We start from the raw sequence: 55712 nt of genomic DNA on the forward strand, positions 1-55712 counted from the left end.
CTCGTAGCGGGCCAGCAGGCCGCCATCGGCCGTGGCCACCTCAGCCCCGGCCTGGATCGCACTCGCCGTCGGACCCGCCGCGGGCAGGTACGTGCAGCCCGACATCGCCGTGACGGCGAGCAGGACGTGGGGAAGTTTGCGCATCCAGATGTTGCCCATCGGTATTGCCGAGCCCGTGCCTAGCCCATAGCGGGCCAGGTGTCCGTAGCGGGTGAGCCACACTCCGCCAGCCACGGCCGAGACCGCCAAGTCATCCTCGTTAAGCACAGCTTTTTCGGGGCATCGGCGCGCGAAACGCCGGGCGCGGCTCGGACGTCTTCAATATCGGGACACAAATCTGGGCCTTATCGACCGCGACAGCCCGGCTCTTGCGGCCGCGTGACGGGCTGAGCCGGCCTGCTCCGCTCAGTTCGACTGGGTCACCGCCGCGCTGATGTTGCCGTAGACGGCGCTGACGCGAGACACGTAATACCGGATGCTGCCGACGGCGACGAGGAAGATCAGGCCACCGATGAGGGCGTATTCCGTCGCCGTGGAGCCGTACGCGTCGCGGGCGAAGCGCGCAGCCTCGGCGCGCATCCGGTCGATCCAGGCGAACGCCATCCGGGATCGCATTGCGCGCCTCCCCTCCCCGCCGCATCCCGGCTCATCCATGGTCGCACGCGCCTTCCAAGTCCCGCCGCCCGCGTGGCCGCACGCGCCACAAGGCCGAATAGCCGCTCGCCATTGCCGCCGGCTTAATGAAGTGTCCGAAACAGGGGGGCCTGGCGGTTCCGGCCGGGATAGACGCCGGCAGGGTTAGGCGTGACGAAGGGCGCGCCCGGTGCAGGCGCGCCCCGTCGCGGCTCAGGCGTGGCCGGCCTTGTGGCGGAGGTCGTCGATCCGCTTCGAGGCCTCGGCTTTGTCGAGGTCGGGATCGAACGCCGCCGGCTCCTTGGCCTCTTCCGAGAGCGTCTTCAGATAGGAGGCCTGCGCACCGGTCATCGGCTCGCCGCCCGTCGTCCACTGGTCCGGGTCCTTGATCTGGTTCGACACGTCCTTCGGGTCGGCCTTTGGATTGTCGCTGGCGCTGCCCGCGCCGGCCTCCTGGTGCGATCCGGCGCTCCGGCCAGCCTTCGACGTCGCCTTTGCGGTTGTGGTCGTCATACGGTGCCTGTTCCCTATATGTTCGATTTCTGGGACAGGAACGCGCCCGGCCGCGTTACGGTTCCGGCACAGGGAGGCCCTGACGAGCGCGGGGGACATCTTTCCTTCTTCGCGCCCGCTCCTATTGATGGGACGCGCAGCGCCTGGAGCCACGGTGGTCTGGATGACGTCCCCAACAGAGCTAACGCCTGATGCCGGGACGGCCGCCGGTCGGGTGCTCGTGGTCATGGGTGTCTCGGGCTCGGGGAAGAGCACCGTGGCGGCCTTGATCGCCGAGAGGCTCGGCTGGATCTTCGTGGATGGCGATAGCTTCCACACACCCGAGCACGTGGCGAAGATGCATGCGGGTCACGCCCTCGACGATGAGGATCGTGCCCCGTGGCTGGCCCGGATCGCGACCTGGATCCAGCAGCGTCTCGATGCCGGTGAGTCGGGTGTGGTGGTCTGCTCCGCCCTCCGCCGTGCCTACCGGGACATCCTCACCCGGGGGAGCCGACGCGTCCGCCTCGTCTATCTGGACGGCGACAGGGCCCTGATTGGGCAGCGCCTCGCCGAGCGCCAGGGCCATTTCATGTCGCCGCGCCTCCTGGACAGCCAGTTCGCGACCCTGGAAGTTCCGGCTCCCGACGAGCACCCGATCACCGTCGGGATCCTCGAACCGCCCGAGGCGATTGCCGACCGGGTCGTGGCGGAGCTAGCGGCCGAGGCGCGCCGGGATGCGGGCGGGGAGTGAGCCGATGACAGCAGGATCCGGCGAGGCCGGGGGGATCGCCCTGGTGATCTCGGACGTCGACGGCACCCTGGTCACCGGCGACAAGCGCCTGACCGAGGCGACGGTGGCGGCGGTGCGGCGACTGCGCGCGGCCGGCATCGGCTTCAGCATCGCCTCGGCACGGCCGCCCATCGGGCTGCGGAGCCTCGTCGCCGAACTGGGTCTCGACCTGCCGATGGCGGCTTTCAACGGCGCGAGCGTTGTGCGGCCGGATCTCTCGACCATCGAGGCACGGACCATCCCTGAGGCGGCAGCCCGGTCGGCCCTCGACCGGCTCCTGGCCGAGGAGCTCGACGTCTGGGTCTTCGCCGAGGGCGCGTGGTGCCTGCGCGATCCGGACGGCCCCTACACCGACCTCGAGCGGCGCACGATCGGCGCGGAGCCTCGCGTCGTCGCCGACCTCGGCACGCTCATGGGGGCCGCATCCAAGATCGTCGGCGTCAGCCGCGACCACGCCCATCTCGCGACCTGCGAGGCGCGAATCGGGGCTGCCCTGGCGGGCCAAGCGACCGTTCACCGATCGCAGAAATACTACCTCGACGTGACACCGCCGGATCTCGACAAGGGCCAGTTCGTCGCCTGGATGAGCGCGCATCTCGCGATCCCGCCCGAGCGGATCGCCACCTTCGGCGATGCCGGCAACGACCGCCCGATGTTCGCACAGAGCGGCTTGTCCGTGGCGATGGGCAATGCCGAGGACGCCGTGAAGGCATCCGCGCGCGCGGTCACGGACAGCAACGACGCCGACGGCTTCGCCCACGCCGTCGAGCGCCTCATCCTGCCCTGATCGGTCGCCTATCTCCGCAGGCATCCCAGCGGACCAACGTACCGACGCGCGTCTGTGGCGTGCGGATCACAGGCATCCCTGACACCCGGGTCGCCCACAGGCTGCCGAACCGGGGCCGCTTTCCGGCCTCATTTCCCCGCGACCTAGCTTGACCACAGAACAAGCAGCACCGGGTCTCGGAATGCATCGCCTCATCCTGGCCGCCGTCCTCGCGGTCGTGCCCGCAGCCGCCTTCGGGCAGAGCGCGCACGACAATATCGACGCGTTGATCGAGCAGCAGGCGAAAGCGAACGGCGTCCCGGCGAGCTTCGTCCACGCCGTGGTCAAGCGCGAGAGCAACTACAACCCGCGGGCCAAGGGCGGCAGCGCCCTCGGGCTCATGCAGATCAAGCACGCGACCGCGCGCAGCCTCGGCTATACCGGCGACGCCGCCGGCCTGTACGATCCGCAGACCAATCTGCGCTACGGTGTGGCCTACCTGGCGGGCGCTTACCGCACGGCCAAGGGCAATCTCAGCCAAGCCTATCAATACTACAACCGCGGCTACTATTACGCGGCCAAACGTCAGGGCATCTCCACCGAGGTGGCCTCGGTGGTGGCGCCCGTGGCGGCCTCGGCCAGCGCCCTCGCCAGCCTGTTCGGCGGCGGCGCCGCCGATACCCGGAACACCGCCGCTGCATCGGCCCTGGCCTATGCGCCCAGCACCACGGCGGTGGCGGAGGTCCCGACCGAGACCGTCGAGGTGCCGCTGCCGCCGCGCCGACCGGCCGCCCTGGCCGGCGCGACGGTCGTACTCGCCAGCCTGTCCATCGATCCGGCCGCGGCTCCGGCCGCCAGCCCGGAGGCGGCCCCGACCGCCGCCGCCGTTCCGTCCGTGGAGGTGCCGCTGCCGCCACGTCGGCCCACCAGCCTGGGGAGCGCCGTCGCGGCAACCGATCCCGCGCCGGCGCAGGTCGCGGAACTGCGGCTCTCACCGCCGGCCGAGGCGGCACCCGCTCCGGCGACAAAAGCCGCCGCTCCGGCGCCGGGCTCCGAAGCGGTGGCCGAAGCGGTCGAGGTGCCGCTGCCGCCGCGTCGTCCGTCCCTCCAGATGCTCGCCGCCGCCACACCACGGCGCGCGCCGGCCACCGCGCCCGTGCGCGAGGCCACGGCCCTTCCGGTCGAGTAGGTCCGCCGATCCGGGCTTTCTGCCCACACAAGGATCATGCCCAAGGCTTGACCATCGCACGGTTCCGCAACACATAGGCGCCACGCCAGCAACGTGGTTGAATCGGTACGGTACGGACCGGCGCCGCAGCATAGCGGTCGTACGCGGGTGGCGCACGACGGATCTCAGGGCAGGAAACGCCGGTCTACGCGCGCACGTTCGGGCAACCTTTTGCCCGGAGGGACGCCGAGGCGCGTCGGATCTCGAAGCGGCAGGCATGCAGGGCACGGACTCTGCTTTCAAGCTGGCAGGAAAGCGGACGGCGCCATGACCGGCGTGGTGGAACAAGAATCACTCTTTCTCACGGACCTCGGGCGCCGCGTCAGACATGCGCGCACCGTGCGCGGGCTGTCGCGCAAGGTCCTGTCGCAGACTTCCGGCCTGTCCGAGCGCTACATTGCGCAGTTGGAGGGGGGCCAGGGGAATGTCTCCATCATCCTGCTACGGCGGGTGGCCAACGCCATGGGCGTGCGGCTGGACGATCTGATCACCGGCAATGACGCCCTGCCCGACTGGCCGGTGGTGCGCGACCTGCTCGGTCAGGCGAGCCCGGCCCAGATCGCCGCGGCCAAGGAGGCGCTGTCCGGCGGGTCCCGACTCGAATCAAGCAACCGGCCGCGGGTAGCACTGATCGGTCTGCGCGGCGCCGGCAAATCGACCCTCGGCAAGCTCGCGGCCGAGCGTTTGGGCTGGACCTTCGTGGAACTGAATGCCGAGATCGAGCGGGAGAATGCCCTTTCGGTCCAGGAGATTTTCGCGATCTACGGCCAGGAGGGCTACCGTCGGCTGGAACAGGCAGCCCTGCGTCGCCTCACCGAGCATCCCGGACCGCTGATCCTGGCGACGAGTGGCGGAATCGTCGCGGAGCCCCTCACCTACGATCTGCTGCTGCAGGCCTTCTACACGATCTGGCTGCGTGCCCGGCCAGAGGAGCACATGAGCCGCGTCCGCGAGCAGGGTCACCTCGCCACGACGGGCGACCATGCCTCTGCGATGCAGGAGCTGCGTGCCGTGCTGGCGAGCCGCGAGCCGCTCTACGCCCGGGCACCGGCCACGGTGGACACCTCCAACATCCCGGTCCAGACGATGCTGGACCGGCTGACGACGGCGATCGAAGCGCGGTTCGGGCAGGCGGTGCCGGCAGGGAACTGAGCCGCTCCCGTTCGCTGACAGCCATGCGGTCAACGCGACCTTTGGGCCGCGCGAGCCCTTGATCGTCGCGGTGCAGCACACCACGCTAAGGCCGAACGCGCGGTCCGGCGGCGCTGCGACCCGTTTCCGCCCCGGGCCGGATACCCGCCCTGCATGTGCGGGCACTGGACCGGGCCGCCGCACGCGTAACCGGCGAACCACGCGAAGTCCCGGACATGAGCATCCGCCCATGAGCGCCAGTCCTGCCTTCACTCACCCATCGCATGACCTCGCGGTCGTCGACCCGGTCTGGTCGCGGCTGCGGGACGAGGCGGAGGATGTCCTGAGGACCGAACCGCAGCTCGCCTCCTTCATCGTCTCGACGATCCTGAACCACACCACGCTGGAAGGCGCGGTCTCCCACCGGGTCGCAGCCCGGCTCGGGCACCCGTCGTTGCCGGCCGATCTCGTCGCCCATGCCTTTCACGAGGCAATCAGCGCGGATCCGGGCATCGGGCAGGCGTTCCGCGCCGATATCGGCGCGGTGATCGACCGCGATCCGGCGACCCTGAGAGCCCTCGAACCGGTACTCTACTTCAAGGGTTTTCACGCCCTGCAGGCTTACCGCCTCGCCCACCATGTCTGGAACCGCGGCCGTCGCGACCTCGCCCTCTACCTCCAGAGCCGGGTCTCCGAGGTGTTCCAGTGCGACATTCACCCGGCGGCGCAGATCGGGCGGGGCGTCTTCCTCGACCACGCCACCGGGCTCGTGGTCGGCTCGACCGCGGTGATCGAGGATGACGTGTCGATCCTTCACGCCGTGACCCTGGGCGGCACCGGCAAGCAGCGCGGCGACCGCCATCCCAAGATCCGGCGCGGCGTAATGATCGGTGCCGGCGCCAAGATCCTGGGTAACATCGAGGTCGGGGCCTGCGCCCGGGTGGCAGCGGGCTCGGTGGTGCTGCGGCCGGTGCCGCCGAACACCACGGTCGTCGGCGTGCCGGCGCGCGTGGTCGGCACCGCCGGCTGCGACGATCCAGCCCGGGCGATGGACCAGCTCGTCGCTCTCGACCAGTTCATCCACCTGGGCGACGGGATCTGACCCCAGCGCCGTCGCGCTTGCCGCTCCGCCCGAGGCGTGGCAAGCCCTCGGCCCATCCGCGGCGCCAGCGCCGCCAGGGGAGATCGACCAGCGTGACCAAAGCCGAGACCGCGAAGCTTCAGGACTATTTGCGTCGCAAGTTCGCGAACAACAATATCCGCCTCACGGCGATGAAGACCGGCGACTCCGCCGAGGTGTTCATCGGCGAGGAGTCGATCGGTGTGATTGCCGACGACAAGGAGGACGGAGACGATTCCTTCGTCTTCCGGATGGCGATCCTCGACATCGATCTTGAGGAAGAGGCCTGAAGCACCACGCAGCGATCGATCCCATGCCCTGGGCCGGGTTCCGCCGGCCCGACCTGTGCACGGATTAACGCTAACGTCGACTCGTGCTTAACAAGCGGTAAACGGCGTGAGTACAGTGCGCGCAACCTGTATCGGGAGCGCGAATAATGGTTCTCACTCCGACTGCCCTCGAATCGATTCGGACGTTGTGCATCGGGCTGGCGCTGTCCGGCCTGATCGCCAGCGCCTTCGAGCTGTTCGCGGCACGGCGCGCGAGCTTCAGCCTGCTGGAGCGGGGCGGTCTGCCCGCGGTGGCGGCCTTACCGATGCTGGCCTTCTCGGCGCCGTTCATCATTCTGCGCAACACCGTGCGCGGCCGGCGGATCGAGGGCCGGCCGATACCGTTCGTGATGCTGGCGACCGTCATTGCGTGCGGATGGAGCCTGCTCTCCGGCCGCGTTGCCCTCGACCTTGCGGCGATGCTGGTCGGCGCCTGACGGGATTCAAGGCTCGGCGGTGGCGACCTGCGCGGCGCCGTCCTTGCCCTCCAGGGACACCCAGGCCGCCCCATCCTGGCCGGCCCGCTTGATGAAGCTGTAGCCGGTGCGCCGCCAGGAGCGGATCGCATCGGTCTTGTTGTCGAGGATGAAGTCGCCGCGATCGGTTCGCACCGTCAGCACCGCGTGGCCCTCGTTGGTCTCGTCGATCACCACGGTCATCAGCAGGGCGCGCCGCGGCAGGCCACGCTCCACCAGCATCCGCCGCTTCAGCAGCTGGTAATCCTCGCAATCGCCGAATCCGTCATCGGGGAAGTCCCATCGGTCGACGACCCCCCAATGCGCCTGATCGGTGATCGGCCGGATGCGCGCGTTCACGCGGCGGTTGACGCTCTGCAGGGTCCGCCACACCGCCACGGTCAGCGGGATCTCGGCGGGCTCGGCGGTGTCGACCGTGCATTCCTGGGGTGTGCGGATGCAGAAATCCGTCCAGCCGGCGATCGCCCGCACCGGCCCCGTCGGTTCCGCGGCGCTCACCGTATCCGGCAGAACCAGCCGGGCATGGGCGTGGGTCGTGGCACCGCCCATCGTGAGGATCGTGCCCAGCAGGGCGAAACTCGCCGCCTGCCGCGCCCGGCACGCCGCATGCGTCCACCCACGCCAGTGCAGGGGGCCGAACACCTGACACGAGATTCCGCCATCCGCGTGCCGCATGGTTCAAGCCCCCGCCGCCCGATGATGACGGAAGGGTGACACGGCCACGTGCGACGCACAATGGGCTGAAGCAGAGTTGGTAACGCGTGGGGAGGCGTATCGGTTCCGATTTAAGAGAGTGTTGCATCCGCAGGGCTTGCCGGGAGCACATGCGCTGGGTGAATAGCCGCTCTGCACCCTCTCGGAAGGCCTTGATTCAGGTCAGCTTTGCCGGCTTCTGAGAGCGGCTCGCGCAGGGGATTCGCGACGGGCTCGATCGAAGCGCATGAAGTCGGCCAGCCCGTCGCGGACGGAGCCGCCCCCAGGAAAGGACCCGCGATGCAGCCCGCCATCCAGCAGGTGATCAGAGCGCTCGCCGAGGATGGTCGGGCTGGTGCGATCAATATCGCGGAGCACGCGGTCGATTCCTATCTCGCCGACGCGCCGAGCGAGGGCGACAGGGCGCTGTCGCGGGACATCCTGGTCCGGGACCTGGCGAACCTTCGGGGCGTCGCCCCGCATCTCGCCGCCTTCATCGGCCGGGTCGAGTCCTACGTGGCGAGCCTCGCGCAGCCGTCGCTGAGCCGGGCGGCCTGAGACCCCTCAGCGATTGGCGGTGGTGACCGGGGAGGTGACGCCGCCGAGCGAGACCCAGGCGACCGCGTCCTGGCTCTCGCGCTTGATGAACACGTAGCCGGTCTTGTGCCAGGGCAGGATCGCGTTGGTCTTGTTGTCCAGCACCAGGTCGCCCCGGTCGGTGACGAGCGTCAGCACCGCGTGGCCCTCGCCCTTCTCGTCGATCACCACGGTCATGCGCATCGCCCGCCGCGGCAGGCCGGCCTCGACCAGCAGGTGGCGCTTGAGCAGCTGGAAGTCCTCGCAATCGCCGATGCCGTCCTCGGCCAGGTCCCAGCGATCGGCCACGTGCAGGTGGTCCTGGTCGGTCATCGGCTCGACCGCCTTGTTGACCCGCCGGTTGACCGACACGATCGTGGCCCAGGTGGCGGGCGTCAGGCTGATCCGCGCCGGCTCGCTCCGGTCGACCGCGCACTCGGCCGCGTAAGACTGGCAGAACGTCACCCACGCGGCGATCGGCTTGGCCTCGTTGAGGATCTTGGCTCCGGCCTCGGTGGGCAGGCTCGCCAGCGTCTGCGCTTGAGCCGTGGCGGCGAGGCCGAGCAGCGTCGCCGCACCGACCAGCATCCCCCGAACCGTCCTGAGAAGCCCCGCGCCCATCGAACCCGTCCCCTTTGTTGAGGACAGGATTGCGCCGCAGAGCCTCCCCGGCGCTGAAGCGGATGCGCGCAATTTTATCGATCCGCCGGCGCGGGCCCGATCACGCGCGACAGCGTCGACGGGAGGCTTGAGAACCCCTGTAAATCGGCGGCTTCCGCTTCGGAAACCGGAAACCTTGAGGGTTCCTTCAAGGATCCGAGAGCGACCCGAGAGCGGCTCTGGCCGCCCTGCTGCGCGCGCCGTGGCGCGACGGCGCGCACCGGCCCTCCTAGCCCGCCGTCTGGTCGAGCTTGCGCTCCGCCTCGCCCTTCAGCTCGGGGAAGTCCGCCTGCGTGTAGGCCCGGCCGCGATGCGGATCGTCGGTGACGCCCTCGTGCTCCAGGCGGCGCAGCTGCACCCGGCGGATCTTGCCCGAGATCGTCTTGGGCAGATCGGCGACGAATTCGAGCCCCCGCAGGCGCTTGAACGTCGCGAGCCGGGCGTTGGTGAAGCGGAAGATGTCGAGTGCCGTCTCCGGTCCCGACGAGGCGCCCGCCACCAGGGACACGTAGGCCTTCGGGATGGTGTGGCGCATCGGATCCGGAATCGGCACGACCGCCGCCTCGGCCACGGCCGGGTGCTCGATCAGCACGCTCTCCAGCTCGAACGGGCTGATGCGGTAGCCCGACGACTTGAACACGTCGTCGGCGCGGCCCACGAAGGTGTAGCAGCCCTGGTCGTCCACGAAGGCGACGTCGCCGGTGTGGTAGAGATCACCGTCGGCCCCCGACAGATTGCCCTGGCCGTCGTCGTAGCCCTGCATCAGGCCGGCGGGCCTGTGCGCCCCGAGTTCCAGGCAGACTTCGCCCTCGGAGGCCTGTTGGCCGTCGATATCGAGGACGCGAACCCGGTAGCCCGGCAGGGGCCGGCCCAGGGCGCCCGGCACCACCGGCTGACCCGGGGTGTTGGCCATGAGCGCCGTGGTCTCGGTCTGGCCGTAGCCGTCGCGGATCGTGAGGCCCCACGCCTCCTTCACGCGCTCGATTACCTCTGGGTTCAGGGGCTCGCCCGCCGCGCAGACCTCGCGCAGGGCAAGCGCCCGGCCAGTGAGATCCTCTTGGATGATCATCCGCCACACGGTCGGCGGCGCGCAAAGCGTGGTGGCGCCGGTTCGCTCCAGCTGCGCCAGCAGCGCGGCGGCGTTGAACGGCGCCTGGTTGATCACCAGGATCGTCGCCCCGGCATTCCAGGGTGCGAAGAATGACGACCACGCGTGCTTGGCCCAGCCCGGCGAGGAGACGTTGCAATGCACATCCCCCGGCTGGAGCCCGAGCCAGTACATGGTCGAGAGCGCCCCCACCGGGTAGGAGCGGTGGCTGTGACGCACGAGCTTCGGCTTCGCCGTGGTTCCGGAGGTGAAGTAGAGGAGCATCGGGTCGTCGGCCCCGGTCGGACCGTCCGGCGCGAAACTGTCCGACGCTGCGAAAGCTTCCTCGTAGGCCGCCCAGCCCTCCGTCGCGGTCCCGGTAACGAGGCGGATGGCGCCGCCCGTGTCGAGCCCGGTGAAGCGCGCGATCTGCTCCGGCCCGGCCACGATGGCCCGGGGACGGCCGCGGGCGAGGCGGTCGGCGAGCTCGTCGGCGGTGAGCAGAGTGGTCGCGGGGATGACGACTGCGCCAAGCTTCATTGCCGCCAGCATGGTCTCCCACAGGGCCGGGACGTTGCCGAGCAGCAGGAGCAGGTGGTCGCCACGCCTCAGGCCGAGCTGCCGCAGGTGATTGGCCACTTGATTGGAGCGCCGGGCGAGCTCTCCGAATGTGAGGCTCTGCTCGGCGCCGCTGCCGGCCTCGACGATCCGGAGGGCGGCCCGGTCGCGGCTCTCGGGACCGGCAAGCACCGCGTCGAACCAATCGAGCGCCCAATTGAACGGCACCGGGTCGGGCCACGCGAAGGCCGAGACGGCGGCGGCGTAATCGGTGCGATGGGCCAGCAGAAGGTCGCGGGCCTCCCGGAAGCTCGGCATGGTCGTTCCCCTCCCCGTATCGTGGTCTTGGCTGCCCGTCCCGTTCGGCCGGGGCGGGCCGCATTCAGGTGTTCTCGAACCGGGGCGGCCGCTTCTCCACGAAGGCAGCCATGCCCTCCTTCTGGTCCTTGGTGGCGAACATCGCGTGGAAGACCCGCCGCTCGAACCGGATCCCCTCGGTCAGCGTGGTCTCGTAGGATCGGTTGACCGCCTCCTTGGTCATCATCGCGATCGGGAGCGACATCGACGCGATCGTCTCGGCGGCCTTCAGCGCCTCGTCGAGGAGCTGGTCGGCGGCGATCACGCGGGAGACCAGCCCCGCGCGCTCGGCCTCGGCGGCGTCCATCATCCGGCCGGTCAGGCACATCTCCATGGCCTTGGCCTTGCCGACGAAGCGGGTCAGCCGCTGGCTGCCGCCGATCCCCGGCATCACGCCGAGCTTGATCTCGGGCTGGCCGAACTGGGCCGTGTCGGCCGCCAGGATGATGTCGCACATCATGGCGAGTTCGCAGCCGCCGCCGAGCGCGTAGCCCGCCACCGCGGCGATGATCGGTTTGCGCACGGCGACGAACCGGTCCCAGTCGGCGAACCGGTCGCCCGAATACATCTCCGCGTAGGTGGCGTGCTGCATCTCCTTGATGTCGGCGCCGGCCGCGAAGGCCTTGGCCGAACCGGTGACCACGATGCAGCCGATATTCGGATCCGCGTCTGCCCCGGTGGCCGCCCGGATCACCTCGCGGGTGAGCTGTGCGTTGATCGCGTTCAGCGCCTTCGGCCGGTTGAGGGTGATCAGCAGGACGCGCCCGCGCGTCTCCGTCAGGATCGTCTCGTACGTGTCGCTCACGACTCGCCTCCCTGACCGCGGAGCATAGTGATGATCGCGGAAAAGTCCTCTCCCCCGTGGCCGGCGCCCTCAAACAGGCCGTAGATCTGCGCGGCCTCGGCGCCCAGCGGCGTCGCGGCACCGGAGGCGAGCGCCGCGGCCTGCGCGAGCCGGAGGTCCTTGAGCATCAGCGCGGCGGCGAAGCCCGGCTTGTAGCCGTTATTGGCCGGCGAGGTCGGCACCGGGCCCGGCACCGGGCAATAGGTGGTCAGCGACCAGCACTGGCCCGAGGAGACAGAGGCTACGTCGTAGAGCGCCTGATGCGACAGGCCGAGCTTCTCGCCCAGCGCGAAGGCTTCGCTGACGCCGATCATCGAGATGCCGAGGATCATGTTGTTGCAGATCTTGGCGGCCTGCCCGGCGCCGGCATCGCCGCAATGGAACACGTTCTTGCCCATCGCCTTGAGGAGCGGCTCGGCCCGCGAGAAGGCCGCCGTGGCGCCGCCGGCCATGAAGGTCAGCGTCCCGGCCTTCGCGCCGCCGGTTCCCCCCGATACCGGCGCATCCACCGACAGGCAGCCCCGCGCCTCGGCGAGGCCATGGGCCTTGCGGGCGCTCTCGACGTCGACGGTTGAGGAATCGATCAGCAGGGTGCCGGCGGGCAGGACCGCGGCGAGCTGCGTCCAGACCTCGACCACGTGCCGCCCGGCGGGGAGCATGGTGATCACGACATCGGCACCTTCGGCCGCTTCGAGGGCCGAGGCCGCCACCGTGATCCCCGCGGCGCGGGCGGTGTCCAGCGAGGCCGGCACCAGATCGAACCCACGAACGGTATGCCCGGCACGTACGAGGTTGGCCGCCATCGGCCCACCCATGTTGCCGAGACCGATGAACCCGATGGTCTGTGCCATCCCATTCCTCCCCTTCGTTCCGAGCGGGACGCAGAGTCCCGACACTCGACCGCCACGCCGACCCGCATGCTCATCCTGAGGTGCGGCGCAACCGCCTCGAAGGAGCCCTTGAGCCCGCCGCACGATGCCTGGAGCCCTCCTTCGAGGCCCGCTGAAGCGGGCACCACAGGATGTGGCGGTGGATGAGATCAGGCGGCCCCCGTCAAATCGGACCCGTGCGCGACTCCGGAAAAACCGGTTCCGCCCGCGCCACCAGCCAGCGGGCGATCCGGGCGGGATCGACCGCGTCGAGGGTCGGCGGATCCCAGCGCGGGCTCTTGTCCTTGTCGATCACCGCGGCGCGGATGCCCTCGCGGAAATCGCCCTCCTCCAGCAGCGCCAAAGAAGCGTGGTACTCGCGCTCCAGGCAGGCCTCCAGGCTGGGCGAACCGCGGCCGAGGCGCAGCAGGCACAGCGTCAGAACGAGGCTCGACGGCGCCTTGGTCAGCAGGGTCTTCCGGGTCGAGGCCGCGAAGTCCGAACCGTCTGCGTCGAGAGCGGACAGGATCTCGTCCATCATGTCGAACGCGAAGCACCGATCGATGACGGCCCGGTGCTCCGCCAATGGCGGAGGGCCCGGGTCCTGCGCGAACCGGGCGATCAGCTCCCGCACGCCCTCGTGGCCGGCGTCTGGGTCGAGCGCCAGCAGGGCTTCGATCAGGTTGGGCAGCTCGGCGGACGGCACCTGAGCGTCGGCGAGCCCGCAGAAGATCGCATCGGCGGCGCCGACCGGCTCGCCGGTCAAGCCGAGATAGGTGCCGATCTCGCCCGGAGCCCGCGGCAGGAGCCACGTGCCGCCGACATCCGGCAGGTAGCCGATGCCGGTCTCCGGCATGGCGACGCGGGAGCGCTCGGTGACGATCCGGTGGGCGGCATGGCCGGCGAGGCCGACGCCGCCACCCATGGTGATGCCGTCCATCACCGCCACGAAGGGCTTTTCATAGGCGGCGATCCGGGAATCCAGCCTGTATTCGTCGCGCCAGAAGCCCTCCGCGAAGGCGGTGCCCTGGCTCTCGTACAGGCCGCGCAGATCGCCCCCCGCGCAGAGGCCGCGCTCGCCCTCGCCGGCGAGCAGCACCGCGGCGATGCCGGGATCGGCGGAGAACTGGTCGAGTGCCTGGTCGAGCGCCAGGACCATGCCGTGGGTCAGGGCGTTCAACGCCTTCGGCCGGTTGAGCCGCAGGCGCCCGAGGGCACCGACACGCTCGACGATCACGTCGGTCATCGGCGGCCCCCGGTCAGCGCGCGGGCAATGATCAGCCGCATGATCTCGTTCGTCCCTTCGAGGATCTGGTGCACGCGCAGGTCCCGGACGATTTTTTCCACGCCGTACTCGGCGAGGTAGCCGTAGCCGCCGTGCAGTTGGAGCGCCTGGTTGGCGACCTCGAAGGCGGCGTCGGTGACGTGGCGCTTGGCCATGGCGCAGAGCTGGGTCGCGACCGGATCCTTCGCGTCCAGTGCGGAGGCGGCGTGACGCAGGAAGGTGCGCGACACCTCCAGGCTGGTCGCCATGTCGGCGAGCCGGAACTGCAGCGCCTGGAAATCCGTGAGCTTCGCCCCGAAGGCGCGCCGGTCGCCCATATAGGCGAGCGCCTTGTCGAGGGCCGCCTGCGCGCCGCCCAGCGAGCAGGCGGCGATGTTGAGTCGCCCGCCGTCGAGGCCGCTCATGGCGATGCGGAAGCCCTGGCCCTCCGCGCCCAGGCGGTTGGCCACCGGCACGCGGCAGCCGTCGAAGCGCACGGCCCGGGTCGGCTGGGCGTTCCAGCCCATCTTGCGCTCGTCGGCGCCGAAGGAGAGGCCGGGCGTGCCCTTCTCCACCACGATCGCCGAGATGCCGGCCGGGCCGGCCTCGCCGGTGCGGACCATGCAGACGTAGAGGTCGCTGGCACCGGCACCCGAGATGAACTGCTTCTCGCCGGAGAGCACGTAATGGTCGCCGTCCCGCTCGGCGCGGGTGCGGAGCGCCGCCGCGTCGGAGCCCGAGCCCGGCTCGGTGAGGCAGTAGCTGGCGATCCGCTCCATGCCCATGAGCGACGGGATCCAGCGCCGGCGCTGGTCGTCGTCGCCGTAGGCGTCGATCATCCAGGCGCACATGTTGTGGATCGATAGGAACGCCGCCACGGTCGGGCAGCCGGTGCTGAGCGCCTCGAAGATCAGGGTGGCGTCGAGGCGCGACAGGCCGGATCCGCCGACATCCTCGCGGACATAGATGCCCGCCATGCCGAGGGCGGCGGCCGCCCGCAGAGTCTCGACCGGGAAGGTCTTGTCCCGGTCCCAGTCGAGGGCATGCGGCGCGATGTGCTCGGCCGCGAAGCCGAGGGCCATCTCGCGGATCGCGGTCCGGTCCTCGTCGAGCCCGAAACTCATGGGCACTGCCTCCGAAGGTGCAAACGAGCCTCCCTCCCCCTCTGCGGGGGTCGGGAGCGGGGAGCGGCGCTTCCGTGAAGGTCGCGGCGGGCGCCGGAACCCACACCGTCGCGCTGTTCCCCTGCCGCCGCGTCATCGCGCGGCCCCCTATCCCCATCCTCCGACGGGCCTGCCCGACTCGGGACAAGGGGGATGCCGATCCTGGGCAGACCCAAGATCGGTCGGGGAAGGGTTTCGGCTTACCGCATCGTCGGGATGGAGAACTCCGCCCCGCTCTTGATGCCGCTCGGCCAGCGCTGCGTCACGGTCTTGGTCTTCGTGTAGAAGCGGATCGAGTCCGGCCCGTGCTGGTTCAGATCGCCGAAGCCCGAGCGCTTCCAGCCGCCGAAGGTGTGGTAGGCGATCGGGACCGGGATCGGCACGTTCACGCCGACCATGCCGACGTTCACCCGGGCGGTGAAGTCCCGGGCGGCGTCGCCGTCCTGGGTGAAGATCGCCACGCCGTTGCCGTACTGGTGGGTCGAGGGCAGCGCCAGCGCCTCCTCGTAATCCTTGGCCCGCACCACCGAGAGCACCGGCCCGAAGATCTCCTCCTTGTAGATCGTCATGTCGGGCGTCACGCGGTCGAACAGCGAGCCGCCCATGTAGAAGCCGTTCTCGTAGCCCTGGAGCTTGAAGCCGCGGCCGTCGACGGCGAGTTGCGCGCCCTCGGCGACGCCCTTGTCGATGTAGCTCGCGACCTTCTGCACCGCTTCCGCCGTGACCAGCGGGCCGTAATCGGCCGAGCCGTCATGCGACGGGCCGATCTTGAGCGACTCGACCCGCGGGATGAGGCGCTCCATCAGCCGGTCGGCGGTCTGCTCGCCCACCGGCACCGCCACCGAGATCGCCATGCAGCGCTCGCCGGCCGAGCCGTAGCCGGCGCCGATCAGCGCGTCGACCGCTTGGCCCATGTCGGCGTCCGGCATGATGATCATGTGGTTCTTGGCGCCGCCGAAGCACTGGGCGCGCTTCCCCGTCTCGGCGGCGCGCACGTAGATGTACTCGGCGATGTGCGAGGAGCCGACGAAGCCCACCGCCTTGATGTCCTCATCATCCAGGATGGCGTCGACCGCCTCCTTGTCGCCGTTGACGACGTTGAGGATGCCCGGCGGCAGGCCCGCCTCCAGGAAGATCTCGGCGATGCGGATCGGCACGCTCGGGTCGCGCTCGGACGGCTTCAGGATGAAGGCGTTGCCGCAGGCGATGGCCGGGGCGCATTTCCACAGCGGGATCATGGCCGGGAAGTTGAACGGCGTGATGCCGGCCACCACGCCGAGCGGCTGGCGCAGGGAATAGACGTCGATGCCGGGGCCGGCGCCTTCCGTGTACTCGCCCTTGAGCAGGTGCGGGATGCCGCAGGCGAACTCGACCACCTCGACACCACGCTGGATGTCGCCCTTGGCGTCCGGCACGGTCTTGCCGTGCTCGGAAGCGAGCAGCTCGGCGAGGGCGTCGTGCTCGCCGCGGATCAGTTCGAGGAAGCGCATCATCACGCGGGCGCGCTTCTGCGGGTTGGTCGCCGCCCAGGCCGGCTGGGCCGCCTTGGCGTTCTCCACGGCGGCGCGCATCTCGGCCTTGCTGGCGAGCGCGACCTTGGCCTGGACCTCGCCGGTCGAGGGGTGGAACACGTCGGCGAACCGCCCGCTCTCGCCGCCGACATTCCGGCCGCCGATGTAGTGCCCGATCGTGCGCATGCGCGCCTCCCTGTGATGTGGCGTTCGATTTTGGCGCACCCTAACAGGATCCCTTGAGCGATAAAGCCAGATGCGCTTACAGCCGCTGTGCATCGATGCACAGCGGGAGTGCGGCCATGGCCAGGGCGGGGCCCAACTGGGACGATCTCCGCTTCTTTCTCGCGGTGGCGCGGACCGGGACCCTGAGCGCAGCGGGGGCGCGCACCGGCACCGAGCACACCACGGTCGGGCGCCGGATCCGCGCCCTGGAGGAGGGCCTCGGCGCCCGCCTGTTCCACCGCAGCAACCTGGGCTACGCCCTCACCGAGGACGGGGCGAACCTGCTGGGCGTCGCTGAGACCATGGAGAGCGCGTTCCTCTCGGCCAGCGCCGCCACGGAGGCCGCCCAGGCGGTGTCGGGCACGGTGCGGATCGGCGCGCCGGACGGGTTCGGCAGCGTCTTCCTCGCGCCGCGGATGCACCGGCTGACCGCCCGCCATCCGGAGCTGGAGGTGGAGATCATGGCGACCGCCCGGATCTTCAGCCTGTCCAAGCGCGAGGCCGACATCGTGATCAGCCTCTCCGGCCCGCAGCAGGCGCGGGTGGTGGCGCGCCGGCTCACCGATTACCGGCTGCTCGTCTACGCGGCCGAGTCCTATCTCGCGGCGGCAGCGCCGATCGCGGAGCTCGCGGACCTGCCGGCCCATCCCTTCGTCGGCTACATCGAGGACATGCTGTTCACCCGCGAGCTCAACTACCTCGGGGCGCTCGGCCCCGCGGTCACGGCCCGCCTGCGCTCCACCAATCTCCTGGCCCAGGTCCACGCGACGCTCGGCGGCGCCGGCCTGTGCATCCTGCCGGCCTTCATCGCGGCGGCCCATCCGGGACTCGTGCCGGTGCTGCCCGAGGCGGTCTCCCTGACCCGCTCGTTCCACATGCACATCCACGAGGATCACCGGAAGGCGGCCCATATCCGCGCGGTGGCGGGGTTCATCGCCGCCGAAGTGAAGGCCGCGGGGGCGCTGTTCGCCGGGCCGACGGTGTAAGCAGTGGCGGTTTCGCCCCGCAGCCGCGCATCCTAAGATCGCCCGTTCCGGCGCACCAGAAGAGGCGCCGGGTGGGAGAAGCAAGACATGGTCGCCTCGATCGCCCTGCCCCGGCTGATGCGCGTCGGCGCCGGCGCCTCGCGGTTGCTGCCGGAGGTGCTCGGCCAGCTCGGCCTGTCGCGGCCCTTCGTGGTCACCGATCCCTATCTCGCCGGCAGCGGCCGCACCGACACGCTGCTCGAGCGGCTCACCAAGGCGGGCGCGAAGGCCACGATCTTCTCCGAGACCGTGCCGGACCCGACGGTGGCCTCCGTGGAGGCGGCACTCGCCGCCCTCCAGGCGGGCGACTTCGATTGCGTGGTCGGCTTCGGCGGCGGCAGCCCGATGGACACGGCGAAGGCCGTGGCGGTGCTCGCCCGCCACGGCGGCCACATGCGCGACTACAAGGCACCGCGCCAGCAGGACGAGCCGGGCCTGCCGATCGTGGCGATTCCCACCACCGCCGGCACCGGTTCGGAGGCGACCCGCTTCACCATCGTGACCGACGAGACCTCGGACGAGAAGATGCTCTGCATCGGGCTGGCCTACCTGCCGGTGGCGGCGTTGGTCGATTACGAATTGACGCTCACCAAGCCCAAGCGGCTCACCGCCGATACCGGCATCGATGCGCTGACCCACGCGATCGAGGCCTATGTGTCGCGCAAGTCGAACCTGTTCTCGGACGGCCTGGCGCTCCAGGCGATGGGCCTGATCGCCCCGAACCTGCGCCGGGTCTGGACCGATCCCGGTGACCGGGCGGCGCGCGAGGCGATGATGCTGGGTGCCACCCAGGCCGGCATCGCCTTCTCGAACGCCTCCGTCGCACTGGTCCACGGCATGAGCCGGCCGATCGGCGCGCATTTCCACGTGGCCCACGGCCTGTCGAACGCGATGCTGCTGCCGGCGGTCACGGCCTTCTCGGCGCCCGCCGCCATCGACCGCTACGCAGCCTGCGCCCGCGCCATGAGGATCGCCGGCCCCGACGCCGACGACCGGTCCGCGGTCTCGGCCCTGGTGGCGGAACTGGAGGCGCTCAACGACGACCTCGACGTGCCGGGGCCCCGGGAATACGGGATCGACCCGGCCCGCTGGGAAGCGCTGCTCCCCACCATGGCGGCCCAGGCGCTCGCCTCCGGCTCCCCCGCCAACAACCCGGTGGAGCCCAGCGCCGAAGAGATCGTGGCGCTGTATCGGCGGGTCTGGGCGGGGTGACCCCGCCGTCCCGCCGACAGCCCCGGAGCGTCCGCGTCTTTGCGAGCGGAGCGATACAATCCAGCGCAGCCACGCTCACCGACGTTTCGCTGCCCTGGATGCCTTCGCTGCGCGTGCGATGACGAGGGGGCGTCTGCGCCCCTCTCGCCGCTCTACTTCGCCGCCGTCAGCGGGCAGCCGCTCTCGGCAGGCGACGCGAAGGCTTCCTTGCCGGGGACCGTCGAGATCAGCCGGTAGAGATCCCACTGGCCCTTCGACTCGGCCGGCTTCTTGACCTCAAACAGGTACATGTCGTGGACCATGCGGCCGTTCGGCTGCACGATCCCGCCATGGGCGAAGACGTCGTCGACCGGCAGTTCCTTGAGCTTGGCGTTGACCGCGTCGGTCTCGTCGGTGGCGGCAGCCTTGACGGCCTTCAGGTAGGACAGCACCGCCGAATAGGTGCCCGCCTGGATCATGTTGGGCATCCGGCCGGTGCGCTTCATGTAGCGCTGGCCGAAAGCGCGGGTCTCGTCGTTGGCGTCCCAGTACCAGCCCTCGGTGAGCGTCAGGCCCTGCGCCACCTTCAGGCCGAGCCCGTGCACCTCCGAAAGGGTGAACAGCAGGGCCGCGAGCTTCTGGCCGCCCTCGACGATGCCGTACTCGGCCGCCTGCTTGATCGAGTTCGAGGTGTCGAGCCCGGCATTGGCGAGCCCGATCACCTTGGCCTTCGAGCCTTGCGCCTGGAGCAGAAAGGACGAGAAGTCCTGGTTCGACAGCGGGTGCCGGACGCTCCCCACCACCTTGCCGCCGTTGGCGGTCACGACCCGGCTGGTATCGGCCTCCAGGGCCGAGCCGAAGGCGTAATCGGCCGTGAGGAAGAACCACGTGTCGCCGCCCGCCCGTGTCAGCGCGCCGCCGGTGCCGACCGCCAGCGCCCGCGTGTCGAAGGCCCAGTGGTAGCCGTAGGGCGTGCAGGCCTTGCCGGTGAGGTCGCTGGTCGCCGCCCCGGTGGTGATGGTGATCTTCTTCTTCTCCTTGGACAGGCCCTGGACCGCCAGCGCCACCGAGGAGGTGGTCAGCTCCATGATCGCGTCGACATTGTCGCGGTCGTACCATTGCCGGGCGATCGCAGAGGCGATGTCGGGCTTGTTCTGGTGATCGGCCGAGAGGATCTCGATCGGCACGCTGCCGATCTTGCCACCCATGTCCTCCACGGCCATGCGGGCGGCCTCGACCGAGCCCTGACCGCCATACTCGGCGTAGAGACCGGACTGATCGTTGAGGATGCCGATCCGCACGGCGTTGTCCGAGAAGGTCCCCTGCGCGGCCGCCGGGGCGGAACCGAGCGCAGTGCCCGCGAGGGCGGCCGCCAACACCGCGCCGCCGTATGTCCTGATCATGTCTCCCCCCCGGATTGACCGAGCGCCCGCTTCTGAGGCGGGTCCGGTGGCACGATAGGTCACGACCCGGCGCTGCGCCACGGCCAAGATCGGGGGAAGCTGAAGGATCCTGCGGATTGTGACGCGCTTACTCAGACGCCCCGTTTCCGGACCGGCGACAATGCGAGAGGTTATAATACCTTAACCATAATTACACGAATCCCCGCGCAGGTTCCGGTCATGGACGGCAATTCGGCCGTCTCCGGCGCGTGGCGATGCGATGAACCCAGCCCGTTTCGCCGTCCTCGGTATAGCCCTCGCGGCCGGTACCGGGGCGGCCTTCCTGATGAGCGGCGGCGATCCGCCACCGCCGCCGCCGCCGCCCAAGGCCGAGGCGCCGCCGCAGCCGATGACCGACGTGCTCGTGGCCGCCATCGACATGCCCATGGGCCAAGTGCTCCGGGCTGCGGATCTGCGCTGGCAATCCTGGCCGGACGGCGCCGTCACGGCCGGCTACATGACCCGCAAGATCAACCCGAAGGCGCTCGACGAGACCGTCGGCGCGTCCGTGCGCTCGGGCTTCCTGGCGGGCGAGCCGATCCGCGCGCAGAAGCTGGTGCGCCCGGAGAGCGGCTTCATGGCAGCGATCCTGCCCCCCGGCATGCGCGCGGTCGCCATCGTCACCGACAGCCGCGGCACCAACTCGGCCGGCGGCTTCATCCTGCCGAATGACCGCGTCGACGTGATCCGCACGTTCCGGGACGAATCCAATTCGCGGGTCAACAACAGCGACGTGCAGCTCTCCCAGACGATCCTGACCGACATCCGCGTCCTGGCGATCGGTCAGCTCGTCCAGGAGAAGAACGGCACCAACGTCGTCACCGGCGAGACCGCGACGCTGGCCGTCACGCCCGCTCAGGCCGAGACCCTGGCGCTCGCCCAGAAGGTCGGCGCCCTCACCCTCTCGCTGCGCAGCCTCGCCGATGCCGGGCGCCCGCCCGAAACCGCGCCGCTGGCCGATACGTCCGCGGCGCAGATGCCCGAACCCGCCTTGACCGTGGTGCGCTTCGGCGTTGCGCGGCAGCAGACGCCGTGACCGCCATGACCGCTCCGCTGCTCCACGCGCGCCCGGTGCGCCACCCCGCCCGCCGCTCGGCCGGCGCCCTCGCCCTGCTGGTTGCCCTGACGGGACCCGCGCCCGCCCAGGAACGGCAGAGCTTCGGTCCTGCGCCGATCCTGACGATCGGCGCGGCGGAATCCGCCTCGACCCGGCGGGTCGAACTCACCGCCGGTCGCTCCGTCATCGTCGACCTGCCGCGCGACGCCAAGGAGGTGTTCGTGGCCAACCCCGCGGTGGCCAACGCCGTGGTCCGCTCGACCCGCAAGGTCTTCGTGATCGGCATGGCCGACGGCGCGACCTCGATCTTCATCCTGGATGCCGAGGGCCGCCAGATCGCTGCCCTCGACGTGACGGTGGCGCGGGATCTCAACCTGGGGACCCTGCGCGAGCTGCTCGGCCAGAGCATCCCGGGCGGCCGCTTCGACGTGCGCTCCTCGGGAGCCTCGGTGCTCCTGTCGGGCTCGGTGAACTCCTCGGCGGATGCGCAGCAGGCGATCGACATCGCCAACGCCTTCGTGGGGCTGGGCGGAGGGGCGGCCGGGGCCGCCGGCGCCGGGGCCCCCAGCGGGGGCGTCGCCGTCGGAGCGCGGGGCGCAGTGATCAACAACCTCACGATCCGCAACAAGGATCAGGTGATGCTCCGCGTCACCGTGGTGGAGGTGTCCCGCAACGTCCTGAAGCAATTCGGGATCAACATGACCGGCAACTGGTCGGCTCTGAACCCGGTCGGAACCGTGGGCCAGACGATCGTCAATAGCGGGACCGCCGCCGCGACGCAGGTGCCGGCGGTGATCCCGAACGTGCTGACCAACAATTTGCCCTTCCCGATCAACACAAGCACGCCGAGCGGGAATCAGATCCAGGCCTCCGTGCAGGGGGGCGGCTTCTCGCTGCAGGCGACCCTGAAGGCGTTCGAGCAGGCCGGCGTCTCGCGCATCCTCGCCGAGCCGACCTTGACCGCGATCTCCGGCGAGGCCGCCAAGTTCCTGGCCGGCGGTGAGTTCCCGGTGCCGTCCTCAGCCACCTGCGCGGTCGGCGGCGTCTGCTCGCCCGGCATCACATACAAGCCCTACGGCGTCGCCCTGTCGTTTACCCCCGTGGTGCTGGCCGACAACCGGATCTCGATCCGCGTCGCCACGGACGTCACCGAGATCGATCCGCAGCAGAGCTTCAATTACGTCGTCGGGAACAGCTCGGTCGCGGTGCCGGGCACCCGGGTGCGCCGCTCCGAGACCACCGTCGAGCTGCCTTCCGGCGGCGTGATGATGACGGCCGGCCTGATCCAGCAGGTCAACAAGCAGGCGATCTCCGGCCTGCCGGGGCTGATCAACCTGCCGATCCTCGGTGCGCTGTTCCGCTCCCGCGACTACCAGCGCATGGAGACCGAGCTGATGATCATGTGCACGCCCTACATCGCCCGCGCGATGGAGCCGAAGCAGGTGAGCCGCCCCGACGACAACTTCGTCGACGCCAGCGACGGTCAGACGGTTCTGCTCGGCCAGATCAACCGCATCTACGGCAAGGTCGCCTCGCCCGGGGCCGCCGCGGCGCCGCCGCTCGGACGCACCTATCGCGGGCACGTCGGCTTCATCGTCGAGTAGCGCCGCGCGTCCCTGTTGCCTCCAGGATTCGGAACCATGACCGGACGTTACCCGCCCGCCCTGTACCGCCGTACCGCGAGCCTGCTCGCCGCCTGTGCGCTGGGTGCTCTCGCGGCAGCCTGCAAGACCGATCCCGTCACCACCGGCGGGCTCGACGTGACGGATTACCGCGCGCGCCACCCCGTCGTGCTGGCTGACGGGACCCGCAGCCTCGACGTGTTCCCAACTGGGGTGGGACACCTGGATCCGCGCCAGGCGGCGGATGTCGACGCGTTCATGCTGGAATACCGCCGCTACGGCCGCGGGGGTCTTCTGATGGAGGTCCCCCGGGGCGTTCCTCCAAGCCAGGTGGCGGCGGTCGAGCGGACCGCTTCGGCACTCGGCCGGTTCGGGACGCAGAACGGCGTCGGCGCCCGCGAGATCACGGTGACCGGCTACGCGGTGGCCGCGCCGACCCTCGCCGCGCCGATTCGCCTCAGCTTCCAACGCATGCAGGCCAAGGTAGCCGACGCCTGCGGGCTGTGGCCCCAGGACCTTGGAACCCGCAGCTTCGCGTCCGATTACAGCAACCAGCCGAGCTGGAACCTGGGCTGCGCCATGCAGTCCAACGTGGCGGCTCAGGTCGCCGACCCGGTCGACCTCGTACGGGGCAGGCCCGAGGGCCGCATCGACACCGTCAAGCGGGTCCGGGACATTGGCCAGTTGCGGGACGGCAAGGATCCGTCAACCACATGGCGTCAAGATGGGCAGACCGCCGTGAAGTCCCAAGTCACCAACTGAGACAGCCGGCGTCGGGGACGGGCAGCCCCGCCGCCGACCGCAACGCCGCGCCCCGAACGCGAACCCGAAAGCGCCGTCATGGCAGATCTGTCCGAGTCAACCGAGCGCATGATCGCCCCGGTTCCCCGGATCACCATCCAGGCATTCTGCGAGACCGGCGAGACCGCCGCGATGATCGAGGGTGCGGCCCTCGACCGGCGCATGCAGAAGGCGCAGGTCAAGGTCCGGATGGGCGGCGGCGGCGGCGCAATCGAGGCCTACCGGCACGCGCCGACTCCCAACGTCATCATCATCGAGATCCAGGGGGCGCGCTCGAAGCCGATCGAGTGCCTCGACGCCCTGGCCGAAGTCTGTGACGAGGGCACCCGCGTCCTGGTGATCGGCCATGTCAACGACGTCACGCTCTATCGGCAGCTGATCCAGCGCGGGGTGTCCGATTACCTGATGGCACCGGTCGAGCCGCTGACACTGATCGCGGCAATTTCCGACCTGTTCACGGCTCCGGGCGTCAAGCCGGTGGGGCGGACCGTGGCGGTCTACGGCGTGAAGGGTGGGATCGGCGCCTCCACGGTAGCGCACAATTTCGCTTGGTCCGTGGCCCGGAGCCAGGGCGTCCAGACGGTGATCGCCGACTTCGACATCGCCTTCGGAACCGCCTCGCTCAACTTCAATCAGGACCCGCCGCAGGGCATCGCCGAGGCCGTGTTTGCCCCCGAACGCCTCGATTCCGCCCTGGTCGAGCGACTGTTGTCCAAGTGCAGCGACAACCTGAGCCTGCTCTCCGCCCCGGCGAGCCTGGACCGGACCATCGACCTGTCCGAGCCGGCCTTCGACGCCCTGATCGAGCACATGCGGGCAAGCGTGCCCTGCGTGGTCCTCGACATCCCGCATCAGTGGAGCGCGTGGTCGAAGCGGGTCCTCACGGCGGCGGACGAGATCCTGATCGTGGCCGGCCCTGACCTTGCCTGCCTGCGCAACGCCAAGAACCTCCTCGGCGCGCTGAAGCACGGGCGCCCGAACGACCAGCCGCCGCGCATCGTGCTGAACGGCGTCGGCGTGCCAAAGCGCCCCGAAATCGGCACCGCCGAGTTCTCCAAGGCCCTGGAGGCCCCGGTCGCCCTGACGATCCCGTTCGAGCCGACCCTGTTCGGCACCGCGGCCAACAACGGCCAGATGATCGCCGAGATCCAGGCCGGATCGAAGGTGGCGGAGCTGTTCAACGATCTGGCCGCCATGACCCTTGGGCGTACCGAGAGCCGGCGGAGCCGGCCGAGCCTGCTGGAGCCGCTGCTCGCCAAGCTCGCCGGCCGCAAGGCATCCTGATGCGGACGCGATCCTTGGCCCGGCAGACTCGGCAGGTCAGCGTCGGGGATCTGACCCATGTTCGGTAGGCGACAGTCCGGCAGCGCCGCGGCGGCGGCGCCGGCGATTCCGCAGCCGCGGGCCGTGGCCCCGACCCCGCCGGTCCTGCGCGATTCGCCGGCGCCCGCCCCGCGTCCGGCGCCGGCGGCGCCGGTCGTCGTCGAGACCACGCGGTCGGAGGATTACTACCGCACCAAGAGCCTGATCTTCGGCGCCCTGATCGAGGCGATCGACCTGACGCAGCTCTCGCGCCTCGACGCCGAGACCGCGCGCGAGGAGATCCGCGACATCGTCACCGAGATCATCGGGCTCAAGAACATCGTCCTGTCGATCTCCGAGCAGGAGGAGCTGCTCGACGACATCTGCAACGACGTGCTGGGCTACGGTCCCCTGGAGCCGCTGCTCGCCCGGGACGACATCGCCGACATCATGGTCAACGGCGCCCACCGGACTTTCATCGAGGTCAACGGCAAGATCCAGCTGACCAGTGTGCGGTTCCGCGACAACCAGCAGTTGATGAACATCTGCCAGCGGATCGTCAGCCAGGTCGGGCGCCGCGTCGACGACGCCTCGCCGATCTGCGATGCGCGCCTGCCGGACGGGTCCCGCGTCAACGTCATCGCGCCGCCCCTGGCGATCGACGGCCCGGCGCTCACCATCCGCAAGTTCAAGAAGGACAAGCTGACCCTGGAGCAGCTCGTGCGCTTCGGGGCGATCTCGCCCGAGGGCGCCGAGGTCCTGAAGATCATCGGCCAGTCGCGCTGCAACGTGGTGATCTCGGGCGGTACCGGCTCGGGCAAGACCACGCTGCTCAACTGCCTCACCGCCTTCATCGAGCACGACGAGCGGGTCATCACTTGCGAGGACGCGGCCGAGCTGCAGCTCCAGCAGCCCCACGTTGTGCGCCTGGAGACGCGGCCGCCCAACATGGAGGGCCAGGGCCAGGTCACCATGCGCGACCTCGTGAAGAATTGCCTGCGCATGCGTCCGGAGCGGATCATCGTCGGCGAGGTGCGCGGACCGGAGGCCTTCGACCTGCTCCAGGCGATGAACACCGGCCACGACGGCTCGATGGGCACGCTCCACGCCAACAGCCCGCGCGAGTGCCTGTCGCGTATCGAATCGATGATCTCGATGGGCGGCTTCACCCTGCCGTCGCGGACCTTGCGCGAGATGATCTGCGGCTCGATCGACGTCGTGATCCAAGCGATGCGCCTGCGCGACGGCTCCCGGCGCATCACCCACATCACCGAGGTGCTCGGCATGGAGGGTGACGTCATCACCACGCAGGACGTGTTCCTCTACGACATCGTCGGCGAGGACGCGAACGGCAAGCTGATCGGGCGCCACCGCTCCACCGGCGTCGGCCGGCCGAAATTCTGGGAGCGCGCCCGCTACTACGGCCTGGAGCAGCGGCTCGGCGAGGCGCTCGACGCCGCCGAGGTCGTCGACCGGAGCTGAGCCGATGGCGGACGCCTCAAACCTGCCGATCGCCGCCGGCCTCGTCGGCATCGCGGTGGCCGCCATCGCCTACGTGGCGGTCCTTCCCCTGCTCGGCGGCGAGCGGCGGGCCAACAAACGCCTGAAGACGATCAGCGTCTCCGCCTCGGGGGCGGCGACCCGGGGCATAGCGGTCAACCGGCGCGAGCAGGTCGCCAAGACGCTGAGCGAGATCGAGGCGAAGGCCAAGGGCGCCTCGAAGGCCAGCGTGGAGCTGAAGCTCGCCCGCGCCGGCCTCGGCTGGACGAAGCAGACCTTCTATATGGTCTCGGCTTTGAGCGGCGGCGTCCTCGGGCTCCTGATCTTCGTGATCACCGACAACGCCCTCGCGGCGCTCGGAGCTGCCTTCGCGGGCGGCTTCGGTCTGCCCGCCTGGCTGCTGCGCCATTTGCGGCTCAAGCGCATCGCGAAGTTCAACAAGGAACTGCCCAACGCCGTCGACGTCGTGGTCCGCGGCATCCGCACCGGCATCCCGGTGGGCGATTGCTTCCGCATGGTCTCGCGCGAGGCCGAGGAACCGGTGCGCAGCGAGTTCCGGACCGTGGTGGAGACTCAGGCGATGGGCCTGTCGCTCGGGGAGGCGTGCACGCGCCTGTTCGAACGCGTGCCCACGGCCGAAGTGAACTTCTTCGCCATCGTGATCAACATCCAGCAGCAATCGGGCGGCAACCTTTCGGAGGCGCTGAACAACCTCTCCGTCGTGCTGCGCGACCGCGCCAAGATGCGCGGCAAGGTCCAGGCGATGAGCATGGAGGCCAAGGCCTCGGCCTCGATCATCGCTTGCCTCCCCTTCGCGGTGGCGGGCATTACCGCCCTGACCAGCCCCGACTACATCTCACTGCTCTGGACGACCGATACCGGCAAGATCGCCCTGGTCGGCGCGGCAATCTGGATGTCTATCGGCGTCTTCACGATCAAGAAGATGATCGCCTTCGAGTTCTAGGCGCGGTGCGCCCTCTGCCGGATCCCGCCCGATGATCGACGACATCGCCGAGAAGCTGTTCGATCCCCGCTTCATGGGCACGCTCCTGACCGCCGTCGCGGCGGCCGCGACCGCCTACGCGGTGGCACAGCCTTTCCTGGAGACCGACAGGCTCGGCAAGCGGATGAAGCTCGTCAGCGACGAGCGTGAGCAGATCCGGCGGCGCGAGCGGCTGAGCGCAGAGCGGACCGCCAACCGGGCCACGCTCCGGACCGAGCCGAAGGCCTACATGAAGTCCATCGTCGACCGGTACCAGCTGCGGCGCTGGCTCGGCACGGACACGGCCAAGCGCAAGCTGATGCAGGCCGGCTATCGCGGCCAGGGGGCGGAGACCGCGTTCCTGTTCTTCCGCCTCGTCGTGCCGGTTGTCGCGGTGATCTCGGCCCTGTTCTACCTGTTCGTGCTCGAGGTGCTCGACGCCTCGTACCTCGTGCGGTTCGGGCTGGTGATCGGCGCGGCCTATGCGGGCATCAAGGCGCCGGAGCTGTTCTTGGTGAACACCGCCAAGAAACGCCAGACCGAGATCCGGAAGGCGTGGCCGGACGCCCTCGACCTCACGCTGATCTGCGTGGAATCCGGAATGGCGATCGAGAACGCGTTCCGGAAGGTGAGCACCGAGATCGCCACGTCCTCGGTCGTGCTGGCCGAGGAGCTCGCGCTGATGACCGCCGAGATGTCGTTCCTGCCCGACCGGCGCCAGGCCTACGAGAACCTCGTGATGCGCACCGGGCTCGAGCCGGTGAAATCCGTGGCGACCGCGCTGATCCAGGCCGAGCGCTATGGTACGCCCGTGGGTCAGGCGCTGCGGGTGCTGAGCCAGGAAAGCCGCGACCTGCGCATGAACGAGGCCGAGAAGAAGGCGGCGGGGCTGCCGCCCAAGCTCACCGTGCCGATGATCCTGTTCTTCCTGCCCGTGCTGTTCGTGGTCATCATCACCCCGGCGGTCATCCAGATCATGCGGACGCAGTGACCTCCGGGATGCGACAGGACCGGATTCAGCGGATGCGGCCGGGCCGGGTCGGCTCGAACACGATACGACGGTGATAGGCACACCAGCTCTTGCCGTCGGATACGGGCGCCCCGCAGCAGACGGCGCGGTCGTTCGGCTCACCGATGATGTACTTGCACACGAAGGCACCGGACTGCGCGAATGGCACGCGCAGGTCGGCCGACGGCTCCTGTACGGTCTCGGCGTCGCCGATCTGGGACATGCGGACGAGTTGATTCATGGTATCGATCGGCTCAATAAGCATCCTGCTCGGTGGGTCGGGCACCCCGGCAGATAGGGAAATTCGAACGCATCTCGTTCAGGCGACGTCCCCGTTTCGCGTCCACAAGCGGGGGCGTCCGGGGCGGCCAACACGATGCCGGCCGAGGGGCCGACGCGATTGGCGTCATCATGTTGTCGTAACTGGGGTTACGGTTCTTTAAAACAAGACCAGCCTGCGTTGGATGCATCGGACCACGGTGCAGGATGCGTAGCTCGCGCCATTCCACCCGCCTTTCGATTGGCATTGGCGCGGCTGACGAATCCGCCCGAACGCCCGCGCGTGTCGGCAGGCCGGGCGTGCAACGCGGTGCAAGCTGTGGTTCTGTGAGCGCGCAACGCGAACAGAGCCGGACCCGCCGACCATGGCCCATGCGCCCCTCGTGTCACCCGAATGGCTGCACGACCGCCTCGCGGCTCCCGACATCGTGGTGCTCGACGCCTCTTGGTACCTGCCCGCCGCGGGCCGTGATCCAGAGGCCGAGTTCCGCGCCGCCCATATTCCCGGTGCCCGTCGCTTCGATCTCGACGCCATGAGCGACACCGAGTCGAGCCTGCCGCACATGTTGCCGCGTCCCGAGGTGTTCGCCGCGCGGATGCGGGCCCTCGGCATCGGGGACGGCATGCAGCTCGTGGTCTACGACGGCCAGGGGCTGTTCTCGGCTCCGCGGGTCTGGTGGATGCTCAAGAGCTTCGGCGTGCGCGACGCGTTGGTGCTGGACGGTGGCCTCCCTGCCTGGGTGGCGGCGGGCTACCCCACCGAGGAGGGCGAACCGCGCGCGCCCGAGCGGCGGCACTTCACCGCCCGTCTCGACCACGGCGCCGTGGCGGACGCGGACGACGTCGCCCGTGCCTTGGATACCGGCGCGGCCCAGGTGGTCGATGCCCGCTCGGGGCCGCGGTTCCGCGGCGAGGAGCCGGAGCCCCGCCCCGGCGTCCGGCCGGGGCACATGCCCGGTGCCCGCAACCTGCACTACGCGGCCCTCCAGCGCGACGGCCGGATGAAGAGCCCCGAGGAGCTGAAGGCGGTCTTTGCCGAGAACGGCGTCGATCCGGACCGGCCGGTCGTGACCACCTGTGGCTCCGGCGTCACCGCCGCGATCATCGCGCTGGCGCTGGAGACCATGGGTCGGCCGGCGCGGGGTCTCTATGACGGCTCCTGGTCGGAATGGGGCGCCGATCCGGCCAGGGCAGTGGCGACCGGAGCACCGTAGCACGCCTCGATCAGAAGCCGGGTGGCGGACGGATTGATGCGCGCCGCCCCCTGCCGCGGGCGAGATCCCGCTTGAACCGGCCGTCTCCGACAGACCGTGTCGCCTGCGCGACGCTTCAGGCGCAGGATCCCGGATCACCCTCCAGGGCATCCGGGCGCCCAAGATAGGGTTTCGCCCTGCGCCCCGGGAAGATCCCAGGACCTGTAGCAGCCGAGGCTTACGCCGTCCGTACCGCGCGGCGCTTGTCGGCGGCGCTCCACTGCATAAGGCAGACCATCACCGCGATGGTGGCGACATAGACCAGACCCTGAAGTGCAGTGGGTCGGTCGGTGTAGCCGACCAAAGCATGCAAGACGCGGCCCGGCCAGGAATTCTCGGCGATCATGCCGGAGCTGTTCCACAGAGTGTGACCAAGGACATCCACTACGCCGGCATTGGCCAGGAACTGCGCCGCCTGCGCGGCGAGGCCGGCCGCGAGGAAGATGATCAGCACGCTGGTGATCGAGAAGACGTACCGGCTCGGGATCGCGGCGAGGCCGAGATAGGTCACCGCCGAGAGGAGAACGCCCGCACCGATGCCGGCGACCGCTCCGAACTGAATGTCGGCCCCCGAAGTGCCCGAGGCCACGAGGCCGTAGAGGAACAGGACCAGCTCGGCCCCCTCGCGCAGGATCGCGGCGCCGATAACGATCGAGAGGGCCGCCGCCTCCCGCTCGCCCGAGCGCACCGCCGCACCGGCGGCGCGCAGCTCGCCCGCCAGCTCCTTGCCATGCTTGCTCATCCAGGTGTTGTGCCAGATCAGCAGCAGCACGGCGACGATCAGCACCGCGGCGTTCAGGATGTCCTGCCCGCTGCCCTCGAAGGCGTCAGAGATCTTTTCCGCGAACAGGGCCACCAGGGCCGCGCCCGCGAGGCCCCCGGCAACGCCGAGCAGGACCCAGCGCATCCGGCCCGGGATGCCGCGGGTCGCCGCCAGCACGATGGAGATGATGAGGCCTGCCTCGATGACTTCGCGGAAGGCGATGACGAAGGCGCCGATCATGGCGGTCTCCAGGGGTTACGAGGTCGTGTGAAGCACCGCGCGCGAACCGCGCGCTACCAGATCCAGAACAGGAGCACCCAGTTGGCCACCGAGAGGGCGGTCGCTGCGGCGATGCAGGCGGCGGCCGCCACCCTGCGGAGGCCGCCGGCGGCGAGACCCGCCACCCGCCAGGCCAGCCAGATGCTCCACAGGCTCGCACCGGCGAGCAGGGCCGCGCGGATCTCCGCCACGTAGGGGATGACGATGCCGTCGCCGCGCAGGAATGTGACGGTGAGCGCCGACAGGCCCAGGAAGACGCCGCAGCCCGCGACCGGGATCAGCGTCTGAGTCAGGTGGTGGAAGCGCCGGAGCGACCAGCCTCCGAGGCTCAGGGTCGCGAGCGCCACGATCCCCGACAGGGCGAGCCCGAGGACGGCCGTCGCGGCGCCGATGTAGGCGAGCAGCAGCGCACCGTCGAGGAGCGTCATGACGTCGTTGCGGTCGGGATAGTTCGTCAGCACGAACCAGGGCGCCGAGTGCTCCAGGGGCCACGTCGTCCCGTGCTCGATGAGCCAGGTGGCCGCCCATTGCTTGGCGTCGACGTACCAGGGGCTCGACGACCATTGGAAGGCCCCGACCGCGAGCGCCAGCATGCCGAACAGGATCAGCATGGTCTGGTCGAGGCTGGGCTCCTGGCCGGCCACGTGGACGATCTCGTGGTTGGGCGAGCGCAGGGCGAGGTGCACGGCGCCGCGATGGCCGCTGCAGCGCCCGCACATGTGGCAGGCGCCCGCGCCGCGCATGGTCTTCACCGGCACGAGGGGCGCGCAGTTGAAGACCTCGGTGCCGCCGACCGGCTTGGGGGAGGCCGCCCAGGCGGCGCGGTCGACCTGGAAGCTCACCGGCGCGAGCTTCGACAGCACCGCGAAGACTCCGTTGACCGGGCAGAGATAGCGGCACCAGACGCGCTTGTTGCGCCCGTAGAGCAGGCCGACCACGATCGCTGCCAGCGTCGAGCCGCCGAGCACCGCGAGCACCGGCTTCGGGTAGCCGTAGACGCTGGTCATCTGCCCGTAGACGGTGGTTCCGGCGAAGGCCACGAACGGCCAGCCCTGCCAGGTGATCCAGCGCGGCACGGCGTAGCCGCGGCTCCAGCGGCTGGCGAATTCGCTGAGAGCCCCTTCCGGGCAGAGCACGCCGCACCAGGCCCGGCCGACCAGCACCATGCTGACGAGCACGAACGGCCACCAGATCCCCCAGAAGGCGAACTGCGCGGCCAGCGTCAGGTTGGTCCAGATATGGGCGGCATTGTTGGGCAGCGGCAGGAGGGCCGGGACGACCACCAGCACCGCGTAGACGGCGACGATCAGCCACTGCACGGACCGGATGATCCAGCCGTACCGGCGCAGCCCATCACCGAACCGGGCAAGCCGCGCGTCGATCGCGGACCGGCGCGGCCCGGCGCGGGTCAGGACCAGGGGGCCGGGCGCTGTCGTCGACGCGCTCATTTGGCCACCAGGGTTGCCTTTGCCTCCGGGTGGAAATCGTCGAACACCTGATAGGTGCCGGCATCGAGGGTGCGGAACACGATCGCCGAGGTCGATCCGGCGGCCAGCGCCTTCTCGCGCTTGAGTTCCGTGCTCTCGAATTCAACCGGGGTCTGGCCGGTATTCGAGATCTCCAGCTTGAACCGGGTGTTGGCCGGAACCTCGATCACCGTCGGGATGATCACGCCGTCACGCATCTCCACCTTGATGACCGGCATGTCGTCGGCATGCGCGGGCGCGGACGCCGCGGCGATCAGCAGGACGACGGCGGAGACGATTGAACACGGCACGCGGGACACGAACAGCTCCGGCAAGTTCAGTAGGCGCCCTTCTTGCCGACGCCGGCGAAGGTGAAGTCCTGGGTCACCTCGAAGGGGTCGAACCAGGGACCGACCCCCGTCTCCTTGTCGACGTGGCGGCCGAAATGGCTGTCCTTGCCCGGGGGCGCCACAGTGACCTTGAGTCGGTAGCGACCGGGGCCGAACAGCTTGACGTTATCGCCGTAATGCGGCCCGTCATTGGCGACCATCGGCATCAGCATGCCCGAAACTGTCTGGTCAGTGGGCTTGTCGCCGTCGAGCTTCACCGCCTCGAAGCGGATGTCGAGCGCCGGCACCCAGTCGCCCTCGGCGAATCCGTTGCGGTTGTCCTTGGCGGCGCGGATATCGGTCTCGAGGTGAATGTCCGACTTGGCGGCCTCGCGCATCATGCCGGGCGGATCCATCTCGATTGGCTGCAGATAGACGGCGGCGACCTCCAGGCCGTTCCGCGTCACGTGCGGACCGATCGGCACCTCCTTGGCCAGTGCAGCGCCCGCGAACGCGAGGAGCGAGGCTGCGGCGAGGCCGCGGAGAACCGGGATGATGTGCGACGCGTGCATGCGACCGCACATAATCCACCCGGCTCGAAGTTCAAACCGGAATCGCGCGAACATCAAATAATAACAATTCTAATCTGAGACCTTTTCGAATCGACATGACCGTATTCGCATGTCTTCCCGGCGGATAGCCACGCTCATAGCGCATTCTCAAGAAGATGTTCGCGACGCATTGTCTCATTGGATCTTGACGAGTCCGGCCGAGCCCGGATTGTCATGCCGGCGCCATACAGAGAACCGAAGATGCGGAGTGGAACAGCCATGATCTGCGCGATGGCCTGTGGCGAGACGGAGCGCTGCGGCTTGCGCGACGCCGAGTCTCGTTTTAGCAAGTGCTATACTTTTCTGTAAATTGGATGAGAACCCGTTCCGTGCCCCTGGTCCGCACCGCAGCGCTCATCCTGACCGCGCCCCTCCTCGCGCCCGTGGCCGCGCGGGCAGCTGATCTGTCCGCCCCGCGCTCCGCCGCCGCCATGCCGGCCTATACCGACTGGTCGGGGGGCTATGTCGGCCTCGAGGGAAGTGCCGGCGGATCCTACGGAGCCTACAATTTCGGTCCGACGACGATCGGCGGCCGGCCGATTCCGACCTTCAAGAGCGGCGATTCCACCGGCCGCAGCGACCGGGGTCGGAACGCCACGACGGCTGTCGGTGGCCTGTTCGGCGGCTGGAACTGGCAGGCCGGACCGTGGGTCTACGGCATCGAAGCGAGTCTCGACGCGGCGAATCTGAAGCGGCCCGTCCCTTCGACCATCGCAGGGTTCGGCTACGCGGACGTGGATCCGGCCTTCAACGTCGTGCGCGCCAAGACCGATCTCTACGGCACCCTGCGCGCCCGACTCGGCTTCAGCTTCGACCGCTATCTGATCTACAGCACCTTCGGGCTGGCGGGGGCGAACGCGCACTTCCTCGCGAACTATCCGGATCTCGACGCGGGCGGGCAGACCAGGGCGCGGCAGGACCTCGGCTATCTCGGCTTCACCCTCGGCGCGGGCGTGCAGTACGCCATCACCGACAGCCTCGCCCTGGGCATCGACTACCGCTACATCGATCTGGGCGGCAGCCGGCGCTTTCCGCTGGGCGCAGTGCCCGGCGACGCGGGCGGGCCGGTCACAACCCGGGCGAGCTTCAATTCCAACCAGCTGTTCGCGCGGCTGATGTGGTTTCCGGACGGCCTGAAGGTCCCGCAGGACCCGGACGAGACTGCCCCGCACGACCCCGACAACGGCGATACCGGCCGCTTCTCGCTGCACGGCCAGACGACGCTGATTGCGCAGGGCGTGCCCGGCTTCCGCTCGCCCTACGAGGGCGCGCAGAGCCTGATCCCCCACCAGGCCCGGCAAACCACCACGGCCACGATCTTCCTCGGGCTCAAGCTCACCGACACCACCGAGGTCTACTACAATCCCGAGTTCAGCCAGGGCTTTGGCCTGTCGCGGACCTTGGGCGCCGCCGGCTTCGTCAACGGCGAGGCCCAGAAGGCCGGCGCCCCATTCCCGAAGCTGCGCTCGAACCGCTACTACGTGAAGCAAACCTTCGGGCTGGGCGGCGAGACCGTGGAGGTGCCGGACGGTCCGAACCAAGTGGCTACCCGCTACGATGCCGAGCGGATCACGCTGATCGCCGGCAAGTTCGCGCTGGGCGACTTCTTCGACGGCAACATCTACGCGCACGACCCACGCGTGGACTTCTTCAACTGGTCGCTCTGGGGCTCGTCGGCCTGGGACTTCCCGGCGAACCTCCCGGGTTTCACGCAGGGGGTCTACGCCGAATACAACCGGCCGGAATTCGCGATCCGCGCCGCCTACACGCAGGTGCCCAAGGAGCCGTCGAGCGACGTGCTCGATCCGCGGGTGTTCCGGCGTGCTGGGCTGAACGTCGAGTTTGAGGAGCGCCACGTCCTCCCGTGGCTGGAGCAACCCGGCAAGATCCGCATCGGGCTGTTCTCGAATGTCGGTGTCTCGGCCAACAACCGCGACGTGGTCAGCCTGACGCAGCTCGGCCTGTTCGACGACATCAACGACGCCGTCGCGGCGACGCGGCGTCCCCGCCGCAAGACCGGTGGCTACATCAACCTGGAGCAGGCGCTGACGCCCGAACTCGGGCTGTTCGCCCGGGCGAGCCTGAATGACGGGCGCACCGAGAACATCTCCTTCACGGACATCGACCAGAGCTTTTCCGGTGGCCTGTCACTGAAAGGCAAGGCCTGGGACCGACCCGACGACACGGTCGGAATCGGCGCCGCCATGAACGGGCTCTCGCCCTCGCACCGGGCCGCCTTCGCGGCCGGCTATCTCGGCCTGCTGGTCGGCGACGGGCGCCTCAACTACGGGACCGAGCGCGCACTCGAGACCTACTACGCCCTGAACCTCACGAAGTTCGTCACCCTGACCTTCGACTACCAGTTTATCGACAATCCCGGATACAACCGCGATCGCGGCCCCGCGCATTTCTTCGCCTCACGGCTGCACGCGGATTTCTGAAAGACGTGGCCGTCCCGGGGAGAGGCTCGGGAACGCGACCTGCACCCTTGAGAAAGGCGGCGGCCGCAGCCGCCGGAGGCATCGCCGGCACGCCCGATCACTCCGTCGCCTCGATCGCGGTCGCCCCGAAGATCGCCTCGAAGGCGGCTCGGAGCTGTATGTCGACCTCCGGCATACTCACCGGCAGGCCGAGATCGACGAGGCTCGTGACCCCGTGCTCCCGGACGCCGCACGGCACGATCCCGTCGAAATGCATGAGATCGGGCTCGACGTTCAGGCTGATGCCGTGGAAGCTGACCCAGCGGCGCACCCGGATGCCGATCGCCGCGATCTTGTCCTCGACGCCCGGCCCCTTCTCGGGCCGGCGCACCCAGACGCCGACCCGGTCCTCACGGCGCTCGGCACGGACATTGAAGGCGGTGAGCGTCTCGATCAGCCACGCCTCCAGGCTCGCCACGTAGGCACGCAGGTCGCGGCTGCGCCGGTCGAGGTCGAGCATCACGTAGGCGACCCGCTGACCCGGCCCGTGATAGGTGTACTGCCCGCCTCGCCCCGTGGCGTGGACCGGGAAACGGTCCGGCGTCACGAGATCCTCGGACCGGGCTGAGGTGCCGGCCGTGTAGAGCGGCGGGTGCTCCAGCAGCCAGACGCATTCGGGCGCCGCGCCGCGGGCGATCGCCTCCGCACGCGCCTCCATCCAAGCGAGAGCGGCCTCGTAGCTCACGGGCGCGTCGCTCACGCGCCAGCCCACCGGGCCGGCGACCGGACCGGAACCAGGCTGCTTCGGAAAGGCGTGCGGGCTGACCGTGAGGCGCGGCGCGTTTACCAAGAGTTCACCATCCTGCGTCGATGGTCGTAGCCTTCAACATCCGCGGCCGGCGGTTGCAAGGTTTCGGCCGCGAGACGGGGTGGCAGGCGGTGGCGGTCTTCGAGACCCTTAAGGTCGATCTGACGGTGGTACTGGGCCGTGCCCGCATGCCGCTGCACATGCTGCTGCGCATGGGCCGCGGCGCCGTGATCGAGCTGGAAGCCAGCGACAGCGACATGGTCGAGATCCTGGCCAACGACCACCCGATCGCCCGCGGGCAGATCGTGGTGACCGGCGACCGCATCTCCGTCGAGGTAACCGAGCTGATCCGCAAGGCGGCCTCGATCGTCGAGCCGGGCGTCAGCATCGGCGACGGCGCGGCGCCTTTCCTGGAGGGCGGCTACGATTCCCCGTGAGCGGGGCGCTTGTCGGCGGCCGGACGATCTGTTATCCGCTGCGCCGCGCGACACGAAAGCGGCCCCGGGTTCTCCCGCGGCGCGCGACGGTCGGGCAAACGGACCGGTCTTCGCGTCCGATGCGGCCATGGCGGAATTGGTAGACGCGCTAGCTTGAGGTGCTAGTCCCGCGAGGGGTGGAGGTTCGAGTCCTCTTGGCCGCACCAACTTGTTTTTGTTGGTGTTTTCTCTCTTACATTAGATCATGGGTCACGGGCCGCGACCGCGGTTTGCAGATCCGTTTGCAGCGGACGTTCGATAGGCGTTCCGGCATACCGTTTGGCGGCTGGTTACAGGCCGGCCCATCGCGATGCTCAGGAGCCATGTGTTCCGCGGAACAATTCGCCGCGTGTCCGGCTCCTGCCTTCTTTCTCGACGGCCCGATCGCGCGACCGCTGACTAACGCAGACGACTGTGCGCCGGAATTAGCGCGCCGCATGCAACGCAGCTTGGATCGCGCCCTGCTAATTCCAACGCGAAACGCGCTCGCTTGGAATTAGCGCGCCGCATGCAACGCAGCTTGGATCGCGCCCTGCTAATTCCAACGCGAAACGCGCTCGCTTGGAATTAGCGCGCCGCATGCAACGCGGCTTGGATCGCGCCCTGCTAATTCCAATGCGAAACGCGCTCGCTTGGAATTAACGCGCCGCATGCAACGCGGCTTGGATCGCGCCCTGCTAATTCCAACGCGAAATGCGCTCGCTTGGAATTAGCGCGCCGCATGCAACGCGGCTTGGATCGCGCCCTGCTAATTCCAATGTGAAACGCGCTCGCTTGGAATTAGCGCGCCGCATGCAACGCAGCTTGGATCGCGCCCTGCTAATTCCAACGCGAAATGCGCTCGCTTGGAATTAGCCGGCAGCACGAAGCTCGCCAATTATGCTCTCGAACCCGCAACCAACCCGCGGAGAGCAGCGCTGTCGCCGACCGTGCTGTCTGCCCACACGAGATTTCCAACCGAACGGTCATTTCGTTGAAAAGTGCGGCTGAGACCTCTAGGGTCGACCAGGATCGCCAGAAATCTCAGGCCATGGACATCGCTGCTTTTTCTGCCTCTCCGTCGGGGCAACTCATAACGACGATTGAAGGCAGCCAAGCCTTCGTGCCCAACCCCTTGCCTCCCGCAGGCATTGATTTCACTGCTGCGCTCGGAAATCTTGCCGTGGCTTCTCAAGCCCTCGGCGAGCTGAACGGCATCGGAAGAACGCTTATAAATCCTTATCTGCTGATCAGACCACTTCAGCGGCGCGAAGCTCTGTCATCTTCGAGCATGGAGGGCACATATACTACGCTGTCAGAGCTTGTCCTGCTTGAAGCGGGCGCAAATGAAGCCAGCATGGCCCATGATACTCGCGAAGTACTAAATTACGTACGCGCTCTGGAAACAAGCATCTCTCGATTAGACGAACTTCCTTTGTCCCTTCGAATAATTCGCGAGGCGCACGAGGTGCTACTCCGGGGCGTGGGAAGACATCGGGGAGCCATCATTCGCGCAGGCGAACTAAAGAGAGATCAGAACTGGATCGGCGGTAAAGGGAAGATAGCTACGGCTCGGTTTGTCCCCCCGCCTCCGAAAGAAGCAGAGGAGGCAATGAGCGATCTGGAGAAATATGTAAATCGCCAGAACAGGGATGAAATGCCCGCCTTGATCGATGCGGCATTAGCTCATTACCAATTTGAAACAATACATCCATTCCCAGATGGAAATGGGCGCGTTGGCCGCATGTTCATTACTCTGATGTTGATGGAAAGGAAGGCGCTAGTACAACCATTGCTATACATGAGTCCGTTTTTCGAAGAAAATAAAGACGAATACATTGATCTTATGTATCAGGTATCCTGCCATGGAACCTGGATACCTTGGATCAATTTCTTTCTTCGCGCCGTAACCGAGTCATGCCAGCAGACAATCAGAGTTGTCGAGCGGCTACAGGACCTTCAGAAATCTTATCGGGATCGTTTTCAAAAGGCCCGCGGGTCTGCTCTCGCACTACGCATCATAGATCTGGCATTTGAACGGCCAGCGAGGAGCATTCCAGAAATAGCCGAGCTACTCGAAGTCAGCTGGCAGGGCGCATCGAATAACATAAACAATCTAATCGATGCAGGAATTGCTGCGGACGCGGGAATGAAGCACCCCAGGATTATCGTATTCCCGGAGATACTTGCCGCACTCGAGCCGATATCTCAAGGCTAAAGTGGAAGATTGTTCTGACCCATTAAATTCGGTTCCTTCGGTGGGCGTTGAGCTTCACGATCGCGCCGCGCGCCAGATCCTTCGTCCGGGCCAGATAGACCTCGATGATGCGGTTCACCGAAGCCACAGTGTGGCCGGTGATTGCCGCGATCTCCTGCGGTGTGCAGCCGGCCTCCGACAGCATGGTCACGGCCGTCCCGCGCAGGTCGTGGAAGTGCAGGTCGTCGGCCATCGCCGCCTTCCGGTAGGCCAGCGCCCACGCGTTCTTGAACGCGTCGTCAGTCCAGGACACGCCGGTTGGCCGGGTCAGCACCGTGGTCGCTCGACGCGGCGCCACATCGAGGGCGCGCTTCAGCGCATCCGTGCACGGGATCCAGACCGCCCTCCCCGTCTTGCCCTGGCGCAGGGTGATCGCCTCGCCGTCGTAGGCCGACCAAGGAAGGCGCAACAGGTCGCCGCGGCGCTGACCGGTGTGCAGCGCCAGGTCGAGCGCGAGCCGCAGCTCGGCCGAGGCCGCGCCGGCGAAGGCCTCGACGTGATGAGGCAGCCAGATCAGCTCGGCCCGCTCCGCGCGGTAGGCACGCTCGAACGTGTCGATCGGATTGAGCTCGATCAGTCCGCGGCCCAGTGCCCAGGAGAATACGCGCTGGAGCGCGGCCATCTTGTTGTCGGCCGCCCGCGGATGCGTCTCCGCCATCTCGTCGTGCCAACCGAGGAAGATCGGCCGGCTCTTGCGGTTCTGGACGTGCACGAGCGGCGTGTCGCCCCAGCGGTCCTCGACGGCGCGCAGGTTCAGCCGGCCGATATCCTTCGTTGAGTCGGCGAGCTTTCGCCACTGATTGGAGGCGCAGTACTGCCGGATGAGACCGGCCACCGTGTCGCTCTCGGGCGGGCGCGTGGGCTTCTTCTCGGCCTCGTGCCAAGCCGCGACGAAGGCCTGCGACCCCGGCTCGCCGGGTAGCTTCGTCTTCGTGCGACGGTGGTAGTAGTGCGTGCTGCAGGAACCGTCCGCGAGCTTGCGCCGGACCTTATTGATGCCCTTGAGCTCCACGCGCATTCCGCCGCGCCCAGTCGTCGAATGAGGAGCTGGCATCCTTCGTGAGTCCCGACAGGTGATCAAGGGCGGCGTCGATGGCCTTGCGGTCCCAACGATGCGTGCCCGGGATCGGGCCGGGCACGATGCGGCGCTTCACCCACGTCTGGAAGGCATCCACAGTCTCGCAGCCGCAGTACTCCGCCGCCTGCTCGGCCGTGAGGCCGCGCTTGGGGATATTGAGCGGGAGCGGCATGACCGCCCGGGCCCTACTCATTGGCGAGCCACTCGGGCGCACCTGAACGAATACCCAACGTCGGCGGCCGCACCACCACTCTGCCCTCGCCCCGGTGAAAGCGGTTTGGATGCCGCTCTGCTGGCGCAACCATTCTAGACCCAGCCTCGCCTTGTCAGTCACGGCCCAACGCCAGCGCAACGGCGAAAGACAGCTGGGAGTCGAGCTTGCACAGACAGCAAAGTTGAGCAAGCTCGATCAACCAACATCACCAAATATCAAGCGCGTGTCCAACCCATGTCGAATGTATATCCAAGTAACTTGGATACGGAGGGCGGCGGATTACGAGCCTTTTGAACCGGTCAAGCGGAGAAACATCCAAGTTGGTTGGATGAGTCCGCGTTCTAAAATTCTGAAGCCCTGTCTTGCGATATCCGCCGCGGAGGGTGCGCCTCGATAGCCAAAGTTTGCAGCGCGTGGGCACTGAGGGCCACGCAACACGTGAAAAGCCCGCGAGGTCACCAAGAGATGGGTATGACGACGATCCCGGCCCAGGTCGTTCATCAGCAGATGATGGACGAGGATCCGGCATACCGGGCCGCCTGGGAGGCAAGCGAGCTCCCCATGATGATCGCCTTCGCGCTCTGTGACGCCCGGCGGCGGGCGAACCTGACCCGCGCCGAGGTGGCGAGCCAGATCGGGGTATCGGAGGCGGTGGTCGGCCGGTGGGAACGAGGGGTGAGGGTGCCCAGTCTCGCGTCGCTGCGCCGGTATGCCGACGTGACCGGATCGCGCCTTCGGATCGACTTGGTGGACAAGTCCTGACCGATCAACCCGTCCGCTAGCGACCCAAATCGGACGCCTCAAACAGCGCATCAGCCTTCCGAAAGCGGACGATCCCTCTTTAATGCGTTGAGCGTCGAGATCAAAGGTAATCGGGTATCAAGCTGGCCAGGAAATCGGCGAAGCTGTTCTCCACGACGCCGATGGAATTCCAATCGTAACCCCGTGCCCCGAAAGTCTTGGACTTGATGACGATATATAGGATGCGCCCATGATGTTCGGGCGTGAGATCAATCAGGCAATGACCATAGCCGGCGTCGAACGTCAGCGGGTAAAGTGCATCGGGGAGACGTGGTCCGGAATTGCCGTAGAGCGGGTCGAGATACCGCTGCCGGGTTTCCGCGAGCGCATGTGGACCACCGATCGCACCGACGTCGATCCTCTTTTTCTTCCCGTTCGCAAAGGTGGTTTTCGCCTTGAAGCAGAAGATCGATTTGCTGCCGAGTTGACGCGCCCCGTACGCGAGCCAGAATGCCTTGAGGTCTTCCGGCATGCGCACGTTCTCGGACAGTTCGAAGTCCTCGATATCCTTCGGGGTCACCGGTTTGGGAGGGCGTCCCATCTCGTCCGGCAAATCGAGAAGCGAGCGCAACGCCTCGTGCATCGTGATGTTTGTCAACCGAAGATCCGATGTCTGTCTTCTCGTATTATCGCCCGAAAGCGGGCTGCCTGAAAACCACCCATGCCAGTCGTCCTGACTGTCGTGAGCGCTTCCCGAGACAGGCCATCGGCACGGCCGGATCGGCTTGGCGCTGCATCCACCAAGCCGACGGCGCGAGTTCTACGCCACGGCCGCGAAATCGAGGTTCATCGGGGCGATCCTTTGTGGCGTGAGATCATCGGTCACGTCCACGGATTCATCCACTTCCGCGAAGCGAAACCGCCGCGCCCATACGCTTCCGCCGCCTCGAAGATAAAATCCGAAGTGGATCGACCGAGCATCGGGGGGAACATCGAGGACGATGGACCTATCCTGCCAATCGACGGTGCCGGTGAGTGGGCCTTCGCTTGCGCGTCCCTCCATGTTGTCGAAGGCGATGGCGCGGGTCTTGTCGCCGTCGACGCGAAACCAGATCGTGGCCGCCCCCGTTACCGCGTCCGCCTTGAGTTGAGCTTGGAGCTGAAGGCGTTTGCCCCGGTATGCGTCTGCCCTGAAGCGCTGCATCAGCGTTCCGAATCCAGATCCACGATTGCCCGGTATCGGTTCCGCATAATCGGCTCTGTACCGGATGAGTGCGCAGCTCTCCTTGGGATCGAACCCCATCTCGTAGTCGTCGCTGCGCGTGCCGCCGATGTTCCAACCCTCTGGTATCCGCAGGGGTGGTCGGTCGAGCTGCGCCGCGAGCGTGTTCCAGTCACGCCACCCGAACTGGCGAGCCACGCATTCCAGGCTGTCGCTGTGGGTTATCTCGATATGCCGTTCGGCGAGCGCTTGGCGGAGGTTCTTCGCCATCGCCTTCGGGTCACGGGGGGTATGCATGCGTCCGATCCTTCAACCGGGCGATCTCGGATATCGGGGCTCGCATTGCCGACGGGACCGCCCAGAAGGTCAGACCTGTTCGAGCGCATGAGTGCATTCACCAGACCTTGCGGCGCGAGCGGCAGGCTGCACTGACCGCAGCCAAAAAAGCGTCGGCTGGAGCGGCTGTCAAGCGGAGCGTGACCGGTGTGATCGAGATGTGAACCGTTGGGGCAGCGACGTCCGCTTCCATTGGGTTGTCTCCCGCAACCGGACAGTCAGGAAACCACCCATTGTGGACGGGCCCAGGCAGCGGATACCTGCTCTCAAGGAGCCGTCGTCGAGAGGAATGGCATAAACAGCAACGCTTAGATCGGCTCCTTCAGCCGAGCGCCCGGTCCGCCACCATTCATATCAATGAATTGCACGCCAGCTCTCTCGAAAGCCAATCGCAGCAGGGCGCGGTTACCATCCCGCATTCCGCCCCCTTTCTCGAAGGCTCGGATCGTTACCTTGCTGAGCCCGACCACATCGGAGAGGTCCTGCTGAGTCCAGTCTAGGAGAGCTCGCGCCACACGGCATTGAACGGGGTCGATCGTGGCTCCGCCAGACAGCGCCGCGGGTGGTGACGTCCCAGTGACCCTGGTCCGTAGGTCCGCCGTGGCCCTCCGTACGGCATCTATAGCCTCTTCGGCCGTCACGCTGAACCACTCGCCGTGAGCGCGTGAGGCGGACAGTATGGCGTGAGCTGCCCGTTCGACGCTCACCGCCCGCAGGTCCTCCCCAATCGCCTCAACGTGCGCGAGCGATAGGCGAAACGGCGTACCGGTGCGTAGGGCCGCGAGACGCTTCTGCGGGTCGCTTGCAATCCCTATCTTCACCGGACCGCCCTCGGCCTGAATGACGTAGACGTTAGCTTGGCTTGGGCTCGAAGCAGACGCACTCTCGGCCGCCTTCACTGCTGAAGGTAACTCCCGCGTCTCCGAAGGCGCTGCGCAGCTTCTCAAGGTTAGCTCCTGAGCTGCGGAGGGGCCCATAAGCCGGATTTTCCATCCGCTGGATCGTGGGCAGCGACAGACCAGAGCGCGCGGCTAGATCGGCTTGGGACCAGCCAACTAGATCACGTCCTGCCTTCACCATTCCGGCCGATCTCATGTCTCACACATAATCCCTGATGTACAGAGCTTGACGCCCTGGGCCTCTCTGGTTAGGTTTAGCGCATAACGAGTGCCGCGTGAACCATCACCGAGGTCCCTAATGTCCCTCCAGCGCCGCCTCTCCTGGAATACCGCCCTCCGCGATGTGCGCGACGATCGCGCCAAGGTCCCGGCCGGGCTGCTCGCGGCGAAAGCCTCGGTCAACCTGACGGTCCGCACGAGCCGCCGCCCGCTGGTCGTGGCGGGCAAGTTCGACCGCTCGGCCATCATGCAGGCCGCTGCGAAGGCCGCCCGTGCCCACCAGGAGCGGTTCGGCTGCGCCTGGGCTGAGGCGATGTCGGTGGCGCTCAAGGCCGCCTGGGGCGCCGCCAAGCTAGCTCGCCACATGGCTGCGCACTGACCTCCTGATCGCGGCGCCGGATTGGCGCCGAAACGGGACCCCGCTCCTCACCCCCATCGAACTCGCCACCACGAGCCCTCACCGGAGCCCGAACGATGTCGCACGCCCGCATCCCTGATTTCAGCCCTCGGCCAATCGCCCTAGCAGCCGCAATCCGCACCCTGGCGGCCGACCCAGTGCTGGCTGCGGCCGACCCAGTGCTGGCTGCGATCGACACCCACGCTGAGGCCTGGGCCGTTCGTGCCGCCGCCGATGCCGGCTGGCAGTTCGAGATCGCCGAGATCCAGCTGTGTGCTGCGCTCGGCAATCTGCTCGCCACCCCATGCAGCTCCCACACCGGCGCACTCGCCCTCATCCGTCATCTGCGCTGGCTAATCCGTCAGGAAGGGATCACCGCGGAGACTGACGGCTGGTTCGACCGGTTCGTTCTCGCTCGTGAAGCCGACCTGTCGCGGTTCGTTGGCTCGGATCTGCTGCCCGCGGCCGCGCCCACGGGTTGTCTTGCACAACAGGCGGAGCGGCGCGCGCCGCCCTGCCGGACTGAGGCCCCGCGCGAGGCAAGGCAGGGCCTGCTGCGCGTGTCCGGCCTTGCCGGCGAGGTCCTGGCTGCAGTCGCCATCATCGGCGCAGGCGCCGTCCTCACTGGTCTCGCTACGCTGCTCTGACCCCTTCCAGCCCCCCGGGCTGCGGGCCGGAGCGCTCGCGAGCCCCCCATCCGGAGACATCGATATGGCCCAGACACCCAAGAAGCCGCAGCTCGAGGCGAGCCCGACCCTTCGCGACCGTGCCGAGACGTTGCGCGCTCGCGTCCCCGACCGTCCCGCAGACCCGATCTTGGCCGTGATCCGCGATGGCCGGAAGCTTCAGGCTGCCTGCGAGAAGGCGCGCGCTCTGCCGAACGCCCCAGACGGGGGGCGGCCTCAGGCCGAGAACGAAGCGACCGACGCCCTGCTCGACCATCTGCGCAGCCCACTCCTAGAAAGCTCGCCCTCGACACCGGTCGGTGCGATCGCGCTGGCGAGGTACGCGGTCGATGTCCAGCGGTTGCTCGGCGTCGACCTGTCGGAAGACATGTTCCGGGTCCTGGAGCTGATCGCTCGCGTTCGACTGGCCTGAAATTCTGAGGGCGCGGCCAGTGCCCGCTGCGCCCTGGACTCCTATCCTCCAACCTCGACCACCGCGACGCATCCGATCAAGGCGGTGGCGGAGATTTCATCGATGGGTGACGTGTTTCGGTTCCCAGGGCTCGCGGCCGCCGGCGGGCAGCTGACCGCCCGGGCCCTTGATCGAGCGGCGCTCCGCGCGGAGCTTGAGGAAGCGGCCCGAGAGGCCATGGACACTGCCGAGCGCATCATCGCGGCACTTGACCGTTTCGATGATGACGCCGGCGTGAGCAATCCCAGGGATGGGGCTGCCCCGGTCGTGTGGTTTCCACGGTCTAGCGCCGCATCCTCGGAGCAGGGGTAGGCGGACTTTGATCATCGCGGCTCCCGAGCCTCCTGACCTCGACGAGCCGCACGCGCCATCGCGATCAGTTCGGCGGCCATTAGGGGGCGAGGCGGGAGTGTATCTGGGCGCGCACCTTTTTCGGATGGGCGAGGCGCGGGAGGAGCCGGGAGCGACCGAGCTGGCCAGAGCCGAGTGAGCCGTCCCACTTTCCGCGGAGCAATCGCCACCATGCATATCTCCCCAAAGCCAAGCCGGAGGGCTCAGTAGAGGGTCACGGGACCGCGTGTCAGGGGCGCTCAGGCAGGACCGGGGGCTAGAGCCTCGCGCCTCCCGCATGCAGGCACCCCTGTGCGGGCTCGCTCGGCGCTCTACTGCTACGCATTATTCACCATCGGTGTCGCAGTCCGCCTCACATGCCCATCCGGGGCCAGCATCGCCTCTTCTACCCGATCGACTGGCCACAGTTCTCGATGGCCATCCGGTTCGGTCGCGCGCAGGGGTGTTGTGAGAGCTGCGAGCGGCCGCACGGGCGGGTGGTCTTCCATCTCGGCGATGGGCGATGGTGGGATGCAGACGCCGGCCGCTGGCGAGATGGCTGGGGCCGTCGGATCCGGGGCGCCGTCGAGGCCGACATCCTCGCGCGGGCGCGCCGAACCCGCGTGATCCTGGCCGCGGCGCATCGCAACCACAACACCGCGGACTCCACGATCGGCCGGAGCATCAGAGGCGTCGGCGGCTCACCCTGTCTCGGCGCAAGGCGCTCGGGGACCTCTTTAACGGCCCGTATGCGGTTTAGAGGCCGGCCATTCCGGCCGGGTTCTGACGAAATAGCTGCCCCGATCGGATGTAGCCCGCCGTCGTGTCGAACTTCCGATGTCGGAGCTGTCGTTGGATGGCATGCCCCGGCGCGTCATTCGCAGCGGCCGAAGTCGCCAAACCGGAGCGGAGCGAGTGGCCGGCATAGGCCGCTGCCTTTTTGGCTGCCTGCCGCGGTGTATCACCATCCGCCAAAGCGGCCGCCTCAACCGCACTCTTCACGATGGTAGCGACGCTCTTGCCCGTGAGAGCTCGATCGCGGATCCGGTCGTTTCGGGCAATGGGCCGGAACGCGGGGCCGGCCTTCAGCTTCGACGCCTTGAGCCAGGCTCGATAGGTCCGCACCGGACAAGTCTCGGGGTTTGAACCGTACGGAACACCGATCTCAGCTCCCTCGCCCTTCTGATCGGTCTTGGTCCGCGCCAAGTGGATTACCAAGCCGTCGGACCGCTCCTCGATCCAAGAGGCGCCGTCGCTCTGGGCGATCTCCAAAGAAGCCAGCTCAGACCGGCGCAGCGCCGCAGCGAAGCCTACCAGGATCAAGGCACGGTCTCGCTTGCCGGTGAGGGTGCGCGGGAGCGCCTCGACCGCCCGGCGTAGCTCCATCGTCATCAGCGGGCGCTTCTTCGCCGCCGGTTGCCCGTGGGCTCGCTGTAGCCCCACCCAGGTATCTCGGAATGCAGGCGAGGATGTGTTGAGCACGTACCCAGCCGCGGCATGGTGCTCCCGGATCGCTACAAGGCGCCTGCGCAGTGTCGCGACCTTCAAGGTGCTGGCGTGGTCCATCAGGTAGCCCAGCAGGATCCCGGGTGCGGCGGGTAGCGCGCAGGCGCCACGTGCCTCGCACCATGCCTCGAACGCCCACACGTCGGAGGCGTAAGCCCGGCGGGTGTTAGCGGACCGGGCGAGGGCGGCATAGTCACGAGCCTGATCGGCGAAGCGCTCAATGTCGATGGAGATGAGGGCGGAAGGGTGCTCAATGGCAACCGAATTCTCTAGGCTGATGAGATGGTTACCCATCGTTTCCTCGAAGGTTCGGTAATATCTGATTATCGTTTGTCAGGAACCTCCTTGGGAGGCTTGCAGCTGCACAAGCTATAATGGCGCGGATCAGTCGATGTTGCTCGATTGAGCTGATGCTGCGCTAGCTCACCGTTGGCTTCGCAAATCGCTTCGAACAGATATAACGGCCCACTCGCGTACCCTTGAAAGCCAATTGCCAGGGAGCCTTACGTTTTGCGGCGACGTGTGGTCCTTCGCGTGCGCTTCGACTTCGACGGCTCCGTGGCAGCGGTGTGCCGGCGCGGAGCGTCAAGTCGGTCGTAGATCATCTGGGCCGGGTGACGCACCTCCGGATTGACATCGCGGAGAAGCGCGGCGCCTCTCACATAGGCCCTGAAGGCGACGTAGAGTGGGGCGAGCTTGTCGGCGTAGTCGGACTGCTCGAACCAGGTGAGGAGATGCTCGCCATGGCCCTTGTTCTGCGCGAGGCGGAGCAGCCGCTCCAGATCGTCTTCGAAGCTAACTTCGACTAAGTCGAGACCACGATCCAGCGCTTTCTTAAGGTGGCTTGTTGCAGATCCGAGATTGTCGCCCGCGAATTCGATAGCCGCCTTCAGCAATTCAAAGCCACTCTCGGGCAGGTCTTTCAGATCGTCGAGCACGCAGTGAGCCTCGGCGGATCGGCCTGCCAGCAACAAGAACCAGGCGAGGTTTCCCTTCGCAGACAGAGGCCGAGCAAGACTTGCCTCGGTATAGAGCACCTCAGGCCGAACCAAATCTCCCTCGAAGTCCAGCAGCAGATTTGCAAGCCCGATACGGACCTCTGCCTGGCGCTGATCTGTCAAGCCTGGCGAAATGTCGGCGCTGCGCTGCAGGAAGTCCTCGAAGGTGTCGATAGCGGCCGAAATCTTCCCTTCAGCGCGTAGCGCGTTTGCCTTAATGAGTACCGCGTTGGCGACCGGCTCACGCACGCCAGGCTCGGGAGCGCCTGCGAAGCGGGCGAGGACATCGTCGTAGACGGCGATCTCCGCCGCGGGATCGCCGATCTCACCGAAGGTGATGGCCTTGTTAACCATCGCCCTGGCGACCTGCTCGCGCAAGCCGGGTTCGGGAGCGTCCGCGAAGCGGGCGAGGAGATCGTCGTAGGCGGCGATCTCCGCCGCGGAATCAACGATCTCGCCGAGGGTGAGGGCCTTGCCAATCATCGCTTTGGCGGCCCACTCGCGTAGGGCGGTCTCGGGAGCATTCGCGAAGCGGGCGAGGAGATCGTCGTAGACGGTGATTGCTGCCGCGGGATCGCCGATGTCGCCGAGCGTGATAGCCTTGCTGACCATTGCGGCGGCGACCTGTTCGCGCAGGCCGGGCTCGGGAGCGTCTCCGAAGCGGGCGAGGAGATCGTCGTAGACGGCGATCTCCGCCACGGGATCGCCGGTCCGGCCGAGGGTCATGGCTTTGTTGACCATCGCCCTTGCGGCCCACTCGCGTAGGGCAGTCTCGGGAGCATTCGCGAAGCGGGCGAGGAGATCGTCGTAGACTGTGATTGCTGCCGCGGGATCGCCGATCTGGCTGAGGGTGATGGCCTTGCTGATCATCGCCCTGGCGACCTGCTCACGCAGGGTGGGCTCGGGAGCGTCCACGAAGCGGGCAAGGATGTCGTCGTAGACGGTGATTGCTGCCGCGGGATCGCCGATCTGGCCGACGGTGATAGCCTTGCTGACCATCGCGGCAGCGACCTGCTCGCGCAGGGTGGGCTCGGGAGCGTCCGCAAAGCGGGCGAGGAGATCGTCGTAGATGGCGACCTCCCCCGCGGGATCGCCGATCTGACCGACGGTGATAGCCTTGTTGATCATCGCCCTGGCGACCTGCTCGCGCAGGGTGGGCTCGGGAGCGTCCGCGAAGCGGGCGAGGAGATCGTCATAGACGGTGATCTCCGCCACGGGATCACCGATCTGGCCTACGGTGATAGCCTTGTTGATCATCGCCCTGGCGATCCGCTCGCGCAGGGTGAGCTCGGGAGCGTCCGCGAAGCGGGCGAGGAGATCGTCGTAGATGGCGATCTCCCCCGCGGGATCGCCGATCTCGCCGAGCGTGAGGGCCTTGCTGATCATCGCCCTGGCGACCCGCTCGCGCATGCCAAGTTCAGGAGCGTCCGCGAAGCGAGCGAGGAGATCGTCGTAGACGGTGATTGCTGCCGCGGGATCGCCGATCTGGCGGAGGGTGATGGCCTTGTTGATCATCGCCCTGGCGATCGGTTCGCGCAGGATGGTCTCGGGAGCGTCCGCGAAGCGGGCGAGGAGATCGTCGTAGACGGCGATCTCCGCCGCGGGATCGCCGATCTGGCCGAGGGCCATGGCTTTGTTGACCATCGCCCTCGTAATCCACTCGCGCAGAGTGGGCTCGGGAGCATCCGCCAAGCGGGCGAGGAGATCGTCGTAGACGGTGATTGCTGCCGCGGGATCGCCGATCTGGCTAAGGGCCATGGCTTTGTTGACCATCGCCCTGGCGACCGGCTCGCGCAGGGTGGGCTCGGGAGCGTCCGCAAAGCGGGCGAGAAGATCGTCGTAGATGGCGATCTCCCCCGCGGGATCGTTGGTGTGGCCGAGGGTAACAGCCTTGTTGATCATCGCCCTGGCGACCTGCTCGCGCAGGGTGGGATCGGGAGCGTCCGCGAAGCGGGCGAGGACATCGTCGTAGACAGCGATCTCCGCCGCGGGATCGCCGATCTGGCCAAGGATGATGGCTTTGTTGACCAACGCCTTGGCGACCCGCTCGCGCAGGCCGGGCTCGGGAGCATCTGAGAAGCGGGCCAGGAGATCATCGTAGACGGTAATCGCTGCCGCGGGATCACCGACCTGGCCAAGGATGATGGCTTTGTTGATCATCGCCCTGGCGACCTGCTCGCGCAGGATGGGCCTGGGAGCGTCCGCGAAGCGGGCGAGGACGTCGTCGTAGATGGTGATTGACGCGACCAGGTCACCAAGCTCAGCAAGGGCGCGCGCCTTGCCGTTGAGCGCTCGCGCAACCTGCTCTCGCAAACCGACATCGGGGGCTTCGATGCAGAGAGCGAGAACGCTCTCGTAAATTGGGATTGCCACCGCCGCGTTGCCCGCAAGAACAAGATCCCAAGCTTTGGCGAGGAGCCTCCTGACTTCGCTGATTGGATTTTGTGCATCATGGCGGTCGGAAGCGCGCGACTTCGACACATCGAGGCTCGGATCCTGGCTCATTGTTGGATGGTTCGGCCCGCCAATATTTGCCAAATCCTCATCGGCAACCACTTCGAGGGCGGCAGCCGGCTGCACCTTTGATAGGCGAGTCTTCGACAGGAGAGGACCTCGCAGGTCTTCCTCCTCGACGTATGAGGCTTGCCGCTTCAGGGCCTCGTCGAACGCGAGCCGGTAATCGCGGTGCCAATCGGCTCGGTTCGGCGTACGGCCGGCCATCTCGCTTAGTTCCGTCCAGGAATAAAATGAGGTCAGAAACGCGACGAGCCACCGCATCTTCTGTTTGGTGCGCCTGGTGCCATGCCGCATCAGGTACCAGACGTTGAGAAATCGCTCGACGAGTTGGTGCCCACCATAGGCGCCGGACAGCTCGACCTGCTCAAGAAACCCGTCCTTGCGCAGCCGGATCAGTAGCGGCGACAGAGTGGTGGCGGGAAGATTGGTCAGCCGCGCGAGATCGCCGGTGGTGACCGGATCCCAGTGCAGCGCGATGGCATCGATGACCGCGCGCTGCTGCGCCGTGCGGTACTCTTCGACTTTTGCCTTGTAATACGGTGTAACCTGGTCAAGTAAGAGCTCTAGGTCGGCCATCGCCGCGTCGGACTCGCCAGTTCCGAGCAGGCGGTAGATGAGCGCGAGGACACGCGGGTTGCCGCCCGTCAGTCTGTGCAGCGTGTTTAGGCGCTCGGGCTGCGAGTCCAGGATGCGAAGGACATTGCCGCCATGCTCGCCCCCTCTGATTGCGAAGGCGCGCATGCACTGCTCGGTTTCCTGCGCGCTGAGCGGGTCTAGATAGACCGGGTGAAAGAATTCGTAGAAGGCCTCATTCCGGTCAGCCGCTTGGGTTAGCGCGTGGGTCGAGGCACCGATCATTATCGGCCCGCCAGCTGCCAGAAGACGGCGGCGCATCGCCCAATTGCTCTCAAACGAGAGTGCATTGAGGATGAGGTCGAGGTTGTCGACGAGCAGCACGGCCCGCTTCCCGAGCGCGGTCATCTCGTTACTGAACTGCTCAGCTGCCCCGTCGTCGCTGGCCCACGCCTCACCATTCAGCGAGGCGTCGAGACGCTGAGCGAGATCCTCGCGGCCTGCAGCCTCCGCCCATTCCGCGAGTGACTCACCGCAATTGCGCCAAAAGTCGGCGAGGGTGAGCACGTTGTATTGCTCCTCGCGAAAATTTAGAGCGACGAACTGGGCTGAGAGGTCCGGATCGCGCTCGATCGCGATCGCGAGGCGCCTGAGCAGAGTGGTCTTGCCCATGCCGCGCGACCCGATCAGGACGTTGTGGGCGCCTAGAGTATCAGATCGCGCGGTGCGAAGGCGGCGTAGCAGCATGTCAAGAAGCGGTTTGCGCGCGACGAAGTCCTGGATGAACCTGTCGTCGTTACGTTGGCTATTTGGATTGTAGAGCGTCTGAAGCGGGCGCATGTTCATGCGGCTTCGTAATCTAGCCAGTAACGGCGAACCAGACCGGACCGAAATTTGAATCGCTGCCCGTCGCGCATGAGCAGACCATCCGTGATGAGCATGGACAGAACCTCCCGGACCTGTCGCTGGCCAGCGCCAGTCTCGGCCAAGACGGTGTGGGCGATCAGCGTATCCTCGGTCTCGCCCTCCAAGTGCCGCGAGAGTGCGGCCAACAAGCGCTCCGCAATGGCACGGTCGGCAGCGGGGAGGTTCTTCCGGACGTGCTCGGGCCAGACCGCAAATTCGGCGCGGCGGTTGGGTTGCAGGAGCCGCTCGAAAGCGGCTTCGAAGTCGGCCTTTGTGGCCTGCCCCGGCCCATCCGCACCCTGGATCGAGGGGCGAACCTCGTTTGCAACGAGCTTAAGGTAGAACGGCGCAAGCCAGCCGAGATCGGCGAACATCGCATCGAAAGCTTCGTCGCCGGCTGTAAAAGGGTGGTTGAGCTGCTCCTGAACGGCCGGATCGCGCAGATACGACCGCGCCTGTTCGGGCGTGAATGACTCCAGCGGAAAGGTCTCGAAATCGACAAAGGCACCTTGCAGGTTGTAGCGTCGGGCAATGGTGTCGAGACCGATCGAGCCGGTGATCAACCAGCGGACCTTCCTGTAGCGCAACTGCAGCGCCCTAAGCTGGTAGGCGAACTGATGCGCCGCCTTGGCGTCTGTCTCGGCGAGCGCCAGGAAGAAGTAGGAGATCTCGTCGATGATGACGACGGTATTCTTCTCGGACTGGCTCAAAGCATCGACCAGCGTCTCGGCAAACTGCACGGGGTCGACACGCCCGAGAGCCTCAAGCGGCTTATCACCCCAGCCACCGCCAAGCAGGCCGTCAAGGCGCTTCGTCAGGTGAGCCATGACTCGCTTCTTCGCGTCGATCTGTTCCTCAATGCGAGCGCAGAGGTCAGCAGCGAACTGATGCGGTGTGCTCATGCCCTGGACATCGACCTCAACAGCGAGCCACCCGGCCCTTCGAAGGTCACTCGCAAGACGCCCGATCGTCCATGTCTTCCCAATGCGGCGTGGGGCGGGCATGTGGATGTTCACGCCAGCTTCGAGCTTCCGCTTCAGAGTGGCTCGCTCGCCTGTCCGATGATGCGTAGGTTCACCCAACCCGCCACTCATATGCGCCTCATTTATTCGGAAGCGAATTTATTCGATTTTGCATATATCCCAATCTTCCATGGGTGATCAAGGGGCGTGTTTCCGCGAGCCGTTGGGCGGCTAACCGTCGGATCAAACAACCGGCTAGCAAGGCAATGTCGCGGAGCTGCCAGGCGGCTCAGGTTCTCGTGCTTCAGCAAGACTTATCGCGTAACCCCCGCCCTGTTGGGTGAGCGAGGTGGCGATAACTCGCGGTTATCGAAGGCTGAGAACCCCCACGCGGGCGGGGCGCACCTCCGCACGACTCCAGTGGCGCATGGATCTTGGGTTGCCGCGCGCGCAGTCGAGCCGATCGGGTTCAGAACGGGATGTCGTCAATCTCTGGTGCCGGCGGCTCGGCCGGGGGCGCCGGAGGGGGCTCCAAGCGCTTGCGATCGGTCGGCTTGGGCAACTTCTTCGTGTAGTGATCTTCAAGCGCTTTAGCGTTCCCCATGACGCGAGCTATCGAGTCGAGAAGATCACGAACGGGCTTCAGCTTCTCGAAACCGGATCCAACCCCCGAAGCGAACGCGATCCAGAGAGCCATTGCCACCTGCATACGCGTCCGTGTTCGATCCACCTCCTTGGCGAAAGCATTCAGTGCGTCGAGAAGCGACTCTTTCTTATCAATATCCAGGTCAGACTGCTCGATCTCGTCTCTAATTTGCTGTATAAAATGATGTATTTTAGATTTAGCTTTAGGATCCAGCCCGACGGATCCCTCACGATTAATCCGCTGCGCATTCAGTCGGATTTGCATCGTCACAAAATCAACATCGTTTCTGAATTGGGCATAGAATTCATAGATACTTTGCCGTGAGGCCCGCGGCATCTTCAATTCCGAAAGTGCATCGATGTTATATGCGCGAGCAGCCGCGAGAACGCGGGTCATATATTCTAGTCTGTACGGATCTGGGTCGAGATCGTTGTTGCGCGCGTCGAATTCATGTTCTTCGATCTTGGATCGCAAGATTTTTTCAACCGCGACGAAGGCCAGTTCCGGATCGGCTGGCAGGTCCTCCATCTCTTCGTCGGTTATCATCGATGAGCCCTGAATGACGGTGTGGCTCAGGTTGTAGCCAAGGTATCGGTCGGTGGCACCCTCACAAGCCATGTTGCGCACCGCCATACCCGCGAACCGGACGGTTTGGCCCGAGGGCGCAGCTCCTCACGTGACAAGGCGTGCATCGACCGCCGTCGAGAACAGCTTATTCTCGTGGGTCAGGGGAGGGCGGATCGGAGGGGGCCAGAGCCGCCCCGAACCCGTCGTGGCGGCCGAGAGACGAGTCGGCTCTATGGCCTCACACGTCTTCTGGCTCGTCCGTTCTCTCGGCCATCCTGGCCTCTAGCTCATTCATGCGGGCGACGAGGACGTTTCGGTCGATGGACTCCTCGTGGCACTTGATCAGGCCCATCAGCTTTTGAGCGTCGGACAGCGTGAGCTCACCCGTTGTTGCGCCAACGAGAACGGCGGCTGTGGCTCCAGGGATTTCTAGCGATTTCGTTGGCTTCGGCAGCGGGAATAGAATTGGCGCTTCTTTTGGTCTCGGAACGGTGTTCTCGTACACGAGCCGGATTGCCTGTACATTTCCCTTGGCCGCAAGCTGATACAGCTTTTTACTTAGAACGTCGCCATACTCGTTGGCGCGATCTTCAAGGGCCAGAGTAAGCTTGTTCTTGGTCCCGCGAATTTTCCCCCGCGGGTTGCCCGATTGCCCGGGCTCGAAGCGAGGCATGATGCCCCTCCATATGGAAGCGGCCCGGAACGCATCCGGGCCGGGTGTCTATGCTGTGTGCTGAGGCCGCATCGGCGGATCAGGCGGCGATGCCCGTGAGGGGCACGTTGGGTGCGGTGATCGGCCGTGTCGCGTTGACGCCTCCGGAGACCTGCAGGTCTCCGT

At 67.2% G+C, this 55712-nt stretch carries 52 protein-coding genes, 1 tRNA gene and 2 pseudogenes (1 of these 55 running past the window's edge); 27 read left to right on the forward strand and 28 right to left on the reverse strand.

Annotation, left to right across the window (positions count from 1 at the left end):
- The 3 genes and pseudogenes from CIW48_RS34115 to CIW48_RS19940 form a co-directional block, all read right to left on the reverse strand.
- Positions 1-144, reverse strand: a pseudogene (locus CIW48_RS34115) (sugar transporter); the annotation flags it as partial.
- A 261-nt stretch (positions 145-405) separates the two neighbouring features.
- Complete coding sequence (locus CIW48_RS19935; protein ID WP_246695337.1) at positions 406-603, reverse strand: hypothetical protein; 198 nt, start codon at positions 601-603, stop codon at positions 406-408.
- A gap of 243 nt (positions 604-846) precedes the next feature.
- Entirely contained in the window at positions 847-1146 is a 300-nt protein-coding gene (locus tag CIW48_RS19940; protein WP_149312325.1) for a DUF3072 domain-containing protein, read from the reverse strand.
- A gap of 163 nt (positions 1147-1309) precedes the next feature.
- Here CIW48_RS19940 and CIW48_RS19945 point away from each other — a divergent pair, with 163 nt between their 5' ends.
- The 7 genes from CIW48_RS19945 to CIW48_RS19975 all read left to right on the forward strand — a co-directional run bounded on the left by CIW48_RS19945 (position 1310) and on the right by CIW48_RS19975 (position 6929).
- Complete coding sequence (locus CIW48_RS19945) at positions 1310-1879, forward strand: gluconokinase (RefSeq protein ID WP_149312326.1); 570 nt, start codon at positions 1310-1312, stop codon at positions 1877-1879.
- A 4-nt stretch (positions 1880-1883) separates the two neighbouring features.
- Entirely contained in the window at positions 1884-2705 is an 822-nt protein-coding gene (locus CIW48_RS19950; protein WP_149312327.1) for a Cof-type HAD-IIB family hydrolase, read from the forward strand.
- Positions 2706-2886: 181 nt separating this feature from the next.
- Positions 2887-3873 carry a transglycosylase SLT domain-containing protein gene (locus CIW48_RS19955; RefSeq protein WP_149312328.1) on the forward strand — a complete coding sequence of 329 codons (987 nt, stop codon included), beginning with the start codon at positions 2887-2889 and terminating at the stop codon, positions 3871-3873.
- Positions 3874-4179: 306 nt separating this feature from the next.
- The gene (locus tag CIW48_RS19960; protein WP_149312329.1) at positions 4180-5064 is read left to right on the forward strand and encodes a helix-turn-helix transcriptional regulator; all 885 of its coding nucleotides are present in this window, start codon (positions 4180-4182) and stop codon (positions 5062-5064) included.
- A gap of 229 nt (positions 5065-5293) precedes the next feature.
- Positions 5294-6145, forward strand: coding sequence for a serine O-acetyltransferase (gene cysE, locus CIW48_RS19965; protein WP_149312330.1), 852 nt, complete (start codon positions 5294-5296; stop codon positions 6143-6145).
- Positions 6146-6237: 92 nt separating this feature from the next.
- Positions 6238-6453 (forward strand): DUF3126 family protein, encoded by a 216-nt coding sequence (locus tag CIW48_RS19970; protein ID WP_007565940.1) that lies wholly within the window; start codon positions 6238-6240, stop codon positions 6451-6453.
- A 146-nt stretch (positions 6454-6599) separates the two neighbouring features.
- Positions 6600-6929 carry a hypothetical protein gene (locus tag CIW48_RS19975; RefSeq protein ID WP_149312331.1) on the forward strand — a complete coding sequence of 110 codons (330 nt, stop codon included), beginning with the start codon at positions 6600-6602 and terminating at the stop codon, positions 6927-6929.
- A 6-nt stretch (positions 6930-6935) separates the two neighbouring features.
- On the opposite strand, the gene CIW48_RS19980 is transcribed toward CIW48_RS19975, so the two are convergent.
- On the reverse strand, positions 6936-7643 hold the full coding sequence (locus CIW48_RS19980) for a transglutaminase-like cysteine peptidase (RefSeq protein WP_149312332.1): 708 nt from the start codon (positions 7641-7643) through the stop codon (positions 6936-6938).
- Between the two features lie 318 nt (positions 7644-7961).
- On the opposite strand from CIW48_RS19980, the gene CIW48_RS19985 reads away from it, so the two are divergent.
- On the forward strand, positions 7962-8219 hold the full coding sequence (locus CIW48_RS19985) for a hypothetical protein (protein WP_091789837.1): 258 nt from the start codon (positions 7962-7964) through the stop codon (positions 8217-8219).
- 6 nt (positions 8220-8225) lie between these two features.
- Here CIW48_RS19985 and CIW48_RS19990 read toward each other — a convergent pair whose 3' ends face one another.
- From CIW48_RS19990 to CIW48_RS20020, 7 genes are all read right to left on the reverse strand, one after another.
- Positions 8226-8825: a transglutaminase-like cysteine peptidase gene (locus CIW48_RS19990; RefSeq protein ID WP_173009322.1), complete on the reverse strand. Its 600-nt coding sequence runs from the start codon at positions 8823-8825 to the stop codon at positions 8226-8228.
- A 301-nt stretch (positions 8826-9126) separates the two neighbouring features.
- Positions 9127-10860, reverse strand: a complete 1734-nt coding sequence (locus CIW48_RS19995; protein WP_149312334.1) for an AMP-binding protein — start codon at positions 10858-10860, stop codon at positions 9127-9129.
- 64 nt (positions 10861-10924) lie between these two features.
- Positions 10925-11704: an enoyl-CoA hydratase gene (locus tag CIW48_RS20000; protein WP_149312335.1), complete on the reverse strand. Its 780-nt coding sequence runs from the start codon at positions 11702-11704 to the stop codon at positions 10925-10927.
- The gene (mmsB, locus tag CIW48_RS20005; protein WP_149312336.1) at positions 11701-12594 is read right to left on the reverse strand and encodes a 3-hydroxyisobutyrate dehydrogenase; all 894 of its coding nucleotides are present in this window, start codon (positions 12592-12594) and stop codon (positions 11701-11703) included. Before mmsB ends, CIW48_RS20000 begins: the two co-directional genes overlap by 4 nt.
- 202 nt (positions 12595-12796) lie before the next feature.
- Positions 12797-13858 (reverse strand): enoyl-CoA hydratase/isomerase family protein, encoded by a 1062-nt coding sequence (locus tag CIW48_RS20010; protein WP_149312337.1) that lies wholly within the window; start codon positions 13856-13858, stop codon positions 12797-12799.
- Positions 13855-15000 carry an isobutyryl-CoA dehydrogenase gene (locus CIW48_RS20015; RefSeq protein ID WP_149312338.1) on the reverse strand — a complete coding sequence of 382 codons (1146 nt, stop codon included), beginning with the start codon at positions 14998-15000 and terminating at the stop codon, positions 13855-13857. Before CIW48_RS20015 ends, CIW48_RS20010 begins: the two co-directional genes overlap by 4 nt.
- 239 nt (positions 15001-15239) lie before the next feature.
- The gene (locus tag CIW48_RS20020; protein WP_149312339.1) at positions 15240-16736 is read right to left on the reverse strand and encodes a CoA-acylating methylmalonate-semialdehyde dehydrogenase; all 1497 of its coding nucleotides are present in this window, start codon (positions 16734-16736) and stop codon (positions 15240-15242) included.
- A gap of 116 nt (positions 16737-16852) precedes the next feature.
- Here CIW48_RS20020 and CIW48_RS20025 point away from each other — a divergent pair, with 116 nt between their 5' ends.
- Both CIW48_RS20025 and CIW48_RS20030 read left to right on the forward strand, forming a co-directional pair.
- Entirely contained in the window at positions 16853-17761 is a 909-nt protein-coding gene (locus CIW48_RS20025; RefSeq protein ID WP_246695338.1) for a LysR family transcriptional regulator, read from the forward strand.
- A gap of 87 nt (positions 17762-17848) precedes the next feature.
- Positions 17849-19012 (forward strand): iron-containing alcohol dehydrogenase, encoded by a 1164-nt coding sequence (locus tag CIW48_RS20030; RefSeq protein WP_149312341.1) that lies wholly within the window; start codon positions 17849-17851, stop codon positions 19010-19012.
- 152 nt (positions 19013-19164) lie between these two features.
- Here the strand turns inward: CIW48_RS20030 and CIW48_RS20035 are convergent, their stop codons facing one another.
- Positions 19165-20394 (reverse strand): ABC transporter substrate-binding protein, encoded by a 1230-nt coding sequence (locus tag CIW48_RS20035; protein ID WP_149312342.1) that lies wholly within the window; start codon positions 20392-20394, stop codon positions 19165-19167.
- A 259-nt stretch (positions 20395-20653) separates the two neighbouring features.
- Between CIW48_RS20035 and cpaB the strand changes: the two genes are divergently transcribed.
- The 7 genes from cpaB to CIW48_RS20070 all read left to right on the forward strand — a co-directional run bounded on the left by cpaB (position 20654) and on the right by CIW48_RS20070 (position 28688).
- Positions 20654-21469 carry a Flp pilus assembly protein CpaB gene (gene cpaB / locus CIW48_RS20040; RefSeq protein ID WP_149312343.1) on the forward strand — a complete coding sequence of 272 codons (816 nt, stop codon included), beginning with the start codon at positions 20654-20656 and terminating at the stop codon, positions 21467-21469.
- A gap of 5 nt (positions 21470-21474) precedes the next feature.
- Positions 21475-23094 (forward strand): type II and III secretion system protein family protein, encoded by a 1620-nt coding sequence (locus tag CIW48_RS20045; protein WP_149312344.1) that lies wholly within the window; start codon positions 21475-21477, stop codon positions 23092-23094.
- A gap of 36 nt (positions 23095-23130) precedes the next feature.
- On the forward strand, positions 23131-23874 hold the full coding sequence (locus tag CIW48_RS20050; RefSeq protein ID WP_149312345.1) for a CpaD family pilus assembly protein: 744 nt from the start codon (positions 23131-23133) through the stop codon (positions 23872-23874).
- Positions 23875-23952: 78 nt separating this feature from the next.
- Positions 23953-25197 carry an AAA family ATPase gene (locus tag CIW48_RS20055; protein ID WP_149312346.1) on the forward strand — a complete coding sequence of 415 codons (1245 nt, stop codon included), beginning with the start codon at positions 23953-23955 and terminating at the stop codon, positions 25195-25197.
- A 57-nt stretch (positions 25198-25254) separates the two neighbouring features.
- Positions 25255-26697: a CpaF family protein gene (locus CIW48_RS20060; protein ID WP_149312347.1), complete on the forward strand. Its 1443-nt coding sequence runs from the start codon at positions 25255-25257 to the stop codon at positions 26695-26697.
- 4 nt (positions 26698-26701) lie between these two features.
- Positions 26702-27679 carry a type II secretion system F family protein gene (locus CIW48_RS20065; RefSeq protein ID WP_149312348.1) on the forward strand — a complete coding sequence of 326 codons (978 nt, stop codon included), beginning with the start codon at positions 26702-26704 and terminating at the stop codon, positions 27677-27679.
- Positions 27680-27710: 31 nt separating this feature from the next.
- On the forward strand, positions 27711-28688 hold the full coding sequence (locus tag CIW48_RS20070; RefSeq protein ID WP_091786929.1) for a type II secretion system F family protein: 978 nt from the start codon (positions 27711-27713) through the stop codon (positions 28686-28688).
- A gap of 25 nt (positions 28689-28713) precedes the next feature.
- Here the strand turns inward: CIW48_RS20070 and CIW48_RS20075 are convergent, their stop codons facing one another.
- Positions 28714-28947 carry a GcrA family cell cycle regulator gene (locus CIW48_RS20075; RefSeq protein ID WP_091786927.1) on the reverse strand — a complete coding sequence of 78 codons (234 nt, stop codon included), beginning with the start codon at positions 28945-28947 and terminating at the stop codon, positions 28714-28716.
- A 403-nt stretch (positions 28948-29350) separates the two neighbouring features.
- On the opposite strand from CIW48_RS20075, the gene sseA reads away from it, so the two are divergent.
- Positions 29351-30199, forward strand: a complete 849-nt coding sequence (gene sseA / locus CIW48_RS20080) for a 3-mercaptopyruvate sulfurtransferase (protein WP_149312349.1) — start codon at positions 29351-29353, stop codon at positions 30197-30199.
- 217 nt (positions 30200-30416) lie between these two features.
- Here sseA and CIW48_RS20085 read toward each other — a convergent pair whose 3' ends face one another.
- Genes CIW48_RS20085 through CIW48_RS20100 form a run of 4 tightly spaced genes read right to left on the reverse strand, consistent with a single transcriptional unit; the run spans position 30417 to position 33647 of the window.
- Positions 30417-31241, reverse strand: coding sequence for an FTR1 family protein (locus CIW48_RS20085; RefSeq protein WP_149312350.1), 825 nt, complete (start codon positions 31239-31241; stop codon positions 30417-30419).
- 53 nt (positions 31242-31294) lie between these two features.
- The gene (locus CIW48_RS20090) at positions 31295-32728 is read right to left on the reverse strand and encodes a 4Fe-4S binding protein (protein WP_149312351.1); all 1434 of its coding nucleotides are present in this window, start codon (positions 32726-32728) and stop codon (positions 31295-31297) included.
- Entirely contained in the window at positions 32725-33066 is a 342-nt protein-coding gene (locus tag CIW48_RS20095) for a cupredoxin domain-containing protein (RefSeq protein ID WP_091786989.1), read from the reverse strand. Before CIW48_RS20095 ends, CIW48_RS20090 begins: the two co-directional genes overlap by 4 nt.
- 17 nt (positions 33067-33083) lie before the next feature.
- The gene (locus tag CIW48_RS20100) at positions 33084-33647 is read right to left on the reverse strand and encodes an iron transporter (protein ID WP_197739359.1); all 564 of its coding nucleotides are present in this window, start codon (positions 33645-33647) and stop codon (positions 33084-33086) included.
- A 353-nt stretch (positions 33648-34000) separates the two neighbouring features.
- Between CIW48_RS20100 and CIW48_RS20105 the strand changes: the two genes are divergently transcribed.
- A complete protein-coding gene (locus tag CIW48_RS20105; RefSeq protein ID WP_149312352.1) occupies positions 34001-36127 on the forward strand; it encodes a carbohydrate porin in 2127 nt (708 codons plus the stop codon).
- Positions 36128-36224: 97 nt separating this feature from the next.
- On the opposite strand, the gene lipB is transcribed toward CIW48_RS20105, so the two are convergent.
- Complete coding sequence (gene lipB, locus CIW48_RS20110) at positions 36225-36956, reverse strand: lipoyl(octanoyl) transferase LipB (RefSeq protein ID WP_149312353.1); 732 nt, start codon at positions 36954-36956, stop codon at positions 36225-36227.
- Positions 36957-37045: 89 nt separating this feature from the next.
- On the opposite strand from lipB, the gene CIW48_RS20115 reads away from it, so the two are divergent.
- From CIW48_RS20115 to CIW48_RS20125, 3 genes are all read left to right on the forward strand, one after another.
- Entirely contained in the window at positions 37046-37351 is a 306-nt protein-coding gene (locus CIW48_RS20115) for a FliM/FliN family flagellar motor switch protein (protein ID WP_020095633.1), read from the forward strand.
- 121 nt (positions 37352-37472) lie between these two features.
- Positions 37473-37557 (forward strand) — tRNA-Leu (locus CIW48_RS20120).
- Positions 37558-38420: 863 nt separating this feature from the next.
- On the forward strand, positions 38421-39587 hold the full coding sequence (locus CIW48_RS20125; protein WP_173009323.1) for a Fic family protein: 1167 nt from the start codon (positions 38421-38423) through the stop codon (positions 39585-39587).
- 22 nt (positions 39588-39609) lie between these two features.
- Here the strand turns inward: CIW48_RS20125 and CIW48_RS20130 are convergent, their stop codons facing one another.
- Together CIW48_RS20130 and CIW48_RS20135 are read right to left on the reverse strand one after the other, a co-directional pair.
- Positions 39610-40644 carry a tyrosine-type recombinase/integrase gene (locus CIW48_RS20130; RefSeq protein WP_149312355.1) on the reverse strand — a complete coding sequence of 345 codons (1035 nt, stop codon included), beginning with the start codon at positions 40642-40644 and terminating at the stop codon, positions 39610-39612.
- Positions 40616-40876 carry a hypothetical protein gene (locus tag CIW48_RS20135; RefSeq protein ID WP_246695339.1) on the reverse strand — a complete coding sequence of 87 codons (261 nt, stop codon included), beginning with the start codon at positions 40874-40876 and terminating at the stop codon, positions 40616-40618. The genes CIW48_RS20130 and CIW48_RS20135 overlap by 29 nt, the downstream gene beginning before the upstream one ends.
- Positions 40877-41389: 513 nt before the next feature.
- Between CIW48_RS20135 and CIW48_RS20140 the strand changes: the two genes are divergently transcribed.
- Positions 41390-41680: a helix-turn-helix transcriptional regulator gene (locus CIW48_RS20140; RefSeq protein ID WP_173009324.1), complete on the forward strand. Its 291-nt coding sequence runs from the start codon at positions 41390-41392 to the stop codon at positions 41678-41680.
- Between the two features lie 100 nt (positions 41681-41780).
- Here the strand turns inward: CIW48_RS20140 and CIW48_RS20145 are convergent, their stop codons facing one another.
- Positions 41781-42317 (reverse strand): SMI1/KNR4 family protein, encoded by a 537-nt coding sequence (locus tag CIW48_RS20145; protein ID WP_149312358.1) that lies wholly within the window; start codon positions 42315-42317, stop codon positions 41781-41783.
- A gap of 162 nt (positions 42318-42479) precedes the next feature.
- Entirely contained in the window at positions 42480-43178 is a 699-nt protein-coding gene (locus CIW48_RS20150) for a glyoxalase superfamily protein (RefSeq protein WP_149312359.1), read from the reverse strand.
- A gap of 1236 nt (positions 43179-44414) precedes the next feature.
- Between CIW48_RS20150 and CIW48_RS20165 the strand changes: the two genes are divergently transcribed.
- From CIW48_RS20165 to CIW48_RS34125, 4 genes and pseudogenes are all read left to right on the forward strand, one after another.
- Positions 44415-44714: a hypothetical protein gene (locus CIW48_RS20165; protein WP_149312362.1), complete on the forward strand. Its 300-nt coding sequence runs from the start codon at positions 44415-44417 to the stop codon at positions 44712-44714.
- Between the two features lie 95 nt (positions 44715-44809).
- Entirely contained in the window at positions 44810-45379 is a 570-nt protein-coding gene (locus tag CIW48_RS20170; RefSeq protein ID WP_149312363.1) for a hypothetical protein, read from the forward strand.
- Positions 45380-45443: 64 nt separating this feature from the next.
- Complete coding sequence (locus tag CIW48_RS20175) at positions 45444-45830, forward strand: hypothetical protein (RefSeq protein ID WP_149312364.1); 387 nt, start codon at positions 45444-45446, stop codon at positions 45828-45830.
- A gap of 746 nt (positions 45831-46576) precedes the next feature.
- A pseudogene (locus CIW48_RS34125) lies at positions 46577-46959 on the forward strand (hypothetical protein).
- Here the strand turns inward: CIW48_RS34125 and CIW48_RS20190 are convergent.
- The 6 genes from CIW48_RS20190 to CIW48_RS20215 form a co-directional block, all read right to left on the reverse strand.
- Positions 46956-47999 carry a tyrosine-type recombinase/integrase gene (locus tag CIW48_RS20190; RefSeq protein ID WP_149312366.1) on the reverse strand — a complete coding sequence of 348 codons (1044 nt, stop codon included), beginning with the start codon at positions 47997-47999 and terminating at the stop codon, positions 46956-46958. The pseudogene CIW48_RS34125 and the gene CIW48_RS20190 overlap by 4 nt on opposite strands.
- Positions 48000-48208: 209 nt before the next feature.
- Complete coding sequence (locus CIW48_RS20195; protein WP_149312367.1) at positions 48209-52639, reverse strand: tetratricopeptide repeat protein; 4431 nt, start codon at positions 52637-52639, stop codon at positions 48209-48211.
- Complete coding sequence (locus CIW48_RS20200) at positions 52636-53601, reverse strand: hypothetical protein (protein ID WP_149312368.1); 966 nt, start codon at positions 53599-53601, stop codon at positions 52636-52638. Before CIW48_RS20200 ends, CIW48_RS20195 begins: the two co-directional genes overlap by 4 nt.
- A gap of 529 nt (positions 53602-54130) precedes the next feature.
- On the reverse strand, positions 54131-54940 hold the full coding sequence (locus tag CIW48_RS20205; RefSeq protein WP_149312369.1) for a hypothetical protein: 810 nt from the start codon (positions 54938-54940) through the stop codon (positions 54131-54133).
- A 172-nt stretch (positions 54941-55112) separates the two neighbouring features.
- Positions 55113-55547 (reverse strand): DUF5681 domain-containing protein, encoded by a 435-nt coding sequence (locus CIW48_RS20210; RefSeq protein WP_149312370.1) that lies wholly within the window; start codon positions 55545-55547, stop codon positions 55113-55115.
- 79 nt (positions 55548-55626) lie between these two features.
- Positions 55627-55712, reverse strand: the end of a protein-coding gene (locus tag CIW48_RS20215; RefSeq protein WP_246695342.1) for a phage baseplate assembly protein V. The gene runs 664 nt beyond the window's last position; the window shows 86 of its 750 coding nt (coding positions 665-750); its start codon lies off the right edge, out of view; the stop codon is at positions 55627-55629.

It is taken from the genome of Methylobacterium sp. P1-11, from assembly GCF_008329595.1.
Taxonomy (GTDB): Bacteria; Pseudomonadota; Alphaproteobacteria; order Rhizobiales; family Beijerinckiaceae; genus Methylobacterium.

Excerpts from the sequence above, each read along its gene's own strand:
- CIW48_RS19945 (WP_149312326.1), top strand. The coding sequence starts at position 1,310 with ATGACGTCCCCAACAGAGCTAACGCCTGATGCCGGGACGGCCGCCGGT.
- CIW48_RS19995 (WP_149312334.1), bottom strand. The coding sequence starts at position 10,860 with ATGCCGAGCTTCCGGGAGGCCCGCGACCTTCTGCTGGCCCATCGCACC.
- CIW48_RS20050 (WP_149312345.1), top strand. The coding sequence starts at position 23,131 with ATGACCGGACGTTACCCGCCCGCCCTGTACCGCCGTACCGCGAGCCTG.
- CIW48_RS20190 (WP_149312366.1), bottom strand. The coding sequence starts at position 47,999 with ATGGGTAACCATCTCATCAGCCTAGAGAATTCGGTTGCCATTGAGCAC.
- CIW48_RS20055 (WP_149312346.1), top strand. The coding sequence starts at position 23,953 with ATGGCAGATCTGTCCGAGTCAACCGAGCGCATGATCGCCCCGGTTCCC.
- CIW48_RS20060 (WP_149312347.1), top strand. The coding sequence starts at position 25,255 with ATGTTCGGTAGGCGACAGTCCGGCAGCGCCGCGGCGGCGGCGCCGGCG.
- CIW48_RS20090 (WP_149312351.1), bottom strand. The coding sequence starts at position 32,728 with ATGAGCGCGTCGACGACAGCGCCCGGCCCCCTGGTCCTGACCCGCGCC.
- CIW48_RS20195 (WP_149312367.1), bottom strand. The coding sequence starts at position 52,639 with ATGAACATGCGCCCGCTTCAGACGCTCTACAATCCAAATAGCCAACGT.
- CIW48_RS20165 (WP_149312362.1), top strand. The coding sequence starts at position 44,415 with ATGTCCCTCCAGCGCCGCCTCTCCTGGAATACCGCCCTCCGCGATGTG.
- CIW48_RS20170 (WP_149312363.1), top strand. The coding sequence starts at position 44,810 with ATGTCGCACGCCCGCATCCCTGATTTCAGCCCTCGGCCAATCGCCCTA.
- CIW48_RS20020 (WP_149312339.1), bottom strand. The coding sequence starts at position 16,736 with ATGCGCACGATCGGGCACTACATCGGCGGCCGGAATGTCGGCGGCGAG.
- mmsB (WP_149312336.1), bottom strand. The coding sequence starts at position 12,594 with ATGGCACAGACCATCGGGTTCATCGGTCTCGGCAACATGGGTGGGCCG.
- cysE (WP_149312330.1), top strand. The coding sequence starts at position 5,294 with ATGAGCGCCAGTCCTGCCTTCACTCACCCATCGCATGACCTCGCGGTC.
- CIW48_RS19935 (WP_246695337.1), bottom strand. The coding sequence starts at position 603 with ATGGCGTTCGCCTGGATCGACCGGATGCGCGCCGAGGCTGCGCGCTTC.
- CIW48_RS20085 (WP_149312350.1), bottom strand. The coding sequence starts at position 31,241 with ATGATCGGCGCCTTCGTCATCGCCTTCCGCGAAGTCATCGAGGCAGGC.
- CIW48_RS20075 (WP_091786927.1), bottom strand. The coding sequence starts at position 28,947 with ATGAATCAACTCGTCCGCATGTCCCAGATCGGCGACGCCGAGACCGTA.
- sseA (WP_149312349.1), top strand. The coding sequence starts at position 29,351 with ATGGCCCATGCGCCCCTCGTGTCACCCGAATGGCTGCACGACCGCCTC.
- CIW48_RS20065 (WP_149312348.1), top strand. The coding sequence starts at position 26,702 with ATGGCGGACGCCTCAAACCTGCCGATCGCCGCCGGCCTCGTCGGCATC.
- CIW48_RS19980 (WP_149312332.1), bottom strand. The coding sequence starts at position 7,643 with ATGCGGCACGCGGATGGCGGAATCTCGTGTCAGGTGTTCGGCCCCCTG.
- CIW48_RS20150 (WP_149312359.1), bottom strand. The coding sequence starts at position 43,178 with ATGCATACCCCCCGTGACCCGAAGGCGATGGCGAAGAACCTCCGCCAA.
- CIW48_RS20045 (WP_149312344.1), top strand. The coding sequence starts at position 21,475 with ATGACCGCTCCGCTGCTCCACGCGCGCCCGGTGCGCCACCCCGCCCGC.
- CIW48_RS20135 (WP_246695339.1), bottom strand. The coding sequence starts at position 40,876 with ATGCCGCTCCCGCTCAATATCCCCAAGCGCGGCCTCACGGCCGAGCAG.
- CIW48_RS20200 (WP_149312368.1), bottom strand. The coding sequence starts at position 53,601 with ATGAGCACACCGCATCAGTTCGCTGCTGACCTCTGCGCTCGCATTGAG.
- CIW48_RS20025 (WP_246695338.1), top strand. The coding sequence starts at position 16,853 with ATGGCCAGGGCGGGGCCCAACTGGGACGATCTCCGCTTCTTTCTCGCG.
- CIW48_RS20105 (WP_149312352.1), top strand. The coding sequence starts at position 34,001 with ATGAGAACCCGTTCCGTGCCCCTGGTCCGCACCGCAGCGCTCATCCTG.
- CIW48_RS19940 (WP_149312325.1), bottom strand. The coding sequence starts at position 1,146 with ATGACGACCACAACCGCAAAGGCGACGTCGAAGGCTGGCCGGAGCGCC.
- CIW48_RS19955 (WP_149312328.1), top strand. The coding sequence starts at position 2,887 with ATGCATCGCCTCATCCTGGCCGCCGTCCTCGCGGTCGTGCCCGCAGCC.
- CIW48_RS20035 (WP_149312342.1), bottom strand. The coding sequence starts at position 20,394 with ATGATCAGGACATACGGCGGCGCGGTGTTGGCGGCCGCCCTCGCGGGC.
- CIW48_RS20125 (WP_173009323.1), top strand. The coding sequence starts at position 38,421 with ATGGACATCGCTGCTTTTTCTGCCTCTCCGTCGGGGCAACTCATAACG.
- CIW48_RS20015 (WP_149312338.1), bottom strand. The coding sequence starts at position 15,000 with ATGAGTTTCGGGCTCGACGAGGACCGGACCGCGATCCGCGAGATGGCC.
- CIW48_RS19960 (WP_149312329.1), top strand. The coding sequence starts at position 4,180 with ATGACCGGCGTGGTGGAACAAGAATCACTCTTTCTCACGGACCTCGGG.
- CIW48_RS19985 (WP_091789837.1), top strand. The coding sequence starts at position 7,962 with ATGCAGCCCGCCATCCAGCAGGTGATCAGAGCGCTCGCCGAGGATGGT.
- CIW48_RS20205 (WP_149312369.1), bottom strand. The coding sequence starts at position 54,940 with ATGGCGGTGCGCAACATGGCTTGTGAGGGTGCCACCGACCGATACCTT.
- CIW48_RS20070 (WP_091786929.1), top strand. The coding sequence starts at position 27,711 with ATGATCGACGACATCGCCGAGAAGCTGTTCGATCCCCGCTTCATGGGC.
- CIW48_RS20140 (WP_173009324.1), top strand. The coding sequence starts at position 41,390 with ATGACGACGATCCCGGCCCAGGTCGTTCATCAGCAGATGATGGACGAG.
- CIW48_RS19975 (WP_149312331.1), top strand. The coding sequence starts at position 6,600 with ATGGTTCTCACTCCGACTGCCCTCGAATCGATTCGGACGTTGTGCATC.
- CIW48_RS20130 (WP_149312355.1), bottom strand. The coding sequence starts at position 40,644 with ATGCGCGTGGAGCTCAAGGGCATCAATAAGGTCCGGCGCAAGCTCGCG.
- cpaB (WP_149312343.1), top strand. The coding sequence starts at position 20,654 with ATGAACCCAGCCCGTTTCGCCGTCCTCGGTATAGCCCTCGCGGCCGGT.
- CIW48_RS20030 (WP_149312341.1), top strand. The coding sequence starts at position 17,849 with ATGGTCGCCTCGATCGCCCTGCCCCGGCTGATGCGCGTCGGCGCCGGC.
- CIW48_RS20210 (WP_149312370.1), bottom strand. The coding sequence starts at position 55,547 with ATGCCTCGCTTCGAGCCCGGGCAATCGGGCAACCCGCGGGGGAAAATT.
- CIW48_RS19990 (WP_173009322.1), bottom strand. The coding sequence starts at position 8,825 with ATGCTGGTCGGTGCGGCGACGCTGCTCGGCCTCGCCGCCACGGCTCAA.
- CIW48_RS19950 (WP_149312327.1), top strand. The coding sequence starts at position 1,884 with ATGACAGCAGGATCCGGCGAGGCCGGGGGGATCGCCCTGGTGATCTCG.
- CIW48_RS20100 (WP_197739359.1), bottom strand. The coding sequence starts at position 33,647 with ATGCACGCGTCGCACATCATCCCGGTTCTCCGCGGCCTCGCCGCAGCC.
- CIW48_RS20010 (WP_149312337.1), bottom strand. The coding sequence starts at position 13,858 with ATGACCGACGTGATCGTCGAGCGTGTCGGTGCCCTCGGGCGCCTGCGG.
- CIW48_RS20175 (WP_149312364.1), top strand. The coding sequence starts at position 45,444 with ATGGCCCAGACACCCAAGAAGCCGCAGCTCGAGGCGAGCCCGACCCTT.